Consider the following 57,671-nt stretch of genomic DNA (forward strand, 5'->3'; position numbering starts at 1 on the left):
CCCAAACGGAATGTCACCGCGGGCGACAGAGACGGTCGATGCCGGGCCCTCGCGGGGGGCCGGAGGCCGAGATCAGGCCAGTGGTACGGCGTTAAACGGAAGCTGCGGGACCGGGAACTCACGGGGGTGGTGCGGGGCGGGTGGGATGAGCCGTCGTGTCACATCAAGGGCGTGAGGAAGCGGCGCATGGCCTCTTCGTAGGCCCTGGGGTCGGCGTTCCACATGGCCGCGTGGGGCGCCTGGCGAACCGTGTGGAGGGCGACCCGGTCGGAGCGGGTCGCGGCGAGGCGGCGGGAGTGGTCCCAGGGAGCCACCATGTCGTCCGGGCCGTGGAAGAGCAGGGTCGGCGGCTGGTCGAACCGCTCGGGGGCCGCGGTGGCGTCGACACGGTCGCCGTACAGGCCGGTGCGGCCCTGCGCGGCGCGTACCGCGAGCGGCAGGAGGGCGCCGGGTGTGCGGCGGGCCGAGGCGAGGGCGCGCAGGGTCGCCTCCCAGCTGAGGACCGGGGAGTCGAGGACGAGTCCCGAGATCCGCTCACGCAGACCGGAGTGAGCGGCGGCGCGCAGCGCCATCGTGGCGCCGGTGGACCAGCCGTGCAGGACGACCTGCCGGGCGCCGTTGCGGACGGCGTGGTGGATCGCCGCGTCCAGGTCGCGCCACTCGGTCTCGCCGAGGTGGTTCAGGCCGTCCGGCGGGCGGGGGCCGCCGAGGTCGCCGCGGTAGGCGAGGGCGAGCACCGGGAAGCGGTGGCGGTGCAGGAACTCCATCACGTTCATGGAGTGTTCGCGGGTGGTGCCGAGGCCGTGCACCGCGATCACCCAGGTGCCGCGTACGCCGGGCACGAACCAGGCGGGCAGGGTGCCGAGTTCGCCGGGGACGTCCACGTCGTCGTGGTCCAGGCCGAGGGCGGTGCCGGGGTCGCCGATGTAGACGTTCGGGGTGAGCCAGACCTTGTCGCCGGGCCTCAGGGTGCCGTGCGTGACGCGTTCCAGGCGGCGTACGACGGTGTCGGCGGAGTGGGATTCCGTGCGGAGGACGGGGCCGACGACCGCGTGCGAGCGGTCGCCGACGAGGCCGTACGTGCCGGGGCGCAGGGCGGCCAGGTCGCGGGTGAGCGCGATCCGGCCGGCCGCTGTCGCGTGCACGGTGAGCCGGGGTTCGGTGGGCAGGGGGCGGCCCGGGGGCGCCTTGAGCGCGGCGTCGCTGGCGAGCCGGCCGGCGGCGATGCCGGCGGCGCCGGCAGCCAGGGCTGCGGTGAGGGCGGCGGCCGTTGCGGTGACAGTGCGCACCCGTCCAGTGTCCGGGCGGACCTCGCCGACGGCCAGTGGGAGGGCGGTGCGGGCTGACTCCTCGGTGGATGGGGGGAGTCGTACGGCGGTCGGCGGCTCAGCCTCGCTGTCCGTACCCCTGTAGGCGTTCCGCCGCCGCCGCCAGTTGCGCCTCGGACAGCAGGGTCGGCGACAGCCCCGGCACCGAGGACGCCGTCAGCCACAGGCGGCACATCCATTCCAGTTGGGCCGTGCGGTTGTAGGCCTGGTCGAGGGTGGTGCCGTAGGTGAGGGTGCCGTGGTTCTGGAGGAGGCAGGCGGAGCGGTCCTCGAGGGCGTGGAGCACGTTCTCGGCCAACTCGTCGGTGCCGTATGTGGCATACGGGGCAACTCGGACGGGGCCGCCGAGCGCGCCGGTCATGTAGTGGATCGCGGGGAGCTCGGGGACGAGCGTCGAGACGGCCGTGGCGTGCACGGCGTGGGTGTGCACGACGGCGCGGGCGTCGGTGGTGCGGTAGACGGCGAGGTGCATGGGCAGTTCGCTGGTGGGGACGAGAGTGCCGAGGACCTGCCGGCCGTCGAGGTCGACGCCGGTGACGTCGTCCGGCGCGAGCCGATCGTAGGGGACGCCCGACGGTGTGACCAGGACGGTGTCCTCGACGCGCACCGAGACGTTGCCGGAGGTGCCGACGACCAGTCCGTCGGACACCGTCCGGCGGGCCGTCGCGACGAGCACCTCCCAGGCATGCGCCTCCTCGGGGCGCACACTCCTCCCCCGCGGCTCCCGCACATCCTGTGCATCTTCCCGAACGCCCCGCACGCCCCCTGGATCCCGCCGCTCCTCAGCCATGCGGCGATCCTGCCAGGCATGGCGTCAACCCGCCGCCGGGCGAGGGCACTTTAGGCCGGACCGGCCCCCTCCGAAAGATCGCATATGGGCATACATGGTCTTCTTCGATCGATTGGCCGGAGATCACCGGAGATTCGATGATCTCCCAGTACTCTCTGGGAGATTTGTCGTGCACGTCGCCATTCGGGGGGACATATGGCCCGTGATCGCAATCCGTCCTGCCGCCACGCCCGCATCTTGGCGGTGTCCGTGGCGGCACTCACCGTCGGGGGGACGGCCCTCGCCGAGACGCCCGCCTCGGCGGCCAGTCTGCCGAAGGGGCACGACGTCTCTTCCCACCAGAAGAACGTCGACTGGCAGAAGGCCGGCACGAAGGGCGCCAAGTTCGTCTACGTCAAGGCGACCGAGTCCACCACCTACCGCAACCCGTATTTCGGCCAGCAGTACAACGGCGCGCGCAACGCGGGCATCATCCGCGGGGCGTACCACTTCGCCCTGCCGGACAAGTCGTCCGGCAGGGCGCAGGCGGCACACTTCGTGCGCAACGGCGGCAGATGGAGCGCGGACGGCTGGACGCTCCCGCCCGCGCTCGACATCGAGTACAACCCGTACGACAAGAAGCACAAGTGCTACGGCCTGACCAAGGCCAAGACGATCAGCTGGATCAAGTCGTTCAGCGACGAGGTCAAGCGGCTCACCGATCGCCGACCGGTGATCTACACCACCGCGCACTGGTGGAACACGTGCACCGGCGGCAGCCGCGCCTTCGCCTCGAACCACGCCCTGTGGGTGGCCCGTTACAACTCGGCGGACGCGGGAGCGCTGCCGGGCGGCTGGTCGTTCTGGACGATCTGGCAGTACGACAACGGCGGCAGTCTGCCGGGTGATCAGAATCTCTTCAACGGGTCCCTGAGCCAGCTGAGGAAGTTCGCCAGAGGCAGCTAGCCGTGCGGCGCCTGGGCCGCGCGGAGCGGGCGGGGTGCGGCGGTACCAGAACCATCGACTCCGGACACCGTGCGGCCCTGCTCAGTTCACCTTCCGTTCATTCAGGTTACCTACGTTCGTCCGGCCAATGACCTCGAACGATTGCCTGGGTAAATGGAAAACTTCTCGCTGATCCTCGCGATTGTGGTGGTAACCGCACTTGCGTTCGATTTCACGAACGGTTTCCACGACACCGCCAACGCGATGGCCACCACCATCTCGACCGGTGCGCTCAAGCCCAAGGTCGCGGTGGCCATGTCCGCCGTGCTCAACCTTGTGGGCGCTTTTCTCTCCGTGGAGGTCGCCAACACGATCTCCAAGGGTCTCGTCGACGAGACCGGCATCCGTCCCGAGGTCATCTTCGCCGCCCTGGTCGGCGCGATCCTCTGGAACCTGCTGACCTGGCTGGTGGGACTCCCCTCCAGCTCCTCCCACGCCCTCATGGGCGGCCTCATCGGCGCCACCATCGCCTCGGCCGGTTTCGGCGCGGTGCACGGTGACGTCCTGGTCACCAAGGTCCTGATCCCGGCGATCGCGGCTCCGATCGTGGCGGGCCTGGCCGCGATGCTCGCCACCCGCCTGTCCTACTCCCTCGGCAAGAAGGCCGACGGCAAGGCCGCCGTGAAGGGATACCGCAGCGGCCAGATCGCCTCCGCCGGCCTGGTCTCCCTGGCCCACGGCACCAACGACGCCCAGAAGACGATGGGCATCATCACCCTCGCCCTGGTCGCCGGCGGCGTCGTCGCCCCCGACTCGGACCCGCCCACCTGGGTCATCCTCTCCGCGGGCCTCGCCATCGCGCTCGGCACCTACCTCGGCGGCTGGCGCATCATCCGCACCATGGGCAAGGGCCTGACCGAACTCCAGCCGCAGCAGGGCTTCGCCGCCCAGACCAGCGCGGCCACGGTCATCCTGGCCTCCTCCCACCTCGGCTTCTCCCTCTCCACCACCCACTCCGTCTCCGGCTCGGTGATGGGTGCGGGCCTTGGCCGCAAGGGCGGCGTGGTCCGCTGGTCGACGGCGACCCGCATGTTCGTGGCGTGGGGTCTGACCCTGCCCGCCGCGGCCCTGGTGGGCGCGCTCGCGGAGTACGTGACCGGGTTCGGCGCCTGGGGCACCGCCCTCGTCGCCGTCTTCCTCATCGCCTCCAGCGTCGCGATCTGGAAGCTCTCCCGCCGCGAGGTCGTCGACCACACGAACGTCAACGACGCCGAGGAGCCGGCCGGTGTGGTCACCACGGCCATCGCCGCCGTGACGCCGCCCCCGGCGGGCACCGTGACCGAGGACCTCACGGCCACGATCCCGGCCCCCGCTGCGGCTGCGGCCACCGCCGCCGACCCCGCGGCCCCGCCGGCCGCGACCACCGTCTGAGCCCCGCCACCCGGGCACCAACCGGCATGAAGGAAGAACCAGCATGAAGATCGACTGGGCGGCTCTCGGCTCCGTCTTCGGCGTCAGTCTCGTCATCACCGTGGGTCTCGTGACCCTGTTCACCCTCGGCATCGTCGGGCTGTCGCGCCAGGAACGGGCGGCGGCGCAGGGCGGATCCGCGGGGCTGGCGGTGACGGGGGCGTACGTGTGCTTCTCGGCTTGCGCCGCGGCGGTGGGGTACGGGATCTACCTGATCATGGCCTGACGTCACATCTGCCGGGCGGGTACGGGACCTTGTGTCCCGTACCCGCCCGGTCGCCGTTCCACCGCACGTCACGGGCACGGGCGCCCCCTGCGATGTGGGCTTCTGCACACTACGCTCCCGCAGGTCAACAGCAAGTTGACGGCCCTTCCGGCCCCGTGGTGGACTGCCGGAGCCATGTACGGCGGCAGGAGAGGAAGCCGGTGTGAGTCCGGCGCGGTCCCGCCACTGTCACCGGGGTAGGAAGCCCCGGGAGCCAGGAACTCTCACCGCCGATCTCGTCGAACCAGGGCGCGGACACCCTGAGTGAGGACACATCGCCATGCGCGGCTACCGTTTGAGGTTCAACACCAGCGCCCTGTCTGTGACAGCGGTCGGCTGAGTCCATGCGTGCCGATCGCGTTTTCGCGTACGGCGCCGCCGCCGGCCTTCTCGGCGACCTGCTCCTCGGCGATCCCCGCCGAGGACACCCGGTCGCCGCGTTCGGGCGGGCCTCGGGTGCCGTGGAACGGGTGTTGTGGCGGGACCACCGGGGGTGGGGCGCGCTGCACGCCGTCGTGTGTGCCGGGGGTGCTGTCGCCCTGGGAGCCGTGGCCGCTCGTGTCGTTGGTCCGTCTCCTGCCGCTTCCGTCGCGCTGACCGGCGCGGCCACCTGGGCCGTGGTCGGGGGGACTTCGCTCGCGCGCGAGGCTCGGGTCATCGGGCGGGCGCTGGAAGCGGGGGACGTCGACGCCGCGCGGGCTCGGCTGCCGCATCTGTGCGGGCGTGATCCGCAGGCCCTCGACGCCGACGGGATCGCCCGGGCCGTGGTCGAGTCCGTCGCCGAGAACACGTCCGACGCGGTCGTGGGGGCACTGGTGTGGGGGGCCATCGGGGGTGTGCCCGGGCTTCTCGGGTTCCGGGCCGTCAACACCCTCGACGCCATGGTCGGGCACAAGTCGCCCAGATACCGGCGGTTCGGGTGGGCTTCGGCCCGGCTCGACGATCTCGCGGGGTGGCCGGGGGCACGTCTGACGGCCGTACTGGCCGCGGTGGCCGGTCCCGACCCGCGGGGGGCCGTACGTGCCTGGCGTGCCGACGCCGCGATGCATCCGAGTCCCAACGCCGGGCCCGTGGAGGCGTCGTTCGCGGGGGCGCTCGGGGTGCGGCTCGGCGGGACCTTGTCGTACGGAGGACGGATCGAGCATCGGCCCGTGCTCAATGGGGACGGACGGGCCGTCGCCACACACGATGTCGAACGGGCCGTACGACTCTCGCAGCGCGTCGGTCGGCTCGCGCTCGGCGTCAGTGTCGCCGCACGGCTCCTGGTGAAGGGGCGTACGTCATGAGCGGTGGTCTTCTCGTCGCCGGCACCACCTCCGACGCCGGCAAGAGTGTCGTCACCGCGGGGATCTGTCGGTGGCTGGTGCGGCAGGGGGTCAAGGTCGCGCCGTTCAAGGCGCAGAACATGTCCCTGAATTCGTTCGTGACACGAGAAGGGGCCGAGATCGGGCGGGCTCAGGCCATGCAGGCGCAGGCCTGCCGGGTCGAGCCGACCGCGCTGATGAATCCGGTGCTGCTGAAGCCGGGCGGTGAGCAGAGCAGTCAGGTCGTGCTGCTCGGGAAGCCGGTCGGTGAGCTCAGTGCGCGGGGGTATCACGGGGGGCGGCAGCAGAAGCTTCTCGGGACCGTTCTCGAGTGTCTCGCCGAGTTGCGGGGCACGTATGACGCGGTGATCTGTGAGGGGGCCGGCAGCCCGGCCGAGATCAACCTGCGGCGGACGGACATCGTGAACATGGGGATCGCCCGGAATGCCGGGCTGCCTGTGCTCGTGGTCGGTGACATCGATCGTGGCGGTGTCTTCGCCTCCTTCTTCGGGACGGTCGCGCTGCTCTCGCCCGAGGACCAGGCGCTCGTCGCCGGGTTCCTCGTCAACAAGTTCCGGGGGGACGTGTCCCTGCTGGAACCCGGGCTCGACATGCTCCACGGGCTCACCGGGCGGCGCACGTACGGCGTCCTGCCCTTCCGACACGGGCTCGGGATAGATGAAGAGGACGGGCTTCGGGTCTCCCTGCGGGGGACGGTCAGGGAGTCGGTCGTCGCCCCGCCCGTCGGGGAGGACGTGCTCAGGGTCGCCGTCTGTGCGATCCCGCTGATGTCCAACTTCACCGACGTCGACGCGCTGGCCGCCGAGCCGGGTGTCGTCGTGCGGTTCGTGGACCGGCCGGAGGAGCTGGCCGACGCCGATCTGGTCGTCATTCCGGGGACCCGGGGGACGGTCAGGGCGCTGGAGTGGCTGCGGGAGCGGGGGCTGGCCGAGGCGATCACGAGGAGGGCAGCTCAGGGACGGCCGATCCTCGGTGTCTGCGGCGGTTTCCAGGTCCTGGGCGAGCACATCGAGGACGAGGTCGAGAGCCGGCGAGGTCATGTCGAAGGGCTCGGGATCCTTCCCGTCCGCGTGCGGTTCGCCCGCGAGAAGACCCTCACCCGGCCCGTCGGCGAGGCCCTCGGGGAACACGTCGAGGGGTACGAGATCCATCACGGGGTCGCCGAGATCAACGGCGGTGAACCCTTCTTGGACGGCTGCCGGGTCGGCGGCACCTGGGGCACGCACTGGCACGGCTCGCTGGAGTCGGACGGGTTCCGGCGGGCCTTCCTGCGTGAGGTGGCGGCCGCCGCGGGCCGTCGTTTCGTGCCGGCCGCCGACACCTCGTTCGCCGCGCTGCGCGAGGAGCAGCTCGACCGGCTCGGCGACCTGATCGAACAGCACGCGGACACGGACGCGCTGTGGCGGCTCATCGAGTCCGGCGCGCCGCAAGGACTGCCTTTCATTCCACCGGGAGCGCCCGCATGAGCACAGTGTTGTTGTTGTCGACCGCCGACACGGATCTGCTGGCGGCCCGGGCCGCTTCCGATGCCTCGTACCGGATCGGCAATCCCACCCGGGTGGATGTCGCGGAGGAACTTCCGGGGCTTGTCGAGGGCGCGGACATCGCCGTCGTACGACTACTCGGCGGCAAGCGTGCCTGGGAGGACGGGCTCGCCGCCCTCAAGGCCTCGGGGATCCCGACCGTCCTGCTCGGCGGGGAGACCGTGCCCGACGCGGAGCTCATGGCCGAGTCGTCGGTGCCCGCCGGTGTGGTGGCCGAGGCGCTGCGGTATCTCGTCGAGGGCGGGCCCGCCAACCTCACCGAGCTCGCGCGGTTTCTCTCCGACACCGTGCTGCTGACGGGTGAGGGGTTCCTCGAGCCGCAGAAGATGCCGGAGTACGGCGTCCACGGGGAGCGTGCCTTCGTCGGGGGTCGCCCCACCATCGGCGTGCTCTTCTACCGCGCCCACGAACTCAGCGGCAACACCGCCTTCGTGGACACCCTGTGCGACGCGATCGAGGCGAAGGGCGCCAACGCCCTTCCCGTGTACTGCGGTTCACTCCGCGACGCGGATGCCGGGCTGTACGAGATCCTCGGGACCTCGGACGCCCTCGTCGCCACCGTCCTCGCCGCCGGCGGCGCGCACGCCTCGCAGGCGTCGGCCGGCGGTGACGAGGAGGCCTGGGACATCGGGGCACTCGCCGACCTGAACGTGCCCGTGCTGCAGGGACTTTGCCTCACCTCCTCCAAGCAGGCATGGTCCGAGTCCGATGCCGCCCTCTCCCCCATGGACGCGGCGATGCAGGTCGCGATCCCGGAGTTCGACGGGCGGCTGATCACGGTCCCCTTCTCCTTCAAGGAGCAGGGGCCGGACGACGTTCCCGTGTACGTCGCCGACCCTGAGCGGGCCGCACGGGTCGCCGGGATCGCCGTACGGCACGCGGTACTGAAGCACAAGCCGAACCCGGACAAGAAGCTCGCCCTCGTCTTCACCGCCTATCCGACCAAGCACTCGCGGGTCGGCAACGCCGTGGGACTGGACACGCCCGCTTCGGCGATCCGCGTCCTGGACGCGCTCCGGGACGCCGGTTACGTCGTCGAAGGGCACCCCGACAACGGCGACGAGTTGATCCACCGGCTGATCAACGCCGGTGGGCACGACGTCGAATGGCTCACCGAGGAGCAGCTCGCCGCCGCGCCCGCGCGGGTGCCGCTCGCCGACTACCGGGCCTGGTTCGACAAGCTCGACCCGAAGCTGCGGGAGCGCATGCTGGAGGCGTGGGGCGAGCCGCCGGGCAGCCTCTACGTGGACGGGGACGACATCGTGCTCGCCTCGCTCCAGTTCGGGAACGTCGTCGTGATGATCCAGCCGCCGCGCGGCTTCGGCGAGAACCCGATCGCGATCTACCACGACCCGGACATGCCGCCCTCGCACCACTACATGGCGGCCTACCGCTGGCTGGAGAACAGCTTCGGCGCCGACGCCATCGTGCACATGGGCAAGCACGGCACGATGGAGTGGCTGCCGGGCAAGGGCCTCGGGCTCAGCGGGGGGTGCGCTCCGGACGCCGTCCTCGGGGAGCTGCCGCTCGTCTACCCGTTCATCGTCAACGACCCCGGCGAGGGCACCCAGGCCAAGCGCCGCGGGCACGCCACCGTCGTCGACCACCTCGTACCGCCCATGGCGCGCGCGGACACATACGGCGACCTGGCCAAACTGGAGCAGCTGCTCGACGAGTACGCGCTCGTCTCCGACCTGGACCCGACGAAGGCGCCGGCCGTGCGGGCGCAGATCTGGACGCTGGTGAAGGCGGCCGAACTGCACCACGACCTGCACGTCGACGACCAGCCGGACGACGAGGCGTTCGACGAGTTCGTCATGCACATCGACGGCTATCTGTGCGAGATCAAGGACGTGCAGATCCGGGACGGGCTGCACATCCTCGGCGGCGGTCCGGTCGGCGAGCCGCGTGTGAACCTCGTGCTCGCGGTGCTGCGGGCCTCGCAGGTGTGGGGCGGGCAGGCGAACGCGCTGCCGGGCCTGAGGGCTTCACTGGCCGCCCATTTCGGCCTCGGCGAAAAGGAGTTGCTCGCCGAGCCCGGGGCGCCGGTCAAGGCCCCGGTGGAGCTGACGGACCTCGTCGAGGGTCCCGCCCGCTCGGCCGCCGACGCGATCGACCTGCTGGAGCAGTTGTGCCGGCGGATCGCGGAGGGCATGGAGGCGCGGGGGTGGGCGGTGGCCGAGGCCGCTCCTCTGGTCAGGGGCGTCCTGGGCGTGGAACTCCCGGACGCCGTCGCCGTGGTGGAGTTCGCCTGCACCGAGGTCGTGCCTCGGCTGGCGAAGACCACCGACGAGATCGGGCACATCCTCAAGGCCCTGGACGGCGGTTACGTCCCGGCGGGCCCGTCCGGTTCGCCGACGCGTGGCCTGGTCAACGTCCTGCCGACCGGCCGCAACTTCTACTCCGTCGACCCCAAGGCCATTCCGTCCAGGCTGAGTTGGGAGGTCGGTCAGGCTCTCGCGGACTCGCTCGTGCAGCGGTACCTCCAGGACACCGGCGAGTACCCGAAGTCCGTCGGCCTGACGGTGTGGGGCACCTCCGCGATGCGCACCCAGGGCGACGACATCGCCGAGATCCTGGCGCTGCTGGGTTGCCGCCCCGTCTGGGACGACGCCTCGCGCCGGGTGACCGGCTTCGAGGTCGTGCCCCTGGCCGAACTCGGGCGTCCCCGCATCGACGTCACGGTCCGCATCTCCGGCTTCTTCCGGGACGCGTTCCCGCACGTCGTCGGGCTGATCGACGACGCCGTGCGCGCGGTGGCCGAGCTGGACGAGCCGGCCGACAAGAACTTCGTGAAGGCGCATGCCGACGAGGACACCGCCGAGCACGGCGACCGGCGGCGCGCGACGGCCCGTATCTTCGGCTCCAAGCCGGGTGCGTACGGGGCGGGGTTGCTGCCGCTCATCGACGCGCGCAACTGGCGCTCGGACGCCGACCTGGCCGAGGTGTACGCGGTGTGGGGCGGCTACGCCTACGGGCGCGGGCTCGGCGGGCGGGCGGCGCGCGGGGACATGGAGACGGCGTTCAAGCGCATCGCCGTGGCCGCGAAGAACGTCGACACGCGTGAGCACGACCTCGTCGACGCCGACGACTACTTCCAGTACCACGGCGGCATGGTCGCCATGGTCCGGCACCTGACAGGTGCCTCCCCCGAGGCGTACGTCGGTGACTCGGCCACCCCGGACCAGGTGAAGACCCGCACGCTCGGCGAGGAGACACACCGCGTCTTCCGCGCCCGGGTGGTCAACCCGCGCTGGATGGCGGCGATGCGGCGGCACGGCTACAAGGGTGCCTTCGAGATGGCGGCGACCGTCGACTACCTCTTCGGGTACGACGCCACGGCCGGGGTCGTGGACGACTGGATGTACGAGAAGCTCAGCGCGGAGTACGTCTTCGACCAGGAGAACCGGGACTTCATGAAGAAGTCCAACCCCTGGGCGCTGCGCGGCATCACGGAACGGCTCCTGGAGGCCGCCGACCGCGGGCTGTGGGCCGAGCCGGACGCCGACACGATCGAGCGGCTGCGGGCTACCTACCTGGAGCTGGAAGGCGACTTGGAGGGCGACGACAAGTGAGTACCCCGTTCCCGTTCACGGCCGTCGTCGGCCAGGACGATCTGCGCCTCGCGCTGCTGCTGAACGCCGTGTCCCCGGCGGTCGGCGGTGTGCTGGTGCGCGGCGAGAAGGGCACCGCGAAGAGCACGGCGGTGCGGGCTCTTTCGGCGCTGCTGCCGGAGGTGTCCGTCGTCTCCGGATGCCGTTTCTCGTGCGACCCCGCGGGGCCGGACCCGGCGTGCCCGGACGGGCCGCATGAGCCCGGCAACGGCACCGCGCGCCCGGCCCGCATGGTCGAACTCCCCGTCGGCGCCTCCGAGGACCGGCTCGTGGGCGCCCTCGACATCGAGCGGGCGCTCTCGGAGGGCGTGAAGGCCTTCGAGCCAGGACTGCTGGCCGACGCGCACCGCGGCATCCTCTACGTCGACGAGGTCAACCTCCTCCACGACCACCTGGTCGACCTGCTCCTCGACGCGGCGGCGATGGGTGCGTCGTACGTCGAACGCGAGGGTGTCTCCGTACGGCATGCGTCGAAGTTCCTGCTGGTCGGGACCATGAACCCCGAAGAGGGCGAGCTGCGGCCGCAGTTGCTGGACCGGTTCGGGCTGACCGTCGAGGTCGCGGCCTCGCGGGAGCCCGACCAGCGGGTGGAGGTCGTACGGCGGCGCCTCGCGTACGACGACGACCCGGCCGGTTTCACCGCGCGGTGGGCGCACGAGGAGAGTGCCGTACGGGCGCGGATCGTGGCGGCGCGGAAGCTGCTGCCGTCGGTCCTGCTGGGCGACGGGGCGCTCCGGCAGATCGCGGCGACCTGTGCCGCCTTCGAGGTGGACGGTATGCGGGCCGACATCGTGATGGCCCGGACGGCGAGTGCGCTGGCGGCGTGGGCCGGGCGGACCGAGGTGCTCGCGGAGGATGTACGGCAGGCCGCGCTGCTCGCGCTGCCGCACCGCAGGCGGCGTAATCCCTTTGACGCGCCGGGACTTGACGAGGACAAGCTCGACGAGACCCTCGAGGAGTTCGGGGGCGGGTCCGAGGACGAGGATCCGGATCCCGATCCGGACGGGCCCGGTGGGGGCGGCGGGCAACCGCCTTCCGGGGGGCCCGACGAGGGGCCCGACGAAGGGGGCGACACCGGTGCGCGGCCGGAGGCCGGGGAGGAGGGCGGCGAGCCTCGGTCTTCCGGTGGCGGCTCGGCTGAACAGCAGCCGGCGCGGGCCTCGGAACCCTTCCGTACCAAGATGCTGAGCGTGCCCGGACTCGGTGAGGGTGCCGCGGGGCGGCGTTCGCGGGCGCGGACCGAGCACGGGCGGACGACGGGTGCGCGGCGGCCTCAGGGGGCGCTGACCAAGCTGCACCTGGCGGCGACCGTGCAGGCGGCCGCTCCGCATCAGCGGGCGCGGGGGCGGTCGGGGCGCGGTCTCGTCGTACGCCGTGATGATCTGCGGCAGGCTACGCGGGAGGGGCGCGAGGGCAATCTCGTGCTGTTCGTCGTCGATGCTTCCGGGTCGATGGCTGCCCGGCAGCGGATGAGTGCGGTGAAGGGCGCTGTGCTGTCGCTGCTGCTCGATGCCTATCAGCGGCGGGACAAGGTGGGGTTGGTGACCTTCCGGGGGTCGGACGCCGAGGTCGCGCTGCCGCCGACCTCCTCGGTCGACGCCGCGGCGGTTCGGCTGGAGTCGCTGCCCACCGGTGGGCGGACGCCGCTCGCGGCGGGCCTGCTGCGGGCGCACGAGGTGCTGCGGGTGGAGCGGCTGCGGGATCCCGCGCGGCGGGCGCTCGTCGTGGTCGTGACGGACGGGCGTGCCACGGGTGGGCCGGAGCCGGTTGCGCTGGCCGGGCGGGCGGCCCGTCTGTTCGCGGCCGAGGGGGTCGCGTCGGTTGTCGTGGACTGCGAGTCGGGGCCGGTGCGGCTGGGTCTTGCCGGGCAGCTCGCGGGTGAGCTGGGCGGTACGGCCGTGACGCTGGACGAGCTGCGGGCGGACTCCATCGCCGGGCTGGTCAGAGACGTTCAGGGGAATTCGAGGAGGGCCGCGTAATGCCGCAGGGACAGCCGAGTGTCGTACCCGAGGACGGTCTGACGACTCGTCAGCGTCGTAATCGGCCGCTTGTCGTCGTGCACACGGGGATCGGGAAGGGCAAGTCCACCGCTGCCTTCGGGCTGGCGCTCAGGGCCTGGAACCAGGGGTGGCCCATCGGGGTGTTCCAGTTCGTCAAGTCGGCGAAGTGGAAGGTCGGTGAGGAGAACGCGCTGCGGGTGCTGGGGGCGTCCGGCGAGGGCGGGACCGTCGACTGGCACAAGATGGGCGAGGGGTGGTCGTGGGTGCAGCGCGACGATCAGATGGACAACGAGGAGAAGGCGCGGGAGGGCTGGGAGCAGGTCAAGCGGGACCTGGCGGCCGAGACGTATCGGCTGTATGTGCTGGACGAGTTCGCCTACCCGATGCACTGGGGCTGGATCGACACCGATGAGGTCGTCTCCGTGTTGCGGGACCGGCCCGGGACCCAGCATGTCGTGATCACCGGGCGCAACGCTCCCGAGAAGCTCGTCGAGTTCGCCGATCTCGTCACCGACATGTCCAAGGTCAAGCACCCGATGGACGCCGGGCAGAAGGGGCAGAGGGGCATCGAGTGGTGACTTCTTCCGTCCCTCGGCTGGTCATTGCCGCGCCCTCTTCGGGCAGCGGCAAGACCACCGTTGCCACGGGGTTGATGGCCGCGTTCGCCGCGCGGGGGCTCGCCGTGTCTGCGCACAAGGTCGGGCCGGACTACATCGACCCCGGGTACCACACGCTCGCCACCGGGCGGGTGGGGCGGAATCTCGACGCGTATCTGTGCGGGCCGGAGTTGATCGGGCCGTTGTTCGCGCATGGCGCGCGAGGGTGTGACATCGCCGTCGTCGAGGGTGTGATGGGGCTGTACGACGGGGCCGCCGGAGAGGGGGAACTCGCGTCCACCGCCCATGTGGCGAAGTTGCTGCGGGCGCCGGTGGTGCTGGTGGTCGACGCCTCGTCGCAGTCGCGGTCGGTGGCGGCGCTGGTGCACGGGTTCGCGTCGTGGGATCCGGGGGTTCGGGTCGGGGGCGTGATTCTCAACAAGGTCGGGTCGGATCGGCACGAGGCTTTGTTGCGGGAGGCGTTGGAGTCGGCGGGGGTGCCTGTGCTTGGGGTGCTGCGGCGGGTGGATCAGGTGTCGACGCCCTCGCGGCATTTGGGGTTGGTGCCGGTTGCGGAGCGGCGGGGGGCGGCTGTGGAGGCCGTTGCCGCGATGGCGGAGCAGGTTCGGGTGGGGTGCGATCTGGAGGCGTTGGTTGCGCTGGCGCGGGGGGCTGGTGCGTTGTCGGGTGCGGCTTGGGATGCGGTTGGGGTCCTGGGTTCTTCGCCCCCGCCGCCCCTTCCCGTCCCGTCTCTGGGGGCCGCGCCCCCGGACCCGCGCTTTCGGCCCGAAGGGTCTCGTCCTCAAACTCCCCCAGAGGGGGGACCCGCAGACGGGCTGGATGGTGCCGGGCAGGGCGTGAGAGCACCCGTGATCGCCGTCGCTGGTGGGGCCGCCTTCACCTTCTCCTATGCCGAGCACAGCGAGCTGCTCACCGCCGCCGGTGCCGAAGTCGTGGCCTTCGATCCCCTCCGGGACGAGCAACTTCCGGACGGTACACGCGGGTTGGTCATCGGTGGCGGGTTCCCCGAGGTGTATGTCTCCGAGCTGTCCGCCAACGAACCTCTGCGCAAAGCCGTTGCCGCGCTCGCAGAGAGTGGTGCTCCGATCGCCGCCGAGTGTGCCGGGCTGCTGTATCTGGCCCGGGAGCTCGACGGGCAGCCCATGTGCGGGGTGCTCGATTCCGACGCGCGGATGGGTGAGCGGCTGACCCTGGGGTATCGGGACGCGGTGGCCGTGAGTGACAGTGTGCTTGCCGTCGCGGGGACGCGGATGCGGGGGCACGAGTTCCATCGGACGGTCGTCGAGCCGGGGGCGGGGGCCACTCCCGCCTGGGGTGTGCGGACGCCGCGGCGGCGGGTCGAAGGTTTTGTGGAGCGCGGTGTGCACGCGAGTTACCTGCACACGCACTGGGCGTCAGAGCCCGGTGTGGCCCGTCGGTTCGTGGAGAGGTGCCGGACGTCATGAGCAGCAGGTTGATCGGAGTCGGGGTCGGGCCCGGGGATCCGGAGCTGGTGACCGTCAAGGGCGTCAACGCTCTGCGGGCGGCAGACGTGGTCGTCGTACCCGTCATGGACGGAGGTGAGCGGGGGCGGGCGGAGGCCACCGTGCTGCACTACGTACCCGAGGAGAAGGTCGTACGGGTCGTGTTCGCGCTCAACGAACGCAGTGACCGGGCGCGGCGGGAAGCCGCCTGGGATGCCGCCGGGGAGCGGGTCGTGCGGCTGCTCGAAGCCCATGGGTCCGTCGCCTTCGCGACCATCGGCGACCCGAACGTGTACTCCACCTTCACCTATCTCGCGCAGACCATCGGCGAGCTGGTGCCGGGCGTCGTCGTGGAGACCGTGCCCGGGATCACCGCGATGCAGGACCTCGCGGCGCGGTCGGGGGCGGTTCTGACGGAGGGGACCGAGCCGTTGACGCTGGTGCCGGTCACCGCCGGGGCCGCCGTGCTCAAGGACGCGTTGAACGGGCCCGGCACCGTCGTCGCCTACAAGTTCGGGCGGCAGGCGCGGGAGGTGGCCGAGGCGCTGCGGGAGAGCGGGCGGATCGGCGACGCGGTGTGGGGGTCGGCGCTCGGATTGTCGGAGGAGTCCATCCGGCCGGCCGCCGACCTGGACGGGGAGCCCCTGCCCTATCTCTCGACGCTCATCGCGCCCGCGCGGCGCGACGGCGGGCGGGGCGGCAAGCTGTGACACCCCCCAGAACATCGCTCCGCGCATCACTGTGCGATGCCCACCACCAGCCAGATGAACGCCGCGCCCGCGATCGTGCACAGCACGGTCGAGCGGGCGGGGTGCTCGTGGTGGGCCTCGGGCAGGATCTCGGCCGCCGCGAGGTAGAGGAGCGCGCCGCCGAAGAGGCCGAGGTAGCCGCCGAGCAGGGGTTCCGGAAGGGTGAACAGAAGCGTCGAGGCGGCGCCCAGCACGGGGGCGGCCGCGTCCGCGAACAGCATGGCGAGCGCCCTGCGGCGGGCGTTCCCGTACAGGCTCGTGATCGTGTACGTGTTGAAACCGTCCGCGAAGTCGTGAGCGACGACGGCCAGTGTGACCGCCGCGCCCATGCCGCCGCCCACCTGGAAGGCCGCGCCGATCGCCACGCCGTCCATGGCGCTGTGGCCGACCATCGCGGCCGCCGCGGTGAGGCCCACCTCGGGAGCGCGGCCATCGGTCTCTTCGGCGCCGTGCGCCGCCTGCCGCACGGCCAGCAGACGTTCCACCAGATGGGCCATCAGGAAGCCGGCCACGAACAGGAGCAGGGCCGCCGGTACGCCGAACACCTCGGTACCGGCCGCCTCCAGCGCCTCCGGCAGCAGGTCCAGGCCGACCACGCCCAGCATCAGGCCGCCGGCCAGGCCCAGGACGAGATGGCGGCGGTCGGTCACGCGCAGTGCCGTCCAGCCGCCGGCCAGCGTCATCAGGAACGCGCCGAGCGCGACGAGCACCGCCATGTGCCCTTGGTATCCGATCAGACCCCGGTCGCGCACATCCGACGTCAGCGACCGCAGTACTCGTAATGCTTTGAAGAGAGGACCGATTCCCATGGCCGAAGCCCCCACCGGCAAGGTGACCTTCGTCGGTGCCGGGCCCGGCGCCGCCGATCTGCTGACGTTCCGTGCCGCGCGTGCCATCGCCGAGGCCGATGTCGTGATCTGGGCGGCCAGCCTGGTTCAGGCGGAGGTCCTCGAGCACGCGCGCGAGGGCGCGGAGATCCTCGACTCGGCGACGATGTCCCTGGAGGACGTGGTGGCCGTGTACGAGCGGGCGTCGGCGGAGGGTCTGCGGGTGGCCCGCATCCACTCCGGCGACCCGGCCCTGTGGGGCGGTACGCAGGAGCAGCTCGACCGGTGTGCCCGGATCGGCATCGACACCGAGGTGGTCCCCGGTGTCTCCGCCTTCTCCGCGGTCGCCGCGCTGGCGCAGCGCGAGCTGACCATCCCGGAGGTGGCTCAGTCCGTGGTGCTCACCCGGCTCGGCGGCGGCAAGACGCCGATGCCGCCCGGTGAGGAGGTGCGGGAGTTCGCCAAGCACGGCACGACCATGGCGATCTTCCTGTCGGCGGCTCGCAGCGGGCAGCTCGTGCGGGAGCTGCTGGAGGGCGGCTACCCGACCGGTACGCCGGTCGTGGTGGCGTACCAGGCGACCTGGCCGGAGGAGCTGATCGTGCGGTGCACGATCGAGACGCTGGAGGAGACGGTCAAGGAGCACAAGCTCTGGAAGCACACCCTCTTCCTGGTCGGCCCGGCCCTCGACGCCTCGGGCACGCGCTCGCACCTCTACCACCCGGGTCACTTCCACGGTTACCGCAAGGCCGACCCTCAGGCGCGCAGGGCGCTGCGGGCACGGGGTGCGAGCACGTGATCACGGTGGTCGGTACGGGGACGGGGGCGGCGCTTCCGGTCGAGGTGCTCGCCGGGGCGCGGCTCGTCGTCGGCGGCCGCCGTCATCTGGCCGCCGCGCCGGTTCCGGCGGACGCCGAGCAGGTCGTCCTCGGTGCGCTGGCGCCCGCGCTGGACATCGTCGAGCGGCATGTGGAGAAGGGGGACCCCGTGGTCGTGCTGGCCTCCGGGGATCCCGGGTTCTTCGGGATCGTGCGGGTGCTGGCCGAGCGGTTCGGGGCGGAGGTGCTCGATGTCCGGCCGGAGGTCTCGTCCGTGGCCGCCGCCTTCGCGCGCGTCGGGCTGCCGTGGGACGACGCGGTGGTCGTCAGCGCGCACGGTCGTGATCTGCGTACGGCGGTCAATGTGTGCCGGGCGCGGCCGAAGGTCGCCGTGCTGACGGGGCCGGGGGCCGGGCCGGCTGAACTCGGTGCCGCGCTCAGGGCCGACGCGCGGGTCCTGGTCGTCGCCTCCGCTCTGGGCTCGCCGAAGGAGCGCCTGGAGCGGGTGTCACCGGCCGAGGCCGCCGCCCGTGACTGGGGTACGGCGGTCAGTGTGGTGCTGTGCCTGGACGAGTCGCGGGCGCTCGGTGCCGTGCGCACGGTCGCCGGGCCGCCCGCCGGGCCGAACCGATGGGCCCTGGAGGAGGGTGAGTTCACGCACCGGGACTCGATGATCACCAAGTTCGAGGTACGCGCGCTGGCGCTGGCCCGGCTCGGGCCGCGCCTCGGCGACCTGGTGTGGGACGTCGGCGCGGGCTCCGGTTCCGTGGCCGTGGAGTGCGCGCGGTTCGGTGCCGCCGTCATCGCGGTCGAGAAGACCCTGGACGGCGTCGACCGGATCCGCGCGAACGCCGCCGCGCACGGGGTCGACGTACGGGTCGTGCACGGGACGGCGCCGGCCGCGCTGTCCGACCTCGACGACCCCGACGCCGTGTTCGTCGGCGGCGGGGGGCGCGAACTGCCCGCCGTCGTCACGGCGTGCGCGCGGCGGGCCCGGCGGACGGTCGTCGTCGCGATGGCCGCGCTCGACCGGGTACCGGCCGTGCGCGCGGCGCTCACCGGCGCCGGGTTCGACTGCGACGGTGTGCTGCTGCAGTCGTCCCGGCTCGCGCCGCTGCCCGGTGATGTGACCCGGCTGGCGGCGACCAATCCGGTTTTCCTGCTCTGGGGCATCCGGCCTCAAGCCCTTGGAAGAGAACTCGAAAGACAGGGAGTTGCTCAGTGATCGGCCTCATTTCCGCCACCGCAGCGGGGGCGGCTGCGCGGGACCGGCTGGCCGCGACGTGGCCGGACCGTACGCGCGTGTACGAGGGTCCCGTCGGGGACGCCGTACGAACCGCGTTCGCTCAGTGCGAGCAGCTCGTGTGTTTTCTGGCGACGGGAGCGGTCGTACGGCTCATCGCGCCGTTGCTCGGGGACAAGGCGTTGGACCCGGGCGTGGTGTGCGTCGACGAGGGCGGGCGGTTCGCCGTGTCGCTGGTCGGCGGGCACGGGGGTGGGGCCAATGAACTCGCCCGCGAGGTCGGGGAGTTGCTGGGGGCGCAGCCCGTGGTGACCACGGCTACGGACGCGGTGGGCGTGCCGGGGCTCGACACCCTGGGGTTCCCCGCGGAGGGGGATGTCGCGGGCGTCTCGCGCGCCGTACTCGACGGCGAACCGGTCGCGCTGAAGGCGGACTTCGCCTGGCCCCTCCCGGCACTCCAGGTCACCTCGGAGGGCTCGTACGCGATCCGCCTGACGGATCGCCTCGTCGAGCCCGCCGAGCACGAGGTCGTCCTGCGGCCCCCGTCCCTCGTCGTCGGTGTCGGCGCCTCCAAGGGTGCCCCGGTCGACGAAGTTCTGGAGCTGGTCGAGGCCGCGCTGCGGGAGGCGGGACTGTCCGCTCGTAGCATCGCCGAACTCGCCACCGTCGATGCCAAGGCCGGGGAACCGGGGATCGTCGAGGCGGCCGAACGCCTGGGCGTGCCTCTGGTGACCTACTCCGCCGAGGAGTTGGCGGAGGTGGACGTGCCCAACCCCTCCGAGGCACCCCTCGCGGCCGTCGGCACCCCCTCCGTCGCGGAGGCCGCCGCACTCGTACGCGGAGGCGAACTCCTCGTCTCCAAGCGCAAGTCGGCCGCCAAGCCCGCCATGGCGACCTGCGCCGTCGTACGGCGGCCCGCGCGCGGCCGGCTCGCGGTCGTCGGGCTCGGGCCGGGCGCCCGGGACCTGCTCACGCCCCGCGCGAAGGCGGAGTTGCGGCGCGCTTCCGTGCTCGTCGGGCTCGACCAGTACGTCGACCAGATCCGCGACCTGCTGCGGCCCGGCACCCGGATCCTGGAGTCGGGGCTCGGGGCCGAGGAGGAGCGGGCGCGGACGGCCGTGGCTCAGGCGCGGAAGGGCCAGGCCGTCGCGCTGATCGGCAGCGGGGACGCCGGCGTGTACGCCATGGCCTCCCCCGCGCTCGCCGAGGCGTCCGACGACATCGACGTGATCGGCGTGCCCGGCGTCACCGCGGCGCTCGCCGCGGCTGCCATCCTCGGTGCGCCGCTGGGCCACGACCACGTGTCCATCAGCCTCTCCGATCTCCACACTCCCTGGGAGGTCATCGAGCGGCGGGTGCGGGCGGCGGCCGAGGCGGACATCGTCGTGACGTTCTACAACCCGCGCAGCCGGGGCCGGGACTGGCAGCTGCCGAAGGCCCTCGCGATCCTCGCGGAGCACCGGGAGCCGACGACGCCGGTAGGCGTCGTTCGCAACGCGTCGCGGCCGGACGGGTCGAGCCGGCTGACGACACTGGCCGACCTGGACCCGGCGACGGTCGACATGATGACGGTCGTGACCGTGGGCAACACGGCGACCCGGCGGATCGCCGGGCGCATGGTGACCCCGCGCGGCTACCGCTGGCAGGAATCGCAGGAGGGCACCCAGTGACCCAGGTGGATCGTGTGGTTCATCCGATCGAGCAGGAGTCCTTCCGGCGGCTGCGCGCCCGGCTGGACACCTCGCACTTCCCGCCGCTGACCAGGGCGGTCGTGGAGCGGGTCATCCACTCCGCGGCTGATCTGGAGTACGCGAGCGATCTCGTCATGGACGAGGGCGTGTTGGAGAAGGCGCACGCCAGGCTGCACGACGGAGCGCCGGTGGTCGTCGACGTGGAGATGGTCGCCGCGGGGATCACCCGGCGGGAGACCGTCTGCCGGCTCAGAGACGCAAAGCCCGGCCCCGGGCTGACCCGTTCGGCCCACGCGATTCGGCTGGCATACGAACAGGTCGGCCCCGGCGCCCTGTGGGTGATCGGCAACGCTCCCACCGCGCTGGAGGAGCTGCTGACCCTGGACGTCTCCCCCGCGCTCGTCATCGGTCTGCCCGTCGGCTTCGTCGGGGCGGCCGAGTCCAAGGCCGCGTTGCGCGAGAGCGGACTGCCCGCCGTGAGCAACGTGTCCGAGAAGGGCGGTTCGGCGGTGGCCGCGGCCGCGCTCAACGCCCTGCTGTACCACGCCACTTCGCAATCCGAGGAGACATCGTGACCACCCCGCCGCCCGCCCTGCTCATCGCCGGTCATGGCACCCGGGACGATGCCGGAGCCGAGGCGTTCCGCGACTTCGTCCGGGAGCTGGGGCGCCGCCATCCCGAAGTGCCCGTCGCGGGCGGCTTCATCGAGCTGTCCCCGCCCCCGCTGGGGGACGCGGTCACCGAGCTGGTGGAGCGGGGCGTACGGCGGTTCGCCGCCGTACCGCTGATGCTGGTGTCCGCCGGACACGCCAAGGGGGACATCCCGGCGGCACTGGCCCGCGAGAAGGAGCGGCACCCGGGGATCTCGTACACGTACGGCCGTCCGCTGGGCCCGCACCCGTCGCTGCTGGCCGTGCTGGAGCGGCGGCTGGACGAGGTCCTCGGCACCGCGGCCCGCGCGCCCGAGGACCGGGCCGACGTGACCGTACTGCTGGTCGGGCGCGGCTCGACGGACCCGGACGCGAACGCCGAGGTGCACAAGGCGGCGCGGCTGCTGTGGGAGGGGCGCGGGTACGCGGGTGTGGAGACGGCGTTCGTGTCGCTGGCCGCGCCGGACGTGCCCAGCGGGCTCGACCGGTGCGTGAAGCTGGGAACGCGGCGGATCGTCGTCCTCCCCTACTTCCTGTTCACCGGCATCCTGCCGGACCGGGTGCGGCAGCAGACGGAGGGGTGGGCGGCCGCGCACCCCGAGGTCGAGGTGCGGTCCGCGGATGTGATCGGCCCGGAGCCGGAGCTGCTCGACCTGGTGATGGAGCGGTACGAGGAGGCCGTCAAGGGCGACCTGCGGATGAACTGCGACTCCTGCGTGTACCGGATCGCGCTGCCCGGCTTCGAGGACAAGGTGGGGCTGCCGCAGCAGCCGCACTTCCACCCCGACGACGACAGCCATCACCACGGACACCACCACCACGGCGAGCACTCCCATGCCCACTGACAGGCCCACTGACAGGCCCACTGAGGGACACGATCTGCGGCACCACGGCGACGCCGAGGTGCGGGACGACGGCGCGAAGCTGACCGACCTCGCGGTGAACGTCCGCGCGGACACGCCTCCGGCCTGGCTTCGGGAGCACATCGCCGGCTCGCTCGATGATCTGGCCGCGTATCCGGACGGTCGGGCCGCGCGTGCCGCGGTCGCGGCACGGCACGGGCTGCCGGTGGAGCGGGTGCTGCTGACGGCGGGTGCGGCGGAGGCCTTCGTGCTGCTCGCGCGTGCGTTGAAGGTCCGTCAGCCGGTGGTGGTGCACCCGCAGTTCACGGAGCCGGAGGCGGCGCTGCGGGACGCGGGCCACTTGGTGGACCGGGTGCTGCTGCGCGAGGAGGACGGCTTCCGGCTGGATGCGGCGGCCGTCCCCGAGGACGCGGACCTGGTGGTGATCGGCAACCCGACCAACCCGACGTCGGTACTGCACCCGGCCGTCGCCATCGCCCGACTCGCGCGTCCCGGACGGACGTTGGTCGTGGACGAGGCGTTCATGGACGCCGTGCCGGGCGAGCGGGAGGCGCTGGCCGGCCGCACGGACGTCCCCGGCCTCGTGGTCCTGCGCAGCCTCACCAAGACGTGGGGGCTGGCCGGGCTGCGGATCGGGTACGTCCTGGCGGCCCCGGAGACGATCGCCGACCTGGAGCGGGCCCAGCCCCTGTGGCCTGTCTCCACCCCGGCTCTCGCGGCGGCGGAGGCCTGCGTCTCCCCGCGGGCCCTGGCGGAGGCGGCCCACGCGGCCCACCGCATCGCCGCGGACCGCGCCCATCTGGTGGCGGGGCTGGAGGAGTTCGCGTCGGACGGGCTGCGAGTGGCCGGGCCGGCCGAGGGGTCCTTCGTGCTCGTACGGCTGCCGCATGCCGCCCGGGTCCGCCGCCATCTGCGTGACCTGGGGTTCGCGGTGCGACGCGGGGACACGTTCCCCGGGCTGGGCGAGAAGTGGCTGCGGCTGGCGGTGCGGGACCGGGGGACGGTCAACTCCTTCCTTCAGGCGCTGGACCGGGCGGTGACACTGACCCGGAGCTGACGCCGGGCACCCGCTGCTCGGCGCCGTCCGGGAAGCGGATCTCCACGGTTCCGTCGGCGGTGACCGATGCGCTCGCCCCGGTGAGCGACACGTCCGGGTCGGCGCTGAGCACCACCAAAGTCACCAACAGCGGGGCGCCGTCGCCCAGTTCGAGGCAGGGCGTCGCCGAGTGGTGGCCGAAGGCGTTGGCGCCGTCGGCCCGCACGACCGTGCCCTCGGCGCCGCCCCAGCCGTACAGGCCGACGATCGCGCTGGTCAGGCCGTCCGCGCGGCGGGCCGTGGCCCAGCCGGGGCCCGTCCGGGCGGCCGGGGGCGCAATGTCGTCCGCGAGGGCCCAGCCGCCTTCGCGCACCGGAGGAACCGGAGTCCCGGGCGGTACGTCGAGGTGGTGCACGCGCACCTCCCACGGCCCCCGCACCACGCTCACCGTCTCGATCCGGTGCCCTCGCGCCCGGTGCCAGGACGCGGCCCGCCCGCCCTCGGCGAACAGCGGATGGATGCGTCCGCGCGGGGAGGGCGTGCCGTCGGCGGCGAGCAGCGCGAGGTGGTTGTCGGGGCCCGTGGGTGTCTCGGGGGCGGCGGCGCTGGAGTAGGCGAACCGGGCGTAGTGGGGACTGTCGTCGGCCGTGGCGGGTGGGGGCGGGAGCCGGTCGCTGCCGTGGTTGACGAGCCGTACGATCCCGTCGGGCGCGGTGGAGTGCAGCAGCCAGCCGGGCGCGGGCAGGGCGAGGGTGGTGTCGGCCGTGTCGACGGGGCCGGGCTCTTCGGTGGCCGTCCATACGGGGTGGCTCTCGGGCAGGAGCAGCCCGAGGAAGGCCTTGCTCGCCCAGTACGGGGAGGCGGGGCCCGAGTAGCGCTGGGTGACGGGGCCGAAGGGCCGGTACCAGCCGAGGGTGAGCAGCCCCCGCTCGTCGGGCACCCCGTGCTCGGCGAAGTGTTTCAGGGCTCCCGAGGCGAGGCGGCGGGTACGGCCCGGCGGCAGCGGGGTGGCGTCGGCGAGGGCGCCCGCCCACAGCGGGGCGGCGGTGGCGAAGCGGTAGGTGAGGGAGCGGCCCTGGTGGACCGGGGCGCCGTCGGAGCCGAAGAAGTGCTGGTGGACGGCGAGGAACTCACCGAGGCGGGTGCGGTGCCTGGCCACCGTCTCCGGGCTCGCGCGCGGTCCCGCGATGCGCGCCCACAGCACCGGGTACAGGTGCAGGGCCCAGGCGTTGTAGTAGTCGAACTTGCGGCCGTCGCCGTCGGTGTACCAGCCGCCGCCCCGGTACCAGTCGTCGAGGCGGGCGAGCCCTGCGTCGATCTCGGCGCGGCTGTGCGGGGCGCCGACGGAGGCCAGGAACTCCTCCGTGATGACCTGGAACAGACGCCAGTTGGAGTCGTTGACGTCGGCGCCGACGAAACCGCCCAGCCAGTCGGCGACCTGCCCGCGTACCCCGTCGTCGAGGTGGTCCCACAGCCACCGGCGGGACTCGTGCAGGGCGATGGCGATCGACGCGGCCTCGACCATCGGCTGGGCGCGGTCGGTGATGGGCGGCCAGCGTTCGTCGCCGTGCGGGTCGGTGCCGGCGGCGAGTCCGGCCGCGTACCGCTCGATGAGCGCGGGGCCGACGCGGCCGTCCGAGCCGGCGATGCGGAAGGCGGCCAGCAGGAACGACCGCGCGAAGCCCTCCAGCCCGTCCGACCAGGGCCCGGAGTGGCTGGCCGGCCCGGGCAGCCGGTACTGGGCGAAGCCCGGGGAGGCATACGGCAGCAGCCCGTCGAGAAGCCGGTCGGCGACGGCCTCCCAGTGGGCGCGGGTCCAGCCGGTGACGGGAGACGAGAGGTGGTCGGGGGGCGGGAGCAGATGCGTCGGGTCGCCGGGGAGCGACACGTGCGGCGCGGTCATACGGGTTTCGGTCCTCCAGAAGTCGGGGGCGGGCATAACGCCCCTTCAGGGGCGCGGGGCTGCATCGATGTGCGGCTCCGCCGCGTGGGCGCGACCAGCCACGAATCACCCGCAGATTCAGTACGGCCCTTCCGGCGGAGCCCCAACGCTCCGGCGCACAACGATGTGCGTGCCCAGCAGATGGTGCCTCCCCGCGGCACTGTCGGGATCTCGCAGAGCGATCCGCACAGCCGCACGCCCCAGTTCTTCCGCAGGCGTACGCACGGTGGTGAGCGGCGGATTGAAGTCCTCGGCGAGTGGAATGTCGTTGTAGCCGACGACGGAGATGTCGTCGGGGACGCGCAACCCGGCGTCGGCGATCGCGCGCAGCGCACCCGCGGCGACCATGTCGTCTCCGGCGAAGACCGCCGTGAACTCGCGTGTTTCCTTGAGGAGTTCGGCCATCGCGCGCAGCCCGGCCGCGCGGCCCAGGCCGCAGTCGACAACGTGGGCGGCCCCGGGCGACAGTCCATGCTCGGCAAGCGCCCCCCGGTACCCGGCGACACGGGCATCGAGCGCGGTGTTCCCGGGCAGCCCGCCGAGGAAGACGATCCGGCGGTGACCGGCCGACAGCAGGTACCCGGTGACGGCCCGCGCCCCCGCCTCGTTGTCGAACTCGACGACCAACGCGGGGATGTCGGGGTCCGGAGCGGGCCGCCCGCACAGCACGAGCCGCGCCCCCGACGCATCCAGCGCCTGCGCATAGTGAGCCACACGCGACCGATACGCGTCGTCCTCGACCACGCCACCCACCAGGATCACCAGCCGCGCCCCCTCCTCCCGCATCAGCTGCACGAACTCCATCTCGCGCTGCGGATCCCCGCCCGTCGCCCCGACCACGCACAGCCACCCCCGGTCGGCGGCCTCCGCCTCCACGCCCTCGGCGACCTGGGCATAGAAAGGGCTGGTGACCTGGCGGACCACGACGGCGGCCATCTTGCGGCCGCCGCCGACCAGCGCGCGGGCGTGCGCGTTGGCGACGTAGTCGAGCTCACGGGCGGCACGCAGGACGCGGGAACGAGTGGCAGCCGGCACCGGGTGGTTCCCGCTCAGCGCCCGCGACGCCGTAGCGATGGAAACGCCCGCCCGTTCGGCGACCTCGCGGATCGTGACCCGTCCCCTGCCCGCCATGTCGTTCCCCATCCCCCGCGCCTCCTGCTTCCACCGGCCGCGATTCACGTGTTGGCGGCATAGTCCTTCGCGAACTCCTCGGCCATTCTGTCGCCGCCCCTGGCCCGCCACTTCTTCACCGTCGCGTCCCACTCCGACAGCGGGATCCGTCCCGCGACGATCCCGGTGACGGTGTCGTCGAGCAGCGCCTGCAGCGTCGCGCCCTTGGCGTTGTTCGTGGCGGACTGCAGACCGAAGGAGGCGTTGCGGACGGCGTGCGGCACCACCTTCTGCTGCCAGGCGTGCAGGGCCCGTACGGCGTCGGGCATGCCAGGCACGAACAGCACCTGCGGGCCCTCGGCGAGGTACTTCAGCGGCAGGTTGGTGTTGTTCTCGACATCGCCGAGCTTGGTCGGCTCGGGCGAACCGTCCTTGCCGCGGGTGAAGTGGGTGCCCTCGACGCCGTAGTGGACGAGCTCCCACTCCTTGCTGCCGAAGGGGGCGGCGAGGTAGTCGAGGACGCGCAGGAGGAGCTGGATGCGCTCCTTCTTCGCCTTCTTCAGCACGGTGTAGCCGAAGGAGCGGCGGGCGGCGACGATGCCGCCGGACGTGCCGCCCACGCTGTACGGCAGCGCGGCGGCCGGCGTCATCCCTCCCGGGGCCTCCCGGTACTTGGGCAGGTACGCGCCGAAGCCGTCCTGCATGGAGCCGACGGTGCCGTTGTAGTAGAGGGTGGTCAGGTCGATCTGGGAGACGGACGTCGAGTCCGGGTAGAAGGAGCCCTCCTTGCGCAACTGGGCCCGGAAGGCGATGGACGCCTTGTAGCGTTCGTCGGCGTAGCCCGGCAGGAATGTGCCGTCCTCGGAGACGGCCCAGCCCTGGGGCGCGTTGTGGGCGGCGGAGTGGAAGCCGTTGCAGAACCCGGAGCCCTGCGCGGCGCCGAGGGCGTACGTTCTGCCGCTGGTGGCCTGCTTCGCGACGGCGGCGAAGTCGTCGGAGGTCCAGCCTTCCTTCATGCCCGCGTCGGTGAACGTGCCCTGGTTGATCCAGAGCGTGGAGCCGGGCAGCGGGCGCTCCAGCGGGATGCCGTGGATACGGCCGCCGATGCGGCCCATGTCGCGCCAGGCGTGGGTGGGGATGTTGGCGAGGTTCGGGTAGTCGGCGATCGCCTCGCCGGACAGGAACGGTGTGAGGTCCTCCGCGCGGCGCTGCACGAACTGGCCCTCGCGGGGCAGCACGAACCCGGAGAACATGTTGATGATGTCGGGCAGGCTGTCGGCGTCGCCGGCCATGACCGTGGCCATCTTCTTCTGGTAGTCGGCCTGGGAGACGATCGTGTACTCGATCTTCACGCCGAGGGCCTTCTCGACGGCCGCCCAGAACTGGTTGGCGGAGGCCGGCTTCGGCGGTACGCCGAAGGACACCGTCATGACCTTGACGGTGGAGCCGTCGCCCGGGGTGCGGGCCACGGACTGCGCCAGGTCGGCGGGGTAGGCGGTGTACCCGGCCTGGACACCGGCCTCGGAGGGCGCCAGGTCGGGCTTGGGCGCCTTGGCGGTGGGACGGTAGGCGGGCCACGGGGCCAGCTTCTTGCCCGCGTTGGAGACGTCGCCGTCGCCTGAGTTGGTGGAACAGGCGGACAGCAGGGCGGGGGCGGAGAGCGCTGCGCCGCCCACCGCCACGGAGCGCAGGAGCGTGCGTCGGGACATGCTGGACATGAGCAGGTCACCTTTCTACATACGGCTCTTGATGGCGTGTCAGCTCTTGATGGCGCCGGTGAGCACGCCCTTGGTGAAGTACTTCTGCAGGAAGGGGTAGACGAGCAGGATCGGCACGGTGGCGATCACCAGCACCGCCATCTGCACGGTCTGCGGGGCGCTGATCGTGCCCTCGCCGGTCGTCGCGTCGGTGAGTCCGGAACCGGCCACCACATAGGTGCGCAGCACCTGTTGGAGGGGCCAGTGGCCGCTCTCCAGGTAGAGCGAGGCGTAGAACCAGGAGTTCCAGTACGCCACCGCGTAGAACAGTCCGACGACGGCCAACGCCGCCTTGGACAGCGGCAGTACGACCGACCACAGCACCCGCCAGTCCCCCGCGCCGTCCAGTCGTGCGGCCTCGTACAGCTCCTCGGGGATGCCCTGGAAGAAGCCGCGCAGGACGACGAGGTTGAACACGTTCACCAGGACCGGCAGGACCAGCGAGGCGTAGTTGTCCAGCAGGCCCAGCTCCTTGACCAGCAGGAAGCTCGGGATCATGCCGGGCGGGAAGAGGAACGTGAACAGGACGAGGAGCAGGACCGGTTTGCCGCCGAAGGCTCCGGGGCGGGACAGGGCGTAGGCGAGGGTCACCGTGCAGGCGAGGCTGAGCAGGGTGCCGACGATCGTGACGCCGGCGCTGACGCCGAGGGCGTGGGTGACGATTCCGCCGTCGAGGATGTCGCGGTACGCCTTGAGCGACGGCTCGGTCGGCCACAGCACCCAGCCGCCGTTGTCGACCACCTCGTCCGTGGAGGCCAGCGAGGTCGAGACGATGACGAGGAACGGCACGCAGACCAGCAGCACGACCGCGACGAGCGCGAGTGCCTTGGCGGCCTGGGTGAGCGGCTTCGGCTTCTCCATCCAGCCGGGCCGGACGTGGGCACTCACTTGTAGACCCCCTGTTCGCCGAGGCGGTGGGCGACCTTGTTGGCGGCGTAGACGAGGAGAGCCCCGACGACGCCCTTGAACAGGCCCGCGGCGGCGGCGAATCCGTAGTCGCCGCCGACGATGCCCTGGTAGTAGACGAAGGTGTCGATGATCTCGGCGGCCTCCGGGCCGACCGCGTCGCGCTGGAGCAGCATCTGCTCGAAGCCGACGGAGAGGATGTCGCCGAGCCGCATGATGAGCAGCAGCACGACGACCGGGCGGATCGCGGGCAGCGTGACGTGCCAGAAGCGCCGCCAGGGCCCGGCGCCGTCGATCGCGGCGGCCTCGTACTGCTGCTCGTCGACCTGGGCCAGCGCGGCGAGGAAGATGATCGTGCCCCAGCCGGCGTCCTTCCAGATGACCTGGGCGACGGTGAGCGGCTTGAAGGCATCGGGGTTGCCGATGATGTCGACGGTGCTCAGTCCCATGCCGTCCAGCGAGGAGTTGAGCAGTCCGGTGTCGCCGAGCAGCTGCTGGAACAGGGCGACGACGATCACCCACGAGATGAAGTGCGGCAGGTAGGCCACCGACTGCACGAAGCGGCGCACCGAGCTCCAGGTGAGGCTGTGCAGGAGCAGGGCGAGGCCGAGCGGCACCGGGAAGTAGAAGACCAGTTGCAGGACGGCGATGAAGACCGTGTTGAGCACCGCGTCCCAGAAGGCGCTGTCCTCGAACATCCGCTGGAAGTTGCCCAGACCGACCCAGGGGCTGCCCCAGAGTCCGTCGAAGGGCACGTACTCCTTGAAGCCGATGACGTTGCCGACGAGGGCGCCGTAGTGGAACAGCAGGAAGTAGGCGAGGCCCGGCAGCATGAGCAGGCCGAGAGCGAGCGACCCCCTGCTCTGAAAACCTTTTCGTCGCGGCGGCGCACCATCTGCTCGGCGGCGCGCCGCCCTCACCTCCTCAGTACCTGCGCGTTCCCGTAGTACAGCGGCCACGGGTCCCCCTCACGTCTCGAAGTCGGCGTGAGGGGAAATTAAAACGTTTTCATTGCTCGGTCAACACCCCTGACACACAAAGGGGGTTGATGGCGCCGTCAGGTAGTCGCGCACAGTCCGGAACTCGCCGTTGCACTTGACATGTCATTGACACGCCTTTGGAGAGCCTTGGTACACAGGTGGGCCCGCGATTCCTGTGCGATCCCTGTGCCTATCGGGACAAGGAGCCCCTCCATGGCAGGCTTACGCCACACCCGCCGTCTCCGTCTGCGCGCCGCCCTTGTCGGCGCCGTGGCCACGGCGTTGATCATCGGCACCGCTCCCTCGACCCCGGCCCGCACGGGCGAGGCGAGACCCGCGGCCGCCTCCGGACCCGACACGAGCGACCCCCGCGAAGGCTGGCGGCCCGCCAGCGAGCTCGCCGACGAGGACGACAGCGGTTTCTGGGACGATCTCTTCGGCAGCGACGACGCGAAGGACGACCGGGACGACGGCGACGACCAGCCGCCCCGCATCGCCCTCGACCGCAGCCGCGGCGCCGCCTCCCTCACCCACCCGCGCGTCGCGGGCGAGGCCGACGGCGTGCGCATCGCCACGCCCCGCACCGCGCACGCCACCGGCGCCGACCTCTCCTGGACGGCATACGAGGGCAAGGGCCTGCTCGAGTACGAGGTCCACCGCTCGACGTCGAAGGACTTCACGCCGACCGACGAGACACTTCTCGCCCCGGTCGACCGCGGCACCCGCACTTTCGCCGACCGCACCGCTGCCCCCGCCCTCAAGGGGGACGGCCGCACCTACCACTACCGGATCGCCGTACGGACCACGCAGGGCAAGCTGCTGACCGGCCCCGCCCGCGCGGTCGAACTGCCCGCGGTCGGCCAGGTCACCCAGAACAACAAGCTGCTCGCCGCCCCCGAGGCCGAGACGTACTTCCTGCCGTTCACGCCCGCGCGGATGATCCCGGGCGAGACCGCCACCGTCGAGGCGACGCTCACCAACACCACGAACACGCCGTGGAAGAAGGGCGAGCGCGTCCTGTCGTACCGCTGGACGCTGGACGGCAAGGACATCACCAACCTGCTCAACAAGGACGCGACCGGGCTGCCCGAGGACGTGGCACCCGGCGAGACCGTCACCTTCGACGCGCAGTTGAAGGCCCCGGTGCTGGTCGACCCGCTCGACAAGCGGCTGACCTTCGGCCTGGAGTGGGACCTGCGGGAGAAGGCCACCGGCGACTGGCTGTCCGAGACGGACGGAGTACCGCCGTCGAAGCACGAGGTCACCGCCGAGTATCCGACCTCCGACCAGCTCGGTCTGGAGGACTTCTACTCGTACGCGGGCAAGAACACCGGCGCCGGTTCGGCGCTGATGAGCAACCTTTACGCCGGCAACGCGGTGTGGTCGTACAACGCCTTCTCGAACCCGTCGCTCGGCTTCTCGACCTTCCTGCGCCTGGCCTACAACTCGCAGGACGCGTCGAGCACTCCGGCCGGTCCGGGCTGGTCACTGCAGGCGTCGTCACCGGTACGGCTCGGCACCCCGCTGGACTTCCACCCGTCAGCGCTGCTGCCCAAGCAGATCACACTGACCGACGGTGACGGCACCAGCCATGTCTTCAGCAAGAACAAGAAGGGCGAGTGGGACTCCCCGGCCGGGGTCCACTTCCGGGTCAGGCAGCTGGAGAAGGACTGTCTGCTCAAGCCCCACCAGCGGGAGGCCTGGGAGTTCCTGCGCCCGGACCGCACCCGGTTCCTCTTCGACTGCCAGGGCTATCCGAGCGCCCAGGTGGACAAGAACGGCAACCGGATGGAGTTCACGTACGAGGAGCGGCTGCTCGGACACCCCTCCAAGCTGCTGAAGTACGTCACCGACGCCGAGGGCCGGCGCACCCTCACCGTCGACTACTGGGAGAAGGGCGAGGCGTACACGTACGTCGACGAGGACGGCAAGGTCCGTGAGGGCAAGCACCTCCTGAACCCGTTCATCATCGACAGGGTCCAGTCCGTCACCGACGTGTCGGGGCGCCGGATCGACTTCACGTTCACCGAGAAGGGCCTGCTCGCGCGGCTCACGGACGGCGCGAACTCCGCGGACGAGGATCTGCGGAAGGTCTTCAGGTTCGGCTACGGCAAGGAGTTCGACCACCCGGGCGTGAAGCTGGTCGAGGTCACCGACCCGCGCGGCAACGCCACCGGGCTGGACTACGTGGGCCCGCACGACGACAAGGACCAGCTGCACTACCTGGGGTACACCAAGACGGTCACCGACCGGCTCGGCGGCCTGACCAAGTACCGCTACGAGGACGCCGACGACCACGACGGCAAGGCGATCCGGGCCGTCGTCACGGACGCCGAGGGCAACCCGGCCACCGATCTGATGGACGGCTACGGCCGCCCGGTGAAGCTGACCGACGCCAAGAAGCGGACCACTGAGCTGGGTTGGGACGCGGACAACAACGTCACGCGCCTCGAGGAGAACAACGGGGCTGCCCGCACCTGGAAGTACGACCCCAAGACGGGCTACCCGCTGGAGTCGAAGGACGCCGAGAGCGTCAGGAACGACCGGCCCGCCGCCACCCTCAGCTACGCGACCGGCGAGAACGGCTACATCGCCGACCTCGTGCGCCGGGTCTCCCCCGAGGGCCGCACCTGGCAGTTCGGCTACGACGCCCGCGGCAACATGACCTCGGTCACCGACCCGAAGGGCGTGGCGAGCGAACCCGCCGGCGACTACACCTCCACCAACGCCTACGACGCCCGGGGCCGGCTCACCTCGGCCACCGACGCCAACGAGCACACCACGAAGTTCGAGGACTACGACCCGTCCGGCTACCCCAGGGTCATCGTCGACGCGCTCGGCAACCGCACGGCGACGACGTACGACCTGCGCGGCAACGTCACCGAGCTCCAGGAGGCCGACGGGGCGACGACCACGCAGACCTACGACGTGTTCGGGCGGCCGCTGGAGAACCGCAGGCCGAAGGACCAGAAGGCCGGCGAGTTCATCGTCACGCCCGCGCCGGAGTACGACGCGAACGACAACACCCTCGTCTTCACCGCCCCGAACCAGGTGGCGAGCACCAGCGAGTACGACGCCGCCGACCAGCTGCTGAAGTCCACCCAGCCCGGCGACGAGGAGGGTTCGGCGCCCCGCGTATCGACCTTCACCTACGACAAGGTCGGCAACCAGCTCACCTCGACGGAACCGAAGGGCAACCTGACCGAGGAGCCCGGGGACTTCACCTCGACGACGAAGTACGACGAGGTCTACCAGCCGATCGAGGCGGTCAACGCGGCGGGCGGACGCGCCTCCGCCGTCTACAACGACGTCGGTGACGTGGTGAAGGTCGTCGACGCCCGCAAGAACGAGACCGAGGACCCCGACGACTACACCACCAAGCTCCGCTACGACCTCGACCACCGGGTGCTGGAGACCACGGACGCCGCCGGCAAGTCGACGACCAGCACCTACGACTGGGACGGTCTGACCGTCGCCACCACGGACGCCGAGGGCAACCGCACCGAGATGGTCCTGGACGCCCGTGCCGCCCTGGTCGAGGCACGCGTCCCGCACGACAAGGACGGCGACGACACCATCGTACGCACCACCCGCTTCGAGTACGACGAGGTCGGCAACCAGACCCGGGTCATCACCCCGCGCGGTGTGGAGACCGGCGACGATCCGAAGGACTTCGCCGCCGAGACGGTGTACGACGAGCTGAACCGGGTCAAGGAGGCCCTGAGCCCCTACGACCCGGACGACGGCCGCTACAACACGCCGGACCGGACGACCTACGCCTACGACTCGCTGAGCCGGGTGACCAAGGTCAGTGCCCCGCCCTCGGAGGGCCAGAGTGTCCGCAACGAGACGGAGTACACCTACTTCGACACCGGCTGGATCAAGACGTCCACCGACGCCTTCGACATCGAGAACACCTACAAGTACAACGATCTCGGCCAGCAGATCCAGAACACGCTAAGCAGCGCGGGCGGTTCGGTCACCCGCACCCTCGACTCCGCCTTCTACTCGAGCGGCGCCCTCAAGTCCCGTTCGGACAACGGGGTCCCGGTCGGTCTGCAGGTCGCGCTGGTCGACAACTCCGACGTCAACAACACGGCCACCCAGGGCACCTGGGAGGAGACCACGACCGAGGGCTCGTACGGCTACGACGCGCAGACCCACTCGGCCGGTTCGGGCGCGGACCGCTTCGTCTGGCAGCTGACGATCCCCCAGGCGGGCGACTACACGGTCTACGTCCGGTACCCGAAGGTCGACGGGGCGGCGAAGGACGCCACCTACGAGATCAAGCACAAGGACGGCACCGGGACCAAGATCCTCGACCAGACCGAACTCCCCGGTGAATGGCGGTCCTTGGGCAAGTACGCCTTCGGCGAGGACACCGGCCAGACCGTCACCCTCACCGACAAGGCGACCGGCACGGTGGTCGCGGACGCGGTCCGGCTGGTCCGCGACAACTCCAAGGACACCGACAACGAGGAGAAGGACTTCTCCTACCGGTACGACGCCAACGGCAACCAGACCGAGATCATCGACCGCAGCCCCGGCGTCCAGACCAACCGCTACACCCTGGAGTACGACGAACTCAACCAGCTCGGCAAGGTCGTCGAGCACGACGGGGACGCCGTCCGCAACACGACCGCGCTGACCTACGACGCCAACGGCAACACGCTCACCACCACCCACGACCTGACCTGGAGCAAGCTGGACTACGACGTCCTGGACCGGGTCGAACGCATCACCAACGCGGACTCGCCGACGGCGGGCAACCGCCAGGTCACGGCACTCGAGTACACGGCCCGGGACGAACTGGCCAAGCAGACCAAGCCCAACGGGAACGTGCTGACCGTCGACTACTACCTCGACGGTTCGACGAAGAAGACCACCGAGAAGCAGTCGGACGGCACGCTGGTCGCCGAACACGCCCTGAAGTACAGCGCCAACGGCCACAAGGTCGAGGACGTCCTGAAGCTCATGGACGCCGACGACCACGGCTCCACCATCGACAACACCTACGCCTACACCTACGACCCGCAGGACCGCATCGCCAAGGTCGCCAAGACCGGCGACGACGAGGCGACGGAGGAGTACCGGCACGACGCGGCCGGCAACGTGGTCTGGCAGAACGTCGACGACACGACCACCACCCACCGCTACGACCGCAACCGCCTGCTGACCTCCACGGCGGACGGCGCGGCCTCGACGTACAACTACGACCCGCTGGGCCGCCTGGACACGGTCTCCTTCGGCGGCGCGACGATCCAGAAGTACCGCTACGACGGCTTTGACCGCCCGGAGTCGATCACGGCGGGCAGCGGCGACGCGGCCAAGACGACGCGGCTGACGTACGACGCCTTCGACCGCACGGTCAAGGAGGCGGTGGGCAGCGGCGAGGACGCCAAGACGACCCTCTTCACCTACCTGGGCATCACCTCGCACTCCCTGAAGGAGGAGGTGACCGACGAGGGAGTCACGTCCTTCCAGTACTCGTCCTGGGGCCAGAAGCTCACCCAGATCAAGGACGAGGAGGACAAGGCTCCCGAGACGACCCAGTACCTCTACCACCCGCACGGCGACGTCGAGGCGCTGACCGACAAGGACGGCGACACCAAGACGACGTACGGCTACACGGCCTACGGCAAGAACGACGCCGCCCAGTTCACGGGCGCGGACAAGCCGGGAGCCGGCGGCGGGGAATCCGAGGACCCGTACAACTCCTACCGCTTCAACGGCAAGCGCTACGACACCACGTCCGGCACCTACGACATGGGCTTCAGGACATACGACCCGGCGCTCAACCGCTTCCTCACCCGCGACATGTACGGCGGCGCGCTGGCGGACATGAGCCTGACCACCGACCCGTTCACCGGCAACCGTTACGCCTTCGCCGGCGGCAACCCGGTTTCGTTCGTGGAGATCGACGGCCACCTGTTCGGTCTGTCCTGGTCCGACATCGGTCATGCGGCCCTCGACGTCGTCGGTCTGATTCCCGTGGTCGGCGAGGCCGCCGACCTGGCCAACTGCGGCTGGTACGCGGCCGAGGGCGAATACCTGGACGCCGCCCTGTCCTGCGCCTCCGCGATCCCTTTCGCGGGGTACGGGGCGACGGCGGCCAAGGCCGCGAAGTACGGCGACGAGGCGCTGGAGGCCATCGACACGGCGAGCGACGTCGGCCGGCAGGTCGACAACGCGATCCCGCCGGCCGGCAAGACACCGGACGCACCGGCGGCTCCGGCCAAGGACCCGGCCCCCGCGGACCCGGCGCCCGCCGCACCCGCCCCGGCCAAGGACCCGGCCCCCGCACCGGCCCAACCGGCGCCGGCCCCCGCCCAGCCGAAGGTTCCCGAGCAACCGCCGTCGACCGGCGCGAGCTGCAAGATCGGCAACAGCTTCGTCCCGGGCACCAAGGTGCTCATGGCCGACGGCACGACGAAGCCGATCGAGGACATCGAGATCGGTGACAAGGTCGCGGCGTCGGACGTGGAGACCGACGACGCCCAGTCCCGCACGGTCACCCGCACCATCACCGGCAAGGGCACCAAGCACCTGGTCACCCTCACCGTCGACACGGACGGCCGGTCCGGGACCAGGTCCTCGACGATCACGGCCACCGACGGCCACCCGTTCTGGCTGCCCGACGAGGGGCGCTGGGTCGAGGCCGTCGACCTCGAGCCCGGCCAGTGGCTGAGCACGGGCAGCGGCAGCTGGGTCCAGGTCACGGCGGTCAAGACCCGCACGGCGAAGGCGACGGTCCACAACCTGACCGTCGAGGGTCTGCACACGTACTACGTGCTCGCGGACCACACGCCGATCCTCGTTCACAACACGTCGCCCACTCCTCCCACCCCCGCGGGTGTCGTATACCTGCGGACCGACCTGATCAGCGGTGAGGAGTACGTCGGTCAGGCGAAGAGCTGGAGCCGCTACTTGAAGCGCCAGGGCGAGCACGCAAGGGACTACCCTGGCAAGTCGTTCACCTTCGAGGTGCTCGGCAGGGCGAACCCGGGGCAGGACCTCGACGTCCTCGAGGAAAGCTGGATGCGTGCCGGCGGCGGAAAGAAGTCGGTGCCGGGAAGCGGCCTGGAGAACACTCGAGTGCAGATGAACGACGCCCGCTACAAGGCCGCCGGAGGGACCGTGTGCTAGCGAAATACAAGAGGGGTGACGTGCTCTCCATTCCGGTGGCCGAAGGGAGGATCGCCTTGGCTCAGGTCATCGAGAAGCTGCGTGGGAACGTCCTGCTGGCCGTGTTCTCGGAGCTTCTGGACGCCGATGGTTCCTGCGACGTGGCGTCGCTCGAACTCGATGAGCCGATCTTCCTCGCGGAGACCATGGATCTGCGCATCAAGGACAACACCTGGCCGATCGTGGGGAATCGGGACATCTCCCGGAGCATCACGATTCCCACCTACAAGGTCTGGGTCGAGCCACCTGGCGAGTATCGGGTCCAGGACGTCCACGGAAACGTGGGGGTCGCGATTTCCCCGGAGCGGGCAAGCGGAATGAAGCCCCATAAGTCGTTCTCCCCCGCCGTGATCGAAACGGCCCTCCGTGGGTTTCACGGGCATGGCCCATGGCGTCGGGCTTTCGATGACCTGACCGTCTGACCCGGCGGCGACACGGCGGGTCGGTCCGTCACCCCACGACCCGCCCGTTCAGTACCACCCGCAGCGGGGCCCCCAGCACGCGAACATCGGTGCGGGGGTCCCGTTCGTACACCACCAGGTCCGCCGGGCAACCCTCTTCCAGTCCGGGACGGCCGAGCCACTCGCGGGCCGCCCAGGAGGTCGCCGCGATCGCCTCCACCGCGGGGATACCGGCCGTCACCAGCTCCGCCACCTCCGCTGCGACCAGACCGTGCGGCAGCGTGCCCCCCGCGTCCGTGCCGACGAACACCGGGATGCCGGCGTCGTAGGCACCCCGGACCGTGTCGTAGCGGCGTTCGTACAGGCGCCTCATGTGCGCCGACCAGCGGGGGAACCTGGACTCGCCGCCGTCGGCCAGCTGCGGGAAGGTGGCGATGTTGACCAGGGTCGGGACGATCGCCACGCCGCGGGAGGCGAACAGGGGGATCAGGTCCTCCGTCAGGCCCGTCGCGTGCTCGATGCAGTCGATGCCCGCCTCGACCAGGTCCCGCAACGAGTTCTCGGCGAAGCAGTGGGCGGTGACGCGGGCACCCAGGCGGTGCGCCTCCGCGATCGCCGCCTCGGCGGCCTCCCGCGGCCAGCTGGGAGTCAGGTCGCCCGCCTCACGGTCGATCCAGTCGCCCACCAGCTTCACCCAGCCGTCGCCGCGCCGGGCCTCCTGGGCGACGTACGCGACGAGGTCCTCCGGCTCGATCTCCCACGCGAAGTTACGGATGTAGCGGCGGGTGCGGGCGATGTGGCGGCCCGCGCGGATGATCTTCGGCAGGTCCTCGCGGTCGTCGATCCAGCGGGTGTCGGAGGGGGAACCCGCGTCGCGGATCAGCAGGGTGCCCGCCTCGCGGTCGGTCAGCGCCTGCTTCTCCGCGACGTCCTCCGGTACCGGGCCGTGCGGGCCCAGGCCGACATGGCAGTGGGCGTCGACCAGACCGGGCAGCGCCCAGCCCGACACCCTGCGCACGTCACGGGCGGCGACGGGTCGGTCGTAGGAGATGCGGCCGTCGACGACCCACAGCTCGTCCCGGACCTCGTCCGGGCCGACCAGGATCCGGCCCTTCACGTGCAGCACCGTGCGATCGCTCATGAACGGCACCTTAGTCAGCCCGGCCTCACTGCTCCCAGGGCGGTGGACCCTCGAAGCCGAGCTGGTACAGGTCGAAGAGGACCGCGGCCTCGACGCCGAGCGCCGGTCCGGCCTGTCGGGCCGCCCAGGTCAGGAAGGCGCGGGGGTCGAAGGCCATCGCGCCGAGGCCCTTGGTGTACTCGGCGTGGGCGGACAGAGAGGCGATGCCCCGCTCCATCGGTTCGCCCGAGACGTCCACGCCGTGGGTGGGGCGCTCGGCACCGGCGAGCAGACGAAGCGGACCCCGCCCCAGGGTTCGAGGCCCTCGTCGGCGAGCTCCGGGAAGATCCACCGGTTGCCCGCGTCCCGCGCCGCGTCGAGCGCGGCGAGGCCCACCACGCGGTGGTCGGCCTGGTTGACCAGCCCGGAGACCATACGGACGGTGTACGCGCCCGAGACCACCACCTCGGGCCGGTGCCGGCGGATGGCCCGCACGATGTCGCTGCGCAGGGCCGGACCGTACTCGATGGCCCCGTCGGGGTGGTCGAGGAACTCGACCGTGTCCACGCCCACTTCACGGGCTCCGGCCCGCTCCTCGGCCTCACGCAGGGGGCCCACCTCGTCCGGGTGCAGCCCGTCGATGCCTGCCTCGCCCCGCGTGGCGAGCAGGTACGCGACCTGCTTGCCCTGGGCCGTCCACCGGGCCACGGCGGACGCCGTCCCGTATTCGATGTCGTCCGGGTGCGAGGCCACGACGAGGCAGCGCTCCCAGTTCTCCGGCAGCAAAGGCAGCGCGGCGCCGGCTCCGGAGCCGCCCGCGTCGTCGAGAGTCGTCATGCCCGCATGATGACGGTCGTCGGGCTCCGACCGAAAGAGGAACGTATGTCCTCTTCAGGCGCTGCCACCCACCTGGTCCGACGTCTCCTCCTCCACCTCCGCCATCGCGGGGTCGAGGAGGCGGGAGAGGAAGTGGCGGGTGCGTTCGTGGCGGGGGTTGACGATGACCTGCTCGGGGGTGCCGTCCTCGACGATCACCCCGCCGTCCATGAAGACGACCCGGTCGGCGACCTCGCGGGCGAAGGTCATCTCGTGGGTCACCACCATCATCGTCATGCCCTCCTGGGCGAGCCTGCGCATGACCGCGAGTACGTCGCCCACCAGTTCCGGGTCGAGCGCCGACGTCGGTTCGTCGAACAGCATCACCTCGGGGCCCATGGCCAGGGCGCGGGCGATGGCGACGCGCTGCTGCTGGCCGCCGGAGAGGGAGGAGGGGTATGCGCTCGCCTTCTCGGACAGTCCCACCCGCTCCAGGTTCTGGGCGGCGATCCGGGATGCCTCCGCCTTGCCGCGCCGCAGCACCCTGCGCTGGGGCAGCGTGAGGTTCTCCGTCACCGACAGGTGCGGGAAGAGGTTGAACTGCTGGAAGACCATGCCGATACGGCGGCGCACGGCGTCGATGTCGACGTCGGGGTCCGTCAACTCGGTTCCGCCGACGAAGACCTGGCCCTTGGTCGGCTCTGTCAGCAGGTTCACGCACCTGAGCAACGTGGACTTGCCCGAGCCCGAGGGGCCGATCACGCACACGACCTCGCCCTGGTCGATCTTCAGGTCGATGCCGCGCAGCACCTCGTTGTCGCCGAACGACTTGTGCAGGCCGCGTACTTCGATCTCCGGGTGCGTCCCAAGAGTCTTCTCGCTCATTTCACGGCCTCCTGGGCCTTCGCCTCCATGCGGCGCACGACGAAGCCGAGCGGGATCGTGACCAGCAGATAGCACAGGCCGGCGACGAGGATCGGCGTGGAGTTGGCGGTCGTACTGGCCAGATCGCGGCCGTACTTGGACAGTTCGCGCTCCTCCAGGGTGACGCCGAGGAACAGCACCAGCGAGGAGTCCTTGAAGAGGAGCACCAGCTCGTTGGTGAGCGGCGGGAGGATGATCCGGAACGCCTGCGGGATGATGATCGAGATCATCGCGCGAGCGGGCGAGAAGCCCAGTGAACGGGCCGCTTCCATCTGCCCCTTGGGCACCGCCTGGATGCCCGCGCGGATCGTCTCCGCCATGTAGGCGGCGGCGACCAGGCCCAGCGCGAGCGCGACCTTTCCGTACGTGCCGCCGACGATCTCCGTGCCCGGGAAGGCGAGCGGGACGGCGACGCCGATGAAGATGAAGATCAGCAGGGCCGGCAGACCGCGGAAGATCTCGATGTACACGCCGGCGAACCAGCGGTACGGCCCGACCGACGACAGCCGCATCAGCGCGATGACCATGCCGAGCACCAGGCCGACGACGAAGCCGGACAGCGTGTAGAGCACGGTGTTCTTCAGCGCCAGCGTGATGACGTCCGGGAACATCTGCTCGGCGATGTCGGCCTGCGCGAACTGGTTCTTCAGCCGCCCCCAGTCCGCCGAGACCGCGAAGGCGATCACGGCCGCGACGAAGAGGGCGTACTGGATGCCGCGCGACAGACTGCGCTTCTGACGCCGGGTCAGGACCTTTTTTCGGGGCGGGGCTTCGAGCTTCGTGGCGTCACTCATGAGGCGGACGGAGAGGCCGCGGATTCGTCGTACGGGCCGATCCACCGCTCGTAGAGCTTCTTGTACGTACCGTCGGCCTTGGCGTCCTTGATGGCCTTGTTGACCGCGGCGAGGAGCTTGGTGTTGCCCTTCTTCACCGTGACGCCGTACTGCTCACCGGTGTTGAGGTTGTCGACCACCTTGAAGGCGTTCGCGTTGGCCTTGTCCTTCAGCCAGCCCTGGACGACCGGGTAGTCGATGACGACGGCCTTGACCTGGCCGGAGCGCAGGCCGTTGAGGACCGCGTCGGAGGACTCGAAGGAGACCGGGTCGAAGCCCTGCTTCGTGACGTAGTCCTCGCCGGTGGTCTGGGCCTGGGCACCGAGCTTGACGTTCTTGGACTTCACGTCGGCGAGCGAGTTCACGCCGGAGTTCTTGTCGACCAGGACGGCCTGGGTGGCGTCGAAGTACGGGTCCGAGAAGTCGACGTTCTTCTTGCGCTCCTCGGTGATGGTCATGCCGGCCGCGGCCAGGTCGCACTCGCCGGAGTTGAGGAAGGCGCCGGTCTTGAAGTTCTCGAACGGGGTGTCGAGGATCTCCTGCTTCACGCCCAGGTCCTTGGCGACCAGGTCGATCAGCGAGACGTCGAAGCCCTGCACCTTGCCGTCGATCTCCGACTGGAAGGGCGGGTAGGGCAGGTGCGTGCACGTGGTGAGCCGGCCGGCCTTCACCAGTTCGACCCCGCCGGCTGCGGTCTTCGTACCGCTGCCGCCGTCGTCGCTTGAGGTACAGCCGGAGACAGAGACAGCGACGAGGACCAGCCCGGCCGTCGCGGTGGTGGCGGCCAGGACGCGGGTCCGGCGCCCGAGGAGCGTGTTCACGGCGGGCCTTCCTATGGGGAAACTGTGGCTTCCGATTATAAGGAGAAGTTTGAGTCTCTCAAACCAAACCGATGGTTGCGGGATCGCCCGGCCTAAGAAGTCATCGGTCGGGGGAGGGGACGGACGGCAGTCATGAGGCGGCGGGCGGCGGTTACCCTCGTCACATCTACCCCTTGAGTGAGGCTCGTTACCCCGTGAGTGAAGAGAGCACCGCCGTGACGCACCCGTTTTTGGACCTGGCCCCGCTGACCGCCGCGCGGTTCGCGTCGATCGAGGACCGCGTGGCGCGGCTGCTGAGTACCGCGCAGGACGTCGTGATCACACAGGGCGAGGCGCTGCTCCCGCTGGAGGGTGCGATCCGTTCCACCGCCGGACCGGGCACCACGGCGCTCAACGTCATCACCGGCCCGTACGGGCAGACCTTCGGGGACTGGCTGCGCGACTGCGGCGCGCGGGTGATCGACCTGGCGGTACCTTTCCACACCGCCGTCACCGCCGAGCAGATCCGGGACGCCTTCGCCGAGCACCCGGAGATCGACTTCGTGTCCCTGGTGCACGCGGAGGCCGCGACCGGCAACACCAACCCCGTCGCGGAGATCGGCGAGGTCGTACGGCGGCACGGTGCGCTGTTCTACCTGGACGCCGTCGCCTCCATCGGCGCGGAGCCGGTGCTGCCGGACGCGTGGGGTGTCGACCTGTGCGTGATCGGGGCACAGAAGGCGATGGGCGGGCCCGCCGGTGTCTCCGCCGTGTCGGTGAGCGAGCGGGCGTGGGCGCGGATGGCGGCGAATCCGGGGGCACCGCGGCGGTCGTACCTCTCCTTGCTGGACTGGAAGGAGCGGTGGATCGACGGCGGGCGGAAGACGCTGCTGCACGCCCCGGCACAGCTGGAGATGCTGGCGCTGGAGGCGTGCGTCGAGCGGATCGAGACGGTCGGGCTGGATGCCGTGATGGACCGGCATCGGCGTGCGGCGGAGGCGACGCGGGCCGGGGCGCGGGCGCTGGGCGGGGGGCTGGAGCCGTATGTGTACGAGGATGCCGAGGCCGCGCCGGTCGCTACGACGCTGAGGGCGCCGTCGGGCGTGGTGGCGTCGGAGCTGGTGGCCCGGGCGCTGGAGTCGGACCCGACGGTGCCGCTGGTGGCGGGTGGGGGTGCGTTGGCGAAGGAGATGATCCGGGTCAACCACTACGGGGTGGACGCGACGCGGGGGGCGGTGCGGGCGAGTCTTTCGGCGCTCGGCGCCGCGCTGGCTGCGAAGGGGTTGGGCGTGGATGTGGAGGGGGCGTTGCGGGCGGCGGAGGGGGCGTGGCGGTAGTCGGGGCTGAGGCCCGACGGGGTAACCGGAACATAATTCCGAGATAATTCCGGGAAACTATTAAAGCGCAGCTTCCCGTATTCTTCTGCCCGCTTTTCATCGACCTAAACGCAAAGATTCTGCGAACGTCGAACGGTGAAATTCGGGCAGATCTCGTGCAGGTTACATGGTTGTGACGCGTTACACATCGCGATTGCTTTGCCCCATATTTTCTGGTCAAAACCGTACATAACTCCGCACGCACCCGCGTGATAACACAGGCAACGCCAGTGCGTAACCCCGCACAGCGATGCGTTTTTCAATTTCCCTCGGTAAATTCAAGCCGCATGACTGCCGCACAAGCAGACCTGCAAATCGACCGCCCGGCGGTGGCGGACGGAGCCGCGCTGTGGCGGATGGCAAGGGACTCGAAGGTCCTCGACCTGAACTCGTCCTACAGCTATCTGCTGTGGTGTCGCGACTTCGCCGCCACGTCGGCCGTCGCGCGCGACGAGCACGGCGAGCCGGTCGGCTTCGTCACCGGTTACGTCCGGCCGGACCGCCCCGGCACCCTGCTCGTCTGGCAGGTGGCGGTGGACGAGACTCACCGCGGGCGCGGACTCGCCGCCACCCTGCTGGACGGGCTGGTCGCCCGGACCGCCCCGGAGCAGATCGAGACCACCATCACTCCGGGCAACACCGCCTCCGAGCGCCTCTTCACGTCGTTCGCCGAGCGCCACGGCGCCCGGCTTGAGCGCGAGGTGCTGTTCGACACGGGTCTGTTCCCCGACGGGCCGCACGACCCGGAGGTCCTGTACCGCATCGGCCCCCTGTCCCGCACGCCCGCCGCCTGAATCCCCCTACGCCACCCCCGTGCAACCCCCACGCAACGAGGAGCGATTCGTCGTGACCATCACCCAGCCCGACCTCAGCGTCTTCGAGACCCTCGAGTCCGAGGTGCGCAGCTACTGCCGCGGCTGGCCCACCGTCTTCGACCGTGCCCAGGGCAGCCGCATGTACGACGAGGACGGCCACGAGTACCTGGACTTCTTCGCCGGAGCGGGCTCGCTGAACTACGGCCACAACAACCCCGTCCTCAAACGGGCGTTGATCGACTACCTGGAGCGGGACGGTGTCACGCACGGGCTCGACATGTCGACCACCGCCAAGCGGGCCTTCCTGGAGTCCTTCCAGAACCTGGTGCTCCGGCCGCGCGACCTGCCGTACAAGGTCATGTTCCCCGGGCCGACCGGCACCAACGCCGTGGAGGCCGCGCTGAAGCTGGCGCGGAAGGTGAAGGGGCGCGAGGCGATCGTGTCGTTCACCAACGCCTTCCACGGGATGTCGCTCGGCTCGCTCGCCGTGACCGGCAACGCCTTCAAGCGGGCCGGCGCGGGCATTCCGCTCGTGCACGGGACGCCGATGCCGTTCGACAACTACTTCGACGGGCAGGTCCCGGACTTCCTCTGGTTCGAGCGGCTGCTCGAGGACCAGGGCTCCGGGCTCAACAAGCCCGCCGCCGTGATCGTGGAGACCGTGCAGGGCGAGGGCGGCATCAACGTCGCGCGCCCGGAGTGGCTGCGCGCGCTCGCCGAGCTGTGCGAGCGGCAGGACATGCTGCTCATCGTCGACGACATCCAGATGGGCTGCGGGCGGACCGGTGCGTTCTTCTCCTTCGAGGAGGCGGGCATCACCCCGGACATCGTCACCGTGTCCAAGTCCATCAGCGGCTACGGCATGCCCATGTCGCTGTGCCTGTTCAAGCCCGAGCTGGACATCTGGGAGCCGGGCGAGCACAACGGCACCTTCCGCGGCAACAACCCCGCCTTCGTCACGGCCACCGCCACGCTGGAGGCGTACTGGGCGGACGGCTCCGTGATGGAGAAGCAGACCCGCGCCCGGGGCGAGCAGGTCGAGCAGGCGTTCATCTCCATCACCGAGGAGAACCTCGCCGACGTGAAGGAGTACCGGGGGCGCGGGCTCGTGTGGGGCATGGAGTTCCACGACAAGGAGCGCGCCGGCAAGATCGCCCAGCGCGCCTTCGAACTCGGGCTGCTCGTCGAGACGTCGGGCCCGGAGAGCGAGGTCGTGAAACTGCTGCCGGCGCTCACCATCACGCCCGAGGAACTGGACGCGGGGCTGAGCGTCCTGGCCCGCGCCGTCCGCGAGACCGCCTGACCCCTTCGCCCGACCCATTCAGTACATCCACCTAGGAGGCATCGCAGCACCGTGATCGTCCGTTCGTTCAAGGACATCGAAGGCACCGACCGGCACGTGAAGGCCGAGTCGGGCACCTGGGAGAGCAAACGCATCGTCCTCGCCAAGGAGAAGGTCGGCTTCTCCCTGCACGAGACGATCCTGTACGCGGGCACGGAGACGTCGATGTGGTACGCGAACCACATCGAGGCCGTCGTGTGCGTCGAGGGCGAGGCCGAGCTCACCGACGACGAGACCGGGCAGAAGTACTCGATCACGCCCGGGACCATGTACCTGCTCGACGGCCACGAGCGGCACACGATGCGGATCAAGGAGGACTTCCGCTGCATCTGTGTCTTCAACCCGCCCGTGACCGGCCGGGAGGACCACGACGAGAACGGTGTCTACCCGTTGCTCACCGAACCCGAGGAGGTGTGACATCACCATGACCACCGCCACCAAGATCCCCGATCTCTATCCCAGCCGTGGCGCCACCGAGGTGGCCACCGAGCGCAAGGACCCGGTCGTGTGGTCCGCGCCCGGCACGCCCGGGCCGATCGCCGGCGCCGAGCTCCAGTCGTTCGAGCGGGACGGCTTCCTCGCCATCGACCAGCTCATCGGTCCGGACGAGGTCCCCCTCTACCACCGCGAGTTGGAGCGGCTCGTCACGGATCCGGCGATCCGGGCCGACGAGCGGTCCATCGTCGAGCCGAGGACCCAGGAGATCCGGTCCGTCTTCGAGGTGCACAGAATCAGCGAGGTGTTCGCGAACCTCGTGCGCGACGAGCGGGTCGTCGGCCGGGCCCGGCAGATCCTCGGCTCGGACGTGTACGTCCACCAGTCGCGGATCAACGTCAAGCCCGGCTTCGGCGCCAGCGGCTTCTACTGGCACTCCGACTTCGAGACCTGGCACGCCGAGGACGGTCTGCCGAACATGCGGACGGTGTCGGTCTCGATCGCACTCACCGAGAACTACGACACCAACGGCGGTCTCATGATCATGCCGGGGTCGCATCGCACGTTCCTCGGGTGTGCGGGGGCCACGCCGAAGGACAACTACAAGAAGTCGCTGCAGATGCAGGACGCGGGCACGCCGTCCGACGAGGCGCTGACCGCCATGGCGAGCGAGTACGGCATCAAGCTGTTCACCGGCAAGGCGGGGTCGGCGACCTGGTTCGACTGCAACTGCATGCACGGCTCGGGCGACAACATCACGCCCTTCCCGCGCAGCAACGTCTTCATCGTGTTCAACAGCGTGGAGAACGAGGCGGTCGAGCCGTTCGCGGCTCCGGTGCGGCGGCCGGAGTTCATTGGAGCGAGGGATTTCACTCCCGTCCGGTGAGCCGACTCCGGTGACGTGAGTCGAGCCGGAGCGGGCGGTGTCACAGCCATGCGAGTGACGCCGCCCGCTCCAGCACGTTCCGTACGGCCCCCTCGTCGCCGTCGGCACCCCGCGGCACCTCGTCGGGTGCGTACCGGCCCCCGACGAGGAGGCAGAAGTCGACGGGGTTCAGGGTGAGTTCGGCGCGGACCGGCTCGTCCTCGGAGCCCAGTACCCATTCGTCGCCGCCGGTGACCGCGAACAGCACCGGCGGCGCGCTGGGTCCGAGGGCCAGGCCGAGGACGCGGACGGCCAGCCGGACCAGCTGCCACAGGTGTGCCTCGGGCGGCGGCGGCACGGACAGGCCGAGGGCGCGGCCGATGTCGTCGGCGTGGATCCACGCCTCGAAGGCCCGCACCAGGAAGTGTTCGGCGACCGGCAGCCGCAGCCCCATCAACGTCACGGCGAGCGCGGCCCGTTCGGGGTCGCGCGCCTCGGGCGTGGCGAGCAGTGCCTTTGCCTGGGCGGCCCAGTCGGCGACGGTCTCCTCCGGCGTACGGCGGTACTCGTGCGCGATGACCTCGGCGGTGCGCCGGTTCCAGGCGTCTTCCCAGGACATGCCCTCGTCGGTGGTCGAAGGCCGTACCCGTGCGTCGACGCCCAGCCGGACGGCGAGAGGCTCGTCGGCGGCGAGGAGGTGGGCGACGGTCGCGTGCACGTCCCAGTCGTGCACCACCGGCGTGCCCCAGCGGCCGTCCGCCTCGCGCAGCAACGCCTTGAGCCCGGCGACGGCGGCGGCGTAGGGCGCGACGTGCGGGGCGACACCGGATGTGATCGGGCGGTTGCGCAGGGCGAACGGGAGCAGGTCGGCGGCGGACCGCGCCGGGGGTTCGTCCGGCTGCGGCCCGTCCAGCAGTCGTACCGTCTCCCGCAGCCGTTCCGCCTCGGCCGCGCAGTCCTCGCACTCGGCCAGGTGCCGGGGGACCTTCCTCTCGTCGGCCGGCTCCAGGGCGCCGAAGGCCCAGGCGGCCAGCAGGTCCCGTACGGCCTCGTGATCCGTGGTCATCGCACACCTCCTTCGCGCAGTTCCCTGCTCGCCATCATGCGCCTTTTTCGCACGCGGGACCGGGTGGGTCGGGCGAATCCGCGAGGGACGCGGCCAAGGTGCGCAGCGCCGTGCGCAGGCGGGTCTTGGCCGTGCCCTCGGGGATGCCGAGCTCCACGGCGGCCTGCCGGTAGGTGCGGCCCGCGAAGTAGGCGAGGTGCACGACATCTCGTTGCGGCTGCGGCAGTTCGGCGAGCGCGGAATGCAGGAGCAGCGAGCGCTCCCGGTCGACGACCGCCTCGTCGGGGCCGGGAGCGGCGTCGGGGATGGTGTGCAGCGCGGCGTCGTCGGCGCGGGCGCCCTTGCGGTGCCGGGCCTCGCTGCGCACCCAGTCGACGGCCCGCCGGTGGGCGAGCAAGGACAGCCAGGTGCGCAGGGTGCCCCGGCGCGCGTCGAAGGCGTACGGCCTGCTCCACAGCTGGGCGAAGACCTCCTGCGCCACGTCCTCGGCGGCGGCCGGGCTCCGGGTGACGCGCAGGCCCACCCGTCGCACCAGCCCGCCGTACGCCGTGTAGGCCTCGGCCAGCGCCGACTCGTCGCCGTACACCAGCCGCCGGTGCAACTCCGCGTCGGCGGACGGCTCGACGGACGTCTTGCCCGTGGACTCCAACGGCACCACCACCCCTGTGCCCCTTCCTAGCGTCCTGAGGGGGCCCGCGCCACCGGTTCAGCCGGACAGGACGTCCAGCAGCCGGTCCACATCCGCGGTCGTGTTGTACAGGTGGAAGGAGGCGCGCAGGTTGCCCGCGCGGTTGGAGACCTCGATGCCGGCGGCGCCCAGGTCGGGCCGGCGGTGGCCGAGTCCGGGGACGGACACGATCGCGGAGCCGGGGGCGGGGACCGGTTCCTGGCCGAGGGCGGCGAGGCCCGCCCGGAAGCGGTCGGCGAGGGCGAGGTCGTGGGTGTGGATGGCGTCCACGCCGAGTTCCTCGACGAGTTCGAGGGAGCGGCGCAGGCCGGCGTACGTGAACAGGGCGGGGCTCACGTCGAACCGGCGGGCGGAGTGGGCCAGTTCGGTGACGGGGCCGTAGCAGCTGTCCCAGGGCTTCTCGGCCGCGACCCAGCCGGCCAGCAGCGGCGTCAGATCGCCGAAGTCCTCCGGCACGACGAGGAAGGCCGCTCCGTGCGGGCCCAGCAGCCACTTGAAGGTCGTGGAGACGGTGTAGTCGTACGCCTCGGCGTCCATCGGCAGCCAGCCGGCGGCCTGGGAGAAGTCGACGTACGTGCGGGCGCCGTGCGTCCGGGCCGCCTCGCGCAGCGCGGGCAGGTCGGCGACCCGGCCGTCGGCGGACTGCGCGGCGCTGACCGCGACGAGCGCGGTGCCCGGGCGGACGGACTCGGCGAGCCGTTCCAGCGGCACGATGCGCACCTTGAGGTCACCGCGGACGTGGAAGGGGTTCACGACGGACGTGAAGTCGTCCTCCGCGGTGAGGACTTCGGCCCCTGCGGGCAGGGAGGCCGCGATCAGCCCGGTCTGGGCGGCGACCGAGGCGCCTGCCGCGACCCGGCCGACCGGGACGCCGGCCAGCCGGGCGAAGGCGGCGCGGGCGGCCTCCACGTCGGCGAACAGCGGGTCCAGCGGCCGGCCCTCGGCCCTGATCTGCACGGCCTCGTGCAGGGCGGCGACGGTGCGGGCCGGTAGCAGCCCGCTGCTCGCGGTGTTCAGATAGGTGTTCTTCGGGGCGAACTCGGCACTGACCAGGCTCTCGAAGGTCTCCATGAAACCACTGTGAGCCTCTGCCGACCTCTCGTCCATTGCGAATTTTTACGTGCATCCCCTTAGGGATGCTTATACATCAGCTCCGAGCTGCACACTTCCTCAGTGCTGCGGCACCGCGCACCCGTCCGGGCCGCACGCCTCCGCGTCCTTCTGGTCGATCAGCTTCAGCGGCGGGCGCTCGCCCCAGGCCTGCGTCAGCGCCTGTGCGAAGACGTCCGCGGGCTGGGCTCCGGAGACGCCGTACTTGCGGTCGAGGACGAAGAAGGGCACGCCGTTCGCGCCGAGCTCGGCGGCCTCGCGCTCGTCGGCGCGGACGTCTTCGGCGTAGGCGGTCGGGTCGGCGAGCACCTTGCGTACGGCGTCGTCGTCGAGCCCTGCGGCGACGGCCAGCTCGACCAGTCGCTCGTCGCCCTCGGAGAAGACCGACCGGTCCTCGGCGAAGTTGGCCTTGTAGAGCAGGGCGAGGAGCTCGTGCTGGCGGCCCTGTTCCTTGGCGAGGTGGAGGAGCCGGTGCATGTCGAAGGTGCTGCCGTGGTCGCGGCCGCGAGTGCGGTACTCCAGCCCCTCGGCTGCGGCCTGCGCACCGAGGTTCTCCTCGCCGGCCTGGGCCTGCGCCTCGCTCATGCCGTACTTCTTGGTGAGCATCGTGATCACGGGCTGGATGTCATTCTTGGCGCGGCCGGGGTCCAGCTCGAACGACCGGTGCACCACCTCGACCTGATCGCGGTGCGGGAAGGCCTCCAGGGCCTTCTCGAAGCGGGCCTTGCCCACGTAGCACCAGGGACAGGCGATGTCCGACCAGATCTCGACGCGCATGTTCTCGGCTCTCTCCAGGTCGTGCGGGCACGGAGACTTCCTCCGGCGAGTGCATGAACGTTCAAGCAGCGGGGTTCATTCCCGCGGGGTGCGCCTTCCGTTGTGGTGGGGTCGGGGACGTGTCGGGAGGTGTCCGTCCTCGGAACGGCGCGGAATCGGTTGCTTATTTGGGTGCTGGTGTTGACGCGCCAACCCTGCGGGCGGACACCCCCCGACACGTCCCCTTCGCGCCGTGCGCGACTACGGGACCGCCCACCAACGTTGCGAGATCCCCCCTCGACCGGCCGACGGACCGACGGAGTCCGCGGTGGGTGTCGCCGACCGAGTCGGGCGGTGGGTGAAACGGCCGTCCCCGGCCCGCACCCATCCGCTGGGGGGCAGCCCCGAGGGTGGTGGGGGCGTTTTCGCCTACCGAGTCGGGTGGTGGGTAGGTATGTCGGGGGTCTGGGGGCGGAGGCCCCAGGGGCGCGTGGTCCCGCGGCCGGGGGATTCAGGCGGCGGTGGCTGTGCTCGGGCCGATGCGGGTGAACTGCGCCCGGTATGCGCTCGGGGTCAGGCCGGTTCGCCGGACCAGATGGGCGCGCAGCGAGTCGGCCGTGCCGAGGCCGCTCTCGCGGGCCACCTGGTCCATGGGGAGGCCGGTGGTCTCGAGGAGCTCCCTCGCGCGCTCGATGCGCTGGTGGAGCAGCCACTGGAGCGGGCTGACCCCGCTCTCGGCGTGGAAGCGGCGCGTGAGGGTGCGTACGGAGACCCCCGCGTGGCGGGCCAGATCCGTCAGGGTGAGCGGCTTGTCGAGGTTGCGCATCGCCCAGCCCCGGGTGTCGGCGCAGGCGGTGCCGCGCTCGGGCGGCAGCGGGGTCTGCGTGAACTGGGTCTGGCCACCGGGGCGGACAGGGGCGACCAGCGCGAGGCGGGCGACCTGGTTGGCCGCGGCGGCGCCGTAGTCGGTACGGATGATGTGCAGGCACAGGTCGATGCCGGCGGCGTAGCCGGACGCCGTCAGATACGGCCCGTCCTGCACGAACAGCACGTCTCCGCACAGGTCGACCTCCGGGTACCGCCTGCGGAGTTCCTCGGAGTGCGCCCAGTACGTCGTGGCCCGGCGCCCCTGCAGGAGGCCGGCCTCGGCGAGCTGGAAGGCGCCGGTGCACAGGGACGCGATCCGCTTGCCGTCGGCGGCCGCCTCGCGCAGGGCGGCCACGATCCGCGACTCCGGCTCGAACGGCGCCCCGGTGCCCGCCACCAGCACCGTGTCCGCGTCCCGCACGGCGTCGAGACCGTGCCGTACGTGAAGGTCGAGGCCGCCGGTGGTGGGCACCGGTCCCGGCTCGGCCGCGCAGATGACCACGTCGTATCCCGGCCGGCCGTCGCGCTCGACCTTGCCGAAGAGCATCTCGGGGATGGCGAGGTTGAACATCGACACCGGCGAGGGCGCGACGACGGCGACGCGGTGCGGGACGACCGACTGGGTCATGGCCAGAACCTCCGGGCATATGGCATTCCGGCCACTACTGTACGTCGGCGGAGATCCGCAGCATGGAGCCATGCCATCGAACCGGACCCTCCAGGTCGGCCAACTCGCCGCTGTCGAGCAGGAGTCGGAGGCCCGTCGGCCCTCTCCCGCACTCACCCTCACCGCCGCTCTGCTCGGCTTCGCGCTGATCTGCCTCGACGCGTCCGTGGTGAACGTGGCGCTGCCCGCGATCGGTTCCTCCTTCAGCAGCGGCATGTCCGGTCTGCAGTGGGTGGTGGACGCGTACACGCTGGCCTTCGCCGCGCTGATGCTGTCCACCGGGGCGTTCTCCGACCGGGCGGGGGCGAGCCGCGCGTACGCGCTGGGCACCGTGGTGTTCACGCTCGCCTCGGTGGCCTGCGGGCTGGCGCCGAACCTGCCGGCCCTGATCGGCGCGCGGGTGGTGCAGGGCGTGGCGGCGGCCGTCGTGCTGCCGGCCTCGCTGGCCCTGGTGCGGCAGGCTTACGCCGATCCGGCCAAGCGGGCGCGGGCGGTGGCCCTGTGGGCGGCGGGGGGTTCGGCGGCGGTGGCGCTGGGCCCGGTGGCGGGCGGTGCGCTGACGACGGCCTGGGACTGGCGCGGGATCTTCTTCGTGAATCTGCCGGTGGGGCTGGTGATCCTGGCCCTGCTGGTGCGGGCCCCGCGCTCGGAACGTCGTCCGGCGCCGCTGGATCTGCCCGGCCAGGTGACGGCGGTGCTGGCCCTGACGGCCCTGACCTTCGCCGTGATCGAGGGCGGGGCGGCGGGCTGGGCCGCGGGGGCGGTGGCCGTCGTCGCCGGTGCGGCGTTTGTCCGGATCGAGGCGCGCCAACCGCACCCGGTCGTCCCCCTCGGGCTCTTCCGCGACCGGACCGTCACCGCGACGGTCGCGGCGGGGGCGGCGGTCAGCGTCGCCTTTTACAGCATGGTGTTCGTCTTCTCGCTCTTCTTCCAGCAGGTCCAGGGGCGCTCCGCGCTGACCGCGGGGCTGATGTTCCTGCCGATGACCGGGCTGATCGCGGTGACGAACGTGGTGGCGGGCAAGCTCGCCGGCCGATACGGTCCCCGGTTGCCCATGCTGGTGGGGCAGGGGCTGGCCGCCGCGGGACTGCTGACGCTGCTGTACGTCGACACCGGCACGCCGTCGGCTCTGGTGGCCGTTCTCCTCGTCCCCATGGCGCTGGGCTGCGCACTGACGGTGCCGCCGCTGACCGCGGCGATGATGGACGCCGTACCCGCCGAGCGGGCGGGGCTGGCGGCCGGGGTGCTCAACTCGGCGCGCCAGGTGTCCGGGGGTCTGGGCATCGCCGTCTTCGGGGCGCTGGTCTCCGACGGGTTCGTCGAGGGGATGCGGCTGAGCCTGGTCATCAGCGCCGCCCTGCTGGCGGTGACGTTCACGCTCAGCTGCCGTCTCGCAGGTCGCGCGGCCAGCTAGGCCGGAACTCGATGTGGTCGTACGTCACCACGCAGCCCTCGCCTATCGGCGACTGCGCCATGAACCCGATCAGCGCCGCGCCGGTCTCCTTCTCGTCCCCCAGGGTGAAGAGCCGGACGAAGGTCCAGCGCTGTCCGTCGCGGGAGGCGTGGAAGGCGACGGCACGGCCGGTGCGGCTCACCCTGAGCCAGACGGAACTGCCCTCCACCGTCCATGAGTTGGCGTCGTCGGAGTGCCCCCGGGTGACCACCGTGCAGACGGTGGCCACATCCGGGGAGTACTCCAGACACACCTTGGCCCAGGCCCGCTCCCCGACATGGACGTAGAGCGCCCCCGCGTCGAAGGCCGCCGCGAACCCCACGGTGACGCGCGCGATCAGCTGGAAGTCCCCTTCGGGCGCCCCCAGCAGACGCGGCGCGTCGGAGGCGGGGTCCAACCCTTCATCGGTGGGCGGCACGAACCGGTCCTGCCGGGGGCCCGCCCATCCGGTGAGCACACCGTCCTCGTGGGACCAACTACCGTCGGGTCCGTAAGCACGGAGGGGAAAGGGCAGTTCGGGGATTTCCACGTCCGGTACCTGTTCGATCAGGGGTCAGTGCACGTCCCTAAGGGGGCGGGGAACTGCGCGACCAGCCACGACCGGCCCGCAGCCCGCGAACAAACCGCAACCCGCCACGGCGCACCCCGCGGAGCGCTACCGCTCCAGACGCCCGTCGAACCGACGCGGCAACCCCAGCGGGTTGTCGTCCCGCAGCTCCGCCGGCAGCAGCGCCTCGGGAGCGTTCTGATACGCGACCGGCCGCAGCCACCGCTCGATGGCCGTACCGCCCACAGAAGTGGACGTCGACGTCGTGGCCGGGTACGGCCCCCCGTGGTGCTGGGCCGGAGCCACGGCAACACCTGTCGGCCACCCATTGACCAGCACACGCCCCGCCAGCGGCGTCAGCTCCGCGAGGATCTCCGCGCCGCGCCCCTCCCCGGCCGCCTCCTCCGTCGACAGATGAACCGTCGCCGTGAGGTTGCCGGGCAGCCGGGACAGTACGGCGTGCGCCTGGGCGTCGTCCTCGTAGCGGGCCACGACCGTCACCGGCCCGAAGCACTCCTCCAGGAGCAGGTCGTACGCCCCCTCGCTGGTCAGCTTCTCCGCGGCCACCGTCAGGAAGCCCGCGCTCACCGTGTGCTCGCCACCCGCGCCCGGCGTCACCGGGGTCTCCACGTCGGGCAGCTCTGCCCGCTCGGCGACGCCCGCGACGAAGTTGTCCCGCATGCGGTGGTCGAGGAGCACCCCGGCCTCGGTGTCGCTGACGGCGTCGGTCAGGGACTTGAGCAGTCGGTCGCCGGACGCGCCGGCCGGAGCCAGCACGAGGCCCGGCTTCACGCAGAACTGGCCGACGCCCAGCGTCATCGAACCGGCGAGCCCGGCACCGATCGCCTCGGCCCGCTCCGCGGCCGCCGCCTCCGTGATCACGACGGGGTTGAGCGACCCCAGCTCGCCGTGGAACGGAATCGGCACCGGCCGCGCGGCCGCCGCGTCGAAGAGGGCGCGCCCGCCCCTGATGGAACCGGTGAAGCCCGCGGCCGCGACCAGCGGGTGCTTGATCAGCTCGATGCCCGCCTCGAAGCCGTGGACGAGACCGATGACGCCCTCGGGGATGCCCTGCGCGGCGGCGGCCCGGCGAAGGACGGACGCGACCAGCTCGGACAGGCCCGGGTGGTCGGGGTGGGCCTTGACGACGACCGGGCAGCCCGCGCCCAGCGCGCTCGCGGTGTCTCCGCCGGCCACCGAGAAGGCGAAGGGGAAGTTGGAGGCCGAGTAGACGGCGACGACGCCGAGCGGCACCTTGTAGCGGCGCAGGTCCGGGATCGGCGGGGTCGCGGTGTCGTCGGGGTGGTTGATGACGACGTCGAGGAACGCGCCCTCGTCGACGATGTCCGCGAAGGCGCGCAGCTGGTAGCAGGTGCGGGCGAGTTCGCCGGTCAGCCGGACCGGACCGAGCGCGGTCTCCGCGTCGGCGGCCTCGACGAGGTGGTCCTTCGACGCCTCCAGGCCGTCCGCGGCGGCGCGCAGGAAGGCCGCGCGGATCGCTCGGTCGGCGAGAGCGCCCCGCGCGGCGTGCGCGGCGCGGACGGTGGTGTCCACCTCCTGGGCTGTGGCCTCCACCGCAACCTGTTCCCGCTGCTTCCCGGTTCGGGGGTCGACACTCCAGACTGGTGCTGCTGCCACCGCGGTTCCTCCACGTCGCTTTACTTTCGGCTTACCTTCGGCGTATTGCCGCTTTGTTGCCGCAGTATCTAGGGTCATCCACCAGGGTCGTTCGATATGCTGAACGCTGTCTCTGATGATGAATATGCTGTTGGAGACTATTTCCCGTCCAACGAAGGGGTCAAGGGCGATGTCGGCAGCCGAGACAGGCGGCGGGGCACAGGTCAAGTCCGCGGTACGGACCGTTGAACTGCTGGAGTACTTCGCCGGACGCCCAGGAATGCACTCCCTCGCGGCCGTCCAGGAGGCCGTCGGGTATCCCAAGTCCAGTCTGTACATGCTACTGCGGACCCTTGTGGAACTGGGCTGGGTGGAGACGGACGCGACGGGCACCCGATACGGCATCGGCGTCCGGGCCCTGCTGGTGGGCACCTCGTACATCGACGGCGACGAGGTGGTCGCGGCCGCCCGCCCGACGCTGGACCGCCTCTCGGACGACACTACGGAGACCATCCACCTGGCCCGCCTGGACGGCACGAACGTCGTCTACCTCGCCACCCGCCAGTCCCAGCACTATCTGCGCCCCTTCACGCGGGTCGGCCGCCGGCTGCCCGCCCACTCCACCTCCCTGGGCAAGGCGCTGCTGAGCACCTACACGGACGAGCAGGTCCGCAAGATGCTGCCCGAGACCCTCCCCGCACTTACCGAGCACACGATCACCGACCGGGAGAAGCTCATCGAGGAGCTGCACCAGGTGCGGGAGCAGGGCTTCGCGGTGGACCGCGAGGAGAACACGCTGGGGCTGCGCTGCTTCGGCGTGGCGATCCCCTACCGCACTCCGGCGCGCGACGCGATCAGCTGCTCGGTGCCGGTGGCCCGGCTGACCCCCGCGCACGAGCAGATGGTGAAGGACGCTTTGTTCGACGCCCGTGACCGGCTGACCCTCGCCACCCGGAGGCTCTGAACCATGCAGGTCGTACTCCGCGACGTCCATGACAGCGACCTGCCGGTCTTCTTCCGGCAGCTCAACGACCCGGAGGCCCTGCGCATGGCGGCCTTCACCCCGCGGGATCCGGCCGACTGGGACGCCTTCGAGGCCCGGTGGAAACAGCAGAGGTCGTCGGCCGACGTAGTGGCGCGGACCGTACTTGCGGACGGTGACGTGGTGGGCAACGCGGCGGTGTACGGCGAGCCGGGCGAGCGCGAGGTGACGTACTGGATCGACCGCACGTACTGGGGCCGGGGCATCGCCACCGCCGCCCTGGGCGCACTGCTGACCGAGGTGCCGGAACGCCCCCTGTACGCCCGCGCCGCCGCCGACAACGAGGGTTCCCTGCGGGTCCTTGCCAAGTGCGGCTTCCGCCCGGCCGCCCGGGCCACGGGATACGCGACCGCCCGCGGCGAGGAGATCGACGAGGTCGTGCTGACGCTGCAGGCGTGAGTTCGGCCGGAGGCGGACTTCTTCATGAACGCCCGATGAGAAATCCGGCGGAAGGGAACGTTCCGGCCGCTCCCGCTCGTCTTTCTGAGCGGGATGAACAAAACGATCAGGCGCGCCTCCGTCTTCACGCTGCTGCTGGTGTTCGCTCTGCTGATCAGGGCGACTTGGGTGCAGTTCTACGACGGCAAGGCGCTCGCGGAAGACAAGGACAACCGGCGCAACGCGATCGAGCTGTACAGCGAGCCGCTGGGTGACATCGTCGTGGGCGGCAAGTCGGTCACCGGCTCGGCGCCCACGAGCGGCGACCTCAAGTACAAGCGGACGTACACGGACGGCAAGCTGTACTCGGCCGTCACGGGCTACAGCTCGCAGGTGTACGGAGCGACGCAGTTGGAGGGCATCTATCAGGACCTGCTCGACGGGACCGACACCCGTCTGAAGACCGTGATGGACACGGTCACCGGCAAGCGCGCCGACCCGGGCAACGTGATCACGACGATCGACCCGGCCGTGCAGAAGGCTGCCTACGACGCGCTCGGTGACACCAAGGGCGCCGCCGTCGCGATCGACCCGGCCACGGGCAAGATCCTCGCGGTCGTCTCCACCCCGTCGTACGCCCCGTCGACGCTCACCAC

At 71.0% G+C, this 57,671-nt stretch carries 46 protein-coding genes, 1 pseudogene and 1 riboswitch (1 of these 48 running past the window's edge); of the genes and pseudogenes, 27 read left to right on the forward strand and 20 right to left on the reverse strand.

All coding sequences use genetic code 11. From position 1 onward, the window contains the following. Positions 1-158 precede the first annotated feature (158 nt). Positions 159-1,289, reverse strand: a complete 1,131-nt coding sequence (locus ACFYO2_RS00295) for an alpha/beta hydrolase (protein WP_388341944.1) — start codon at positions 1,287-1,289, stop codon at positions 159-161. Positions 1,290-1,386: 97 nt separating this feature from the next. Then, on the reverse strand, positions 1,387-2,118 hold the full coding sequence (locus ACFYO2_RS00300; protein ID WP_388341947.1) for a class II aldolase/adducin family protein: 732 nt from the start codon (positions 2,116-2,118) through the stop codon (positions 1,387-1,389). A gap of 195 nt (positions 2,119-2,313) precedes the next feature. Here ACFYO2_RS00300 and ACFYO2_RS00305 point away from each other — a divergent pair, with 195 nt between their 5' ends. The 10 genes from ACFYO2_RS00305 (at position 2,314) to cobI (ending at position 16,050) form a co-directional block, all read left to right on the forward strand. Further along, a complete protein-coding gene (locus ACFYO2_RS00305; RefSeq protein WP_388341949.1) occupies positions 2,314-3,063 on the forward strand; it encodes a lysozyme in 750 nt (249 codons plus the stop codon). A gap of 153 nt (positions 3,064-3,216) precedes the next feature. Then, complete coding sequence (locus ACFYO2_RS00310) at positions 3,217-4,473, forward strand: anion permease (RefSeq protein WP_388341952.1); 1,257 nt, start codon at positions 3,217-3,219, stop codon at positions 4,471-4,473. A gap of 43 nt (positions 4,474-4,516) precedes the next feature. Continuing rightward, on the forward strand, positions 4,517-4,738 hold the full coding sequence (locus ACFYO2_RS00315) for a hypothetical protein (RefSeq protein ID WP_388341955.1): 222 nt from the start codon (positions 4,517-4,519) through the stop codon (positions 4,736-4,738). A gap of 142 nt (positions 4,739-4,880) precedes the next feature. After that, positions 4,881-5,021, forward strand: a riboswitch (cobalamin riboswitch). Between the two features lie 100 nt (positions 5,022-5,121). Then, positions 5,122-6,063, forward strand: a complete 942-nt coding sequence (locus ACFYO2_RS00320; RefSeq protein WP_388341958.1) for a cobalamin biosynthesis protein — start codon at positions 5,122-5,124, stop codon at positions 6,061-6,063. Further along, positions 6,060-7,568 (forward strand): cobyric acid synthase, encoded by a 1,509-nt coding sequence (locus ACFYO2_RS00325; protein ID WP_388341961.1) that lies wholly within the window; start codon positions 6,060-6,062, stop codon positions 7,566-7,568. The genes ACFYO2_RS00320 and ACFYO2_RS00325 overlap by 4 nt, the downstream gene beginning before the upstream one ends. Then, on the forward strand, positions 7,565-11,221 hold the full coding sequence (cobN, locus tag ACFYO2_RS00330) for a cobaltochelatase subunit CobN (protein WP_388341964.1): 3,657 nt from the start codon (positions 7,565-7,567) through the stop codon (positions 11,219-11,221). Before ACFYO2_RS00325 ends, cobN begins: the two co-directional genes overlap by 4 nt. Continuing rightward, a complete protein-coding gene (locus tag ACFYO2_RS00335) occupies positions 11,218-13,239 on the forward strand; it encodes a putative cobaltochelatase (RefSeq protein WP_388341967.1) in 2,022 nt (673 codons plus the stop codon). Before cobN ends, ACFYO2_RS00335 begins: the two co-directional genes overlap by 4 nt. After that, positions 13,239-13,838, forward strand: coding sequence for a cob(I)yrinic acid a,c-diamide adenosyltransferase (gene cobO, locus ACFYO2_RS00340; RefSeq protein ID WP_388341970.1), 600 nt, complete (start codon positions 13,239-13,241; stop codon positions 13,836-13,838). The genes ACFYO2_RS00335 and cobO overlap by 1 nt, the downstream gene beginning before the upstream one ends. Then, positions 13,835-15,322, forward strand: a complete 1,488-nt coding sequence (locus ACFYO2_RS00345) for a cobyrinate a,c-diamide synthase (RefSeq protein WP_388341973.1) — start codon at positions 13,835-13,837, stop codon at positions 15,320-15,322. The genes cobO and ACFYO2_RS00345 overlap by 4 nt, the downstream gene beginning before the upstream one ends. Beyond that, positions 15,319-16,050 carry a precorrin-2 C(20)-methyltransferase gene (gene cobI / locus ACFYO2_RS00350; protein ID WP_388341976.1) on the forward strand — a complete coding sequence of 244 codons (732 nt, stop codon included), beginning with the start codon at positions 15,319-15,321 and terminating at the stop codon, positions 16,048-16,050. Before ACFYO2_RS00345 ends, cobI begins: the two co-directional genes overlap by 4 nt. A gap of 26 nt (positions 16,051-16,076) precedes the next feature. Here cobI and ACFYO2_RS00355 read toward each other — a convergent pair whose 3' ends face one another. Beyond that, positions 16,077-16,805, reverse strand: a complete 729-nt coding sequence (locus tag ACFYO2_RS00355; protein WP_388341979.1) for a ZIP family metal transporter — start codon at positions 16,803-16,805, stop codon at positions 16,077-16,079. 91 nt (positions 16,806-16,896) lie between these two features. Between ACFYO2_RS00355 and cobM the strand changes: the two genes are divergently transcribed. From cobM to cobC, 6 genes are read left to right on the forward strand one after another with little or no spacing between them, the layout of a single operon-like run. Further along, entirely contained in the window at positions 16,897-17,715 is an 819-nt protein-coding gene (gene cobM, locus ACFYO2_RS00360; RefSeq protein WP_388341981.1) for a precorrin-4 C(11)-methyltransferase, read from the forward strand. Next, on the forward strand, positions 17,712-18,959 hold the full coding sequence (gene cbiE, locus ACFYO2_RS00365; RefSeq protein ID WP_388341984.1) for a precorrin-6y C5,15-methyltransferase (decarboxylating) subunit CbiE: 1,248 nt from the start codon (positions 17,712-17,714) through the stop codon (positions 18,957-18,959). Before cobM ends, cbiE begins: the two co-directional genes overlap by 4 nt. Then, positions 18,956-20,647: a precorrin-3B C(17)-methyltransferase gene (gene cobJ, locus ACFYO2_RS00370; RefSeq protein ID WP_388341987.1), complete on the forward strand. Its 1,692-nt coding sequence runs from the start codon at positions 18,956-18,958 to the stop codon at positions 20,645-20,647. The genes cbiE and cobJ overlap by 4 nt, the downstream gene beginning before the upstream one ends. A gap of 5 nt (positions 20,648-20,652) precedes the next feature. Further along, complete coding sequence (locus tag ACFYO2_RS00375; RefSeq protein ID WP_388343871.1) at positions 20,653-21,243, forward strand: precorrin-8X methylmutase; 591 nt, start codon at positions 20,653-20,655, stop codon at positions 21,241-21,243. Continuing rightward, entirely contained in the window at positions 21,240-22,163 is a 924-nt protein-coding gene (locus ACFYO2_RS00380; RefSeq protein WP_388341989.1) for a sirohydrochlorin chelatase, read from the forward strand. Before ACFYO2_RS00375 ends, ACFYO2_RS00380 begins: the two co-directional genes overlap by 4 nt. Beyond that, entirely contained in the window at positions 22,153-23,238 is a 1,086-nt protein-coding gene (gene cobC, locus ACFYO2_RS00385; RefSeq protein ID WP_388341992.1) for an Rv2231c family pyridoxal phosphate-dependent protein CobC, read from the forward strand. The genes ACFYO2_RS00380 and cobC overlap by 11 nt, the downstream gene beginning before the upstream one ends. Here cobC and ACFYO2_RS00390 read toward each other — a convergent pair. From ACFYO2_RS00390 to ACFYO2_RS00410, 5 genes are all read right to left on the reverse strand, one after another. Next, positions 23,186-25,120, reverse strand: coding sequence for a DUF2264 domain-containing protein (locus ACFYO2_RS00390; RefSeq protein WP_388341995.1), 1,935 nt, complete (start codon positions 25,118-25,120; stop codon positions 23,186-23,188). The two genes, cobC and ACFYO2_RS00390, sit on opposite strands and share 53 nt — an antisense overlap. A gap of 117 nt (positions 25,121-25,237) precedes the next feature. Next, positions 25,238-26,290, reverse strand: a complete 1,053-nt coding sequence (locus tag ACFYO2_RS00395) for a LacI family DNA-binding transcriptional regulator (RefSeq protein ID WP_388343874.1) — start codon at positions 26,288-26,290, stop codon at positions 25,238-25,240. A gap of 44 nt (positions 26,291-26,334) precedes the next feature. Further along, positions 26,335-27,987 (reverse strand): sugar ABC transporter substrate-binding protein, encoded by a 1,653-nt coding sequence (locus tag ACFYO2_RS00400; RefSeq protein ID WP_388341998.1) that lies wholly within the window; start codon positions 27,985-27,987, stop codon positions 26,335-26,337. A gap of 39 nt (positions 27,988-28,026) precedes the next feature. Then, entirely contained in the window at positions 28,027-28,914 is an 888-nt protein-coding gene (locus ACFYO2_RS00405; RefSeq protein WP_388342002.1) for a carbohydrate ABC transporter permease, read from the reverse strand. After that, positions 28,911-29,765 carry an ABC transporter permease gene (locus ACFYO2_RS00410; protein ID WP_388342005.1) on the reverse strand — a complete coding sequence of 285 codons (855 nt, stop codon included), beginning with the start codon at positions 29,763-29,765 and terminating at the stop codon, positions 28,911-28,913. The genes ACFYO2_RS00405 and ACFYO2_RS00410 overlap by 4 nt, the downstream gene beginning before the upstream one ends. Before the next feature lie 360 nt (positions 29,766-30,125). Between ACFYO2_RS00410 and ACFYO2_RS00415 the strand changes: the two genes are divergently transcribed. Then, entirely contained in the window at positions 30,126-37,058 is a 6,933-nt protein-coding gene (locus tag ACFYO2_RS00415) for a polymorphic toxin-type HINT domain-containing protein (protein ID WP_388342008.1), read from the forward strand. 20 nt (positions 37,059-37,078) lie between these two features. Next, positions 37,079-37,519 carry a hypothetical protein gene (locus ACFYO2_RS00420; RefSeq protein WP_388342011.1) on the forward strand — a complete coding sequence of 147 codons (441 nt, stop codon included), beginning with the start codon at positions 37,079-37,081 and terminating at the stop codon, positions 37,517-37,519. Positions 37,520-37,547: 28 nt separating this feature from the next. On the opposite strand, the gene ACFYO2_RS00425 is transcribed toward ACFYO2_RS00420, so the two are convergent. The 5 genes and pseudogenes from ACFYO2_RS00425 to ACFYO2_RS00445 all read right to left on the reverse strand — a co-directional run bounded on the left by ACFYO2_RS00425 (position 37,548) and on the right by ACFYO2_RS00445 (position 42,012). Then, a complete protein-coding gene (locus ACFYO2_RS00425) occupies positions 37,548-38,639 on the reverse strand; it encodes an amidohydrolase family protein (RefSeq protein ID WP_388342014.1) in 1,092 nt (363 codons plus the stop codon). Positions 38,640-38,664: 25 nt separating this feature from the next. Further along, positions 38,665-39,455: pseudogene (locus tag ACFYO2_RS00430) on the reverse strand (PIG-L deacetylase family protein). Positions 39,456-39,509: 54 nt separating this feature from the next. Then, a complete protein-coding gene (locus tag ACFYO2_RS00435; RefSeq protein WP_388342017.1) occupies positions 39,510-40,319 on the reverse strand; it encodes an amino acid ABC transporter ATP-binding protein in 810 nt (269 codons plus the stop codon). After that, complete coding sequence (locus tag ACFYO2_RS00440) at positions 40,316-41,152, reverse strand: amino acid ABC transporter permease (RefSeq protein WP_388342020.1); 837 nt, start codon at positions 41,150-41,152, stop codon at positions 40,316-40,318. Before ACFYO2_RS00440 ends, ACFYO2_RS00435 begins: the two co-directional genes overlap by 4 nt. Continuing rightward, positions 41,149-42,012, reverse strand: a complete 864-nt coding sequence (locus ACFYO2_RS00445; protein ID WP_388342023.1) for a transporter substrate-binding domain-containing protein — start codon at positions 42,010-42,012, stop codon at positions 41,149-41,151. The genes ACFYO2_RS00440 and ACFYO2_RS00445 overlap by 4 nt, the downstream gene beginning before the upstream one ends. 215 nt (positions 42,013-42,227) lie before the next feature. Here ACFYO2_RS00445 and ACFYO2_RS00450 point away from each other — a divergent pair, with 215 nt between their 5' ends. The 5 genes from ACFYO2_RS00450 (at position 42,228) to thpD (ending at position 46,845) form a co-directional block, all read left to right on the forward strand. Continuing rightward, positions 42,228-43,328, forward strand: coding sequence for a pyridoxal-phosphate-dependent aminotransferase family protein (locus ACFYO2_RS00450; protein WP_388343876.1), 1,101 nt, complete (start codon positions 42,228-42,230; stop codon positions 43,326-43,328). Positions 43,329-43,654: 326 nt separating this feature from the next. Next, complete coding sequence (ectA, locus tag ACFYO2_RS00455; RefSeq protein WP_388342025.1) at positions 43,655-44,161, forward strand: diaminobutyrate acetyltransferase; 507 nt, start codon at positions 43,655-43,657, stop codon at positions 44,159-44,161. A gap of 52 nt (positions 44,162-44,213) precedes the next feature. Next, a complete protein-coding gene (ectB, locus tag ACFYO2_RS00460) occupies positions 44,214-45,485 on the forward strand; it encodes a diaminobutyrate--2-oxoglutarate transaminase (RefSeq protein WP_388342027.1) in 1,272 nt (423 codons plus the stop codon). A gap of 51 nt (positions 45,486-45,536) precedes the next feature. Next, the gene (locus ACFYO2_RS00465) at positions 45,537-45,941 is read left to right on the forward strand and encodes an ectoine synthase (RefSeq protein ID WP_053755492.1); all 405 of its coding nucleotides are present in this window, start codon (positions 45,537-45,539) and stop codon (positions 45,939-45,941) included. A 7-nt stretch (positions 45,942-45,948) separates the two neighbouring features. Next, complete coding sequence (gene thpD, locus ACFYO2_RS00470) at positions 45,949-46,845, forward strand: ectoine hydroxylase (protein WP_388342031.1); 897 nt, start codon at positions 45,949-45,951, stop codon at positions 46,843-46,845. Between the two features lie 40 nt (positions 46,846-46,885). On the opposite strand, the gene ACFYO2_RS00475 is transcribed toward thpD, so the two are convergent. From ACFYO2_RS00475 to ACFYO2_RS00495, 5 genes are all read right to left on the reverse strand, one after another. Further along, positions 46,886-47,890: a maleylpyruvate isomerase family mycothiol-dependent enzyme gene (locus ACFYO2_RS00475; RefSeq protein WP_388342034.1), complete on the reverse strand. Its 1,005-nt coding sequence runs from the start codon at positions 47,888-47,890 to the stop codon at positions 46,886-46,888. A gap of 34 nt (positions 47,891-47,924) precedes the next feature. Continuing rightward, positions 47,925-48,551 carry an RNA polymerase sigma factor gene (locus ACFYO2_RS00480; RefSeq protein WP_388342036.1) on the reverse strand — a complete coding sequence of 209 codons (627 nt, stop codon included), beginning with the start codon at positions 48,549-48,551 and terminating at the stop codon, positions 47,925-47,927. A 45-nt stretch (positions 48,552-48,596) separates the two neighbouring features. Further along, positions 48,597-49,649 (reverse strand): aminotransferase class V-fold PLP-dependent enzyme, encoded by a 1,053-nt coding sequence (locus tag ACFYO2_RS00485; protein ID WP_388342038.1) that lies wholly within the window; start codon positions 49,647-49,649, stop codon positions 48,597-48,599. A gap of 99 nt (positions 49,650-49,748) precedes the next feature. Beyond that, positions 49,749-50,465, reverse strand: a complete 717-nt coding sequence (locus ACFYO2_RS00490) for a DsbA family oxidoreductase (protein ID WP_388342041.1) — start codon at positions 50,463-50,465, stop codon at positions 49,749-49,751. Positions 50,466-50,955: 490 nt separating this feature from the next. Beyond that, on the reverse strand, positions 50,956-51,939 hold the full coding sequence (locus ACFYO2_RS00495) for a GlxA family transcriptional regulator (RefSeq protein ID WP_388342043.1): 984 nt from the start codon (positions 51,937-51,939) through the stop codon (positions 50,956-50,958). 70 nt (positions 51,940-52,009) lie between these two features. On the opposite strand from ACFYO2_RS00495, the gene ACFYO2_RS00500 reads away from it, so the two are divergent. After that, a complete protein-coding gene (locus ACFYO2_RS00500; protein ID WP_388342045.1) occupies positions 52,010-53,392 on the forward strand; it encodes an MFS transporter in 1,383 nt (460 codons plus the stop codon). Here the strand turns inward: ACFYO2_RS00500 and ACFYO2_RS00505 are convergent. Together ACFYO2_RS00505 and ACFYO2_RS00510 are read right to left on the reverse strand one after the other, a co-directional pair. After that, on the reverse strand, positions 53,358-53,960 hold the full coding sequence (locus tag ACFYO2_RS00505; protein WP_388342048.1) for a DUF1349 domain-containing protein: 603 nt from the start codon (positions 53,958-53,960) through the stop codon (positions 53,358-53,360). The two genes, ACFYO2_RS00500 and ACFYO2_RS00505, sit on opposite strands and share 35 nt — an antisense overlap. A 126-nt stretch (positions 53,961-54,086) precedes the next feature. Next, positions 54,087-55,616: an aldehyde dehydrogenase (NADP(+)) gene (locus ACFYO2_RS00510; protein WP_388342050.1), complete on the reverse strand. Its 1,530-nt coding sequence runs from the start codon at positions 55,614-55,616 to the stop codon at positions 54,087-54,089. A gap of 169 nt (positions 55,617-55,785) precedes the next feature. On the opposite strand from ACFYO2_RS00510, the gene ACFYO2_RS00515 reads away from it, so the two are divergent. The 3 genes from ACFYO2_RS00515 to ACFYO2_RS00525 form a co-directional block, all read left to right on the forward strand. Continuing rightward, positions 55,786-56,559, forward strand: coding sequence for an IclR family transcriptional regulator (locus tag ACFYO2_RS00515; RefSeq protein ID WP_388342053.1), 774 nt, complete (start codon positions 55,786-55,788; stop codon positions 56,557-56,559). A 3-nt stretch (positions 56,560-56,562) separates the two neighbouring features. Then, positions 56,563-57,036: a GNAT family N-acetyltransferase gene (locus tag ACFYO2_RS00520; protein ID WP_388342055.1), complete on the forward strand. Its 474-nt coding sequence runs from the start codon at positions 56,563-56,565 to the stop codon at positions 57,034-57,036. A 93-nt stretch (positions 57,037-57,129) separates the two neighbouring features. Continuing rightward, positions 57,130-57,671: the beginning of a peptidoglycan D,D-transpeptidase FtsI family protein gene (locus tag ACFYO2_RS00525; RefSeq protein ID WP_388342058.1), read on the forward strand. 901 nt of this gene lie beyond the right edge of the window; the window shows 542 of its 1,443 coding nt (coding positions 1-542); its start codon is at positions 57,130-57,132; the stop codon falls past the right edge of the window.

Source organism: Streptomyces sp. NPDC006602 (assembly GCF_042870385.1).
Classification (GTDB): Bacteria; Actinomycetota; Actinomycetes; order Streptomycetales; family Streptomycetaceae; genus Streptomyces.

Coding starts and splice junctions, on each gene's coding strand:
- ACFYO2_RS00300 (WP_388341947.1), bottom strand. CDS start 2,118: ATGGCTGAGGAGCGGCGGGATCCAGGGGGCGTGCGGGGCGTTCGGGAA.
- ACFYO2_RS00305 (WP_388341949.1), top strand. CDS start 2,314: ATGGCCCGTGATCGCAATCCGTCCTGCCGCCACGCCCGCATCTTGGCG.
- ACFYO2_RS00310 (WP_388341952.1), top strand. CDS start 3,217: ATGGAAAACTTCTCGCTGATCCTCGCGATTGTGGTGGTAACCGCACTT.
- ACFYO2_RS00315 (WP_388341955.1), top strand. CDS start 4,517: ATGAAGATCGACTGGGCGGCTCTCGGCTCCGTCTTCGGCGTCAGTCTC.
- ACFYO2_RS00320 (WP_388341958.1), top strand. CDS start 5,122: ATGCGTGCCGATCGCGTTTTCGCGTACGGCGCCGCCGCCGGCCTTCTC.
- ACFYO2_RS00325 (WP_388341961.1), top strand. CDS start 6,060: ATGAGCGGTGGTCTTCTCGTCGCCGGCACCACCTCCGACGCCGGCAAG.
- cobN (WP_388341964.1), top strand. CDS start 7,565: ATGAGCACAGTGTTGTTGTTGTCGACCGCCGACACGGATCTGCTGGCG.
- cobO (WP_388341970.1), top strand. CDS start 13,239: ATGCCGCAGGGACAGCCGAGTGTCGTACCCGAGGACGGTCTGACGACT.
- cobI (WP_388341976.1), top strand. CDS start 15,319: ATGAGCAGCAGGTTGATCGGAGTCGGGGTCGGGCCCGGGGATCCGGAG.
- ACFYO2_RS00355 (WP_388341979.1), bottom strand. CDS start 16,805: ATGGCGGTGCTCGTCGCGCTCGGCGCGTTCCTGATGACGCTGGCCGGC.
- cobM (WP_388341981.1), top strand. CDS start 16,897: ATGGCCGAAGCCCCCACCGGCAAGGTGACCTTCGTCGGTGCCGGGCCC.
- cobC (WP_388341992.1), top strand. CDS start 22,153: ATGCCCACTGACAGGCCCACTGACAGGCCCACTGAGGGACACGATCTG.
- ACFYO2_RS00390 (WP_388341995.1), bottom strand. CDS start 25,120: ATGACCGCGCCGCACGTGTCGCTCCCCGGCGACCCGACGCATCTGCTC.
- ACFYO2_RS00395 (WP_388343874.1), bottom strand. CDS start 26,290: ATGGCGGGCAGGGGACGGGTCACGATCCGCGAGGTCGCCGAACGGGCG.
- ACFYO2_RS00400 (WP_388341998.1), bottom strand. CDS start 27,987: ATGTCCAGCATGTCCCGACGCACGCTCCTGCGCTCCGTGGCGGTGGGC.
- ACFYO2_RS00410 (WP_388342005.1), bottom strand. CDS start 29,765: ATGCTGCCGGGCCTCGCCTACTTCCTGCTGTTCCACTACGGCGCCCTC.
- ACFYO2_RS00415 (WP_388342008.1), top strand. CDS start 30,126: ATGGCAGGCTTACGCCACACCCGCCGTCTCCGTCTGCGCGCCGCCCTT.
- ACFYO2_RS00425 (WP_388342014.1), bottom strand. CDS start 38,639: ATGAGCGATCGCACGGTGCTGCACGTGAAGGGCCGGATCCTGGTCGGC.
- ACFYO2_RS00435 (WP_388342017.1), bottom strand. CDS start 40,319: ATGAGCGAGAAGACTCTTGGGACGCACCCGGAGATCGAAGTACGCGGC.
- ACFYO2_RS00440 (WP_388342020.1), bottom strand. CDS start 41,152: ATGAGTGACGCCACGAAGCTCGAAGCCCCGCCCCGAAAAAAGGTCCTG.
- ectA (WP_388342025.1), top strand. CDS start 43,655: ATGACTGCCGCACAAGCAGACCTGCAAATCGACCGCCCGGCGGTGGCG.
- thpD (WP_388342031.1), top strand. CDS start 45,949: ATGACCACCGCCACCAAGATCCCCGATCTCTATCCCAGCCGTGGCGCC.
- ACFYO2_RS00475 (WP_388342034.1), bottom strand. CDS start 47,890: ATGACCACGGATCACGAGGCCGTACGGGACCTGCTGGCCGCCTGGGCC.
- ACFYO2_RS00485 (WP_388342038.1), bottom strand. CDS start 49,649: ATGGAGACCTTCGAGAGCCTGGTCAGTGCCGAGTTCGCCCCGAAGAAC.
- ACFYO2_RS00490 (WP_388342041.1), bottom strand. CDS start 50,465: ATGCGCGTCGAGATCTGGTCGGACATCGCCTGTCCCTGGTGCTACGTG.
- ACFYO2_RS00495 (WP_388342043.1), bottom strand. CDS start 51,939: ATGACCCAGTCGGTCGTCCCGCACCGCGTCGCCGTCGTCGCGCCCTCG.
- ACFYO2_RS00500 (WP_388342045.1), top strand. CDS start 52,010: ATGCCATCGAACCGGACCCTCCAGGTCGGCCAACTCGCCGCTGTCGAG.
- ACFYO2_RS00515 (WP_388342053.1), top strand. CDS start 55,786: ATGTCGGCAGCCGAGACAGGCGGCGGGGCACAGGTCAAGTCCGCGGTA.
- ACFYO2_RS00520 (WP_388342055.1), top strand. CDS start 56,563: ATGCAGGTCGTACTCCGCGACGTCCATGACAGCGACCTGCCGGTCTTC.